The organism is Bradyrhizobium sp. SZCCHNPS1003 (assembly GCF_032381555.1).
Classification (GTDB): Bacteria; Pseudomonadota; Alphaproteobacteria; order Rhizobiales; family Xanthobacteraceae; genus Bradyrhizobium.
Window position 1 is genome coordinate 225588 of the sequence record NZ_JAUHIU010000008.1, and the last position, 57671, is coordinate 283258.

Annotated in this window: 43 protein-coding genes and 1 pseudogene (1 of these 44 only partly in view); 27 read left to right on the forward strand and 17 right to left on the reverse strand. The window is 64.7% G+C overall.

Going from position 1 to position 57671, the window contains the following annotated elements:
• Nucleotides 1-768: 768 nt before the first annotated feature.
• The 4 genes from QX126_RS15335 to QX126_RS15350 all read right to left on the reverse strand — a co-directional run bounded on the left by QX126_RS15335 (nucleotide 769) and on the right by QX126_RS15350 (nucleotide 4341).
• Nucleotides 769-1824, reverse strand: a complete 1056-nt coding sequence (locus QX126_RS15335; RefSeq protein WP_315782000.1) for a hypothetical protein — start codon at nucleotides 1822-1824, stop codon at nucleotides 769-771.
• Nucleotides 1825-2219: 395 nt separating this feature from the next.
• Complete coding sequence (locus QX126_RS15340) at nucleotides 2220-2474, reverse strand: DUF3297 family protein (protein WP_315718031.1); 255 nt, start codon at nucleotides 2472-2474, stop codon at nucleotides 2220-2222.
• On the reverse strand, nucleotides 2471-2947 hold the full coding sequence (locus tag QX126_RS15345) for a glutathione peroxidase (protein ID WP_315782003.1): 477 nt from the start codon (nucleotides 2945-2947) through the stop codon (nucleotides 2471-2473). The genes QX126_RS15340 and QX126_RS15345 overlap by 4 nt, the downstream gene beginning before the upstream one ends.
• A complete protein-coding gene (locus QX126_RS15350) occupies nucleotides 2947-4341 on the reverse strand; it encodes an amidase family protein (RefSeq protein WP_315782005.1) in 1395 nt (464 codons plus the stop codon). The genes QX126_RS15345 and QX126_RS15350 overlap by 1 nt, the downstream gene beginning before the upstream one ends.
• Before the next feature lie 244 nt (nucleotides 4342-4585).
• On the opposite strand from QX126_RS15350, the gene QX126_RS15355 reads away from it, so the two are divergent.
• Both QX126_RS15355 and QX126_RS15360 read left to right on the forward strand, forming a co-directional pair.
• Entirely contained in the window at nucleotides 4586-5689 is a 1104-nt protein-coding gene (locus QX126_RS15355; RefSeq protein WP_315782007.1) for a lactonase family protein, read from the forward strand.
• A gap of 80 nt (nucleotides 5690-5769) precedes the next feature.
• Complete coding sequence (locus tag QX126_RS15360; RefSeq protein WP_315782119.1) at nucleotides 5770-6204, forward strand: group III truncated hemoglobin; 435 nt, start codon at nucleotides 5770-5772, stop codon at nucleotides 6202-6204.
• A gap of 54 nt (nucleotides 6205-6258) precedes the next feature.
• Here the strand turns inward: QX126_RS15360 and QX126_RS15365 are convergent, their stop codons facing one another.
• On the reverse strand, nucleotides 6259-6516 hold the full coding sequence (locus QX126_RS15365) for a DUF6894 family protein (RefSeq protein WP_315718026.1): 258 nt from the start codon (nucleotides 6514-6516) through the stop codon (nucleotides 6259-6261).
• A gap of 305 nt (nucleotides 6517-6821) precedes the next feature.
• Between QX126_RS15365 and pqqA the strand changes: the two genes are divergently transcribed.
• The 10 genes from pqqA (at nucleotide 6822) to QX126_RS15415 (ending at nucleotide 17539) form a co-directional block, all read left to right on the forward strand.
• Nucleotides 6822-6902 (forward strand): pyrroloquinoline quinone precursor peptide PqqA, encoded by an 81-nt coding sequence (gene pqqA, locus QX126_RS15370; protein ID WP_012029362.1) that lies wholly within the window; start codon nucleotides 6822-6824, stop codon nucleotides 6900-6902.
• A gap of 215 nt (nucleotides 6903-7117) precedes the next feature.
• Nucleotides 7118-8047, forward strand: a complete 930-nt coding sequence (gene pqqB, locus QX126_RS15375) for a pyrroloquinoline quinone biosynthesis protein PqqB (RefSeq protein ID WP_315782009.1) — start codon at nucleotides 7118-7120, stop codon at nucleotides 8045-8047.
• Between the two features lie 20 nt (nucleotides 8048-8067).
• Nucleotides 8068-8823, forward strand: coding sequence for a pyrroloquinoline-quinone synthase PqqC (pqqC, locus tag QX126_RS15380; RefSeq protein ID WP_409999103.1), 756 nt, complete (start codon nucleotides 8068-8070; stop codon nucleotides 8821-8823).
• A 206-nt stretch (nucleotides 8824-9029) separates the two neighbouring features.
• Complete coding sequence (pqqD, locus tag QX126_RS15385) at nucleotides 9030-9338, forward strand: pyrroloquinoline quinone biosynthesis peptide chaperone PqqD (protein WP_315738637.1); 309 nt, start codon at nucleotides 9030-9032, stop codon at nucleotides 9336-9338.
• Nucleotides 9335-10531, forward strand: a complete 1197-nt coding sequence (gene pqqE, locus QX126_RS15390; protein WP_315782013.1) for a pyrroloquinoline quinone biosynthesis protein PqqE — start codon at nucleotides 9335-9337, stop codon at nucleotides 10529-10531. Before pqqD ends, pqqE begins: the two co-directional genes overlap by 4 nt.
• A complete protein-coding gene (gene pip / locus QX126_RS15395) occupies nucleotides 10524-11513 on the forward strand; it encodes a prolyl aminopeptidase (RefSeq protein ID WP_315738640.1) in 990 nt (329 codons plus the stop codon). Before pqqE ends, pip begins: the two co-directional genes overlap by 8 nt.
• A gap of 178 nt (nucleotides 11514-11691) precedes the next feature.
• Nucleotides 11692-12360 (forward strand): DUF4286 family protein, encoded by a 669-nt coding sequence (locus tag QX126_RS15400; RefSeq protein WP_315738641.1) that lies wholly within the window; start codon nucleotides 11692-11694, stop codon nucleotides 12358-12360.
• Nucleotides 12361-12697: 337 nt separating this feature from the next.
• Nucleotides 12698-14497 carry an FAD-dependent oxidoreductase gene (locus QX126_RS15405; protein WP_315782015.1) on the forward strand — a complete coding sequence of 600 codons (1800 nt, stop codon included), beginning with the start codon at nucleotides 12698-12700 and terminating at the stop codon, nucleotides 14495-14497.
• On the forward strand, nucleotides 14467-16317 hold the full coding sequence (locus tag QX126_RS15410; protein WP_315782017.1) for a 2-oxoacid:acceptor oxidoreductase subunit alpha: 1851 nt from the start codon (nucleotides 14467-14469) through the stop codon (nucleotides 16315-16317). Before QX126_RS15405 ends, QX126_RS15410 begins: the two co-directional genes overlap by 31 nt.
• 166 nt (nucleotides 16318-16483) lie before the next feature.
• Nucleotides 16484-17539, forward strand: a complete 1056-nt coding sequence (locus QX126_RS15415; protein ID WP_315738644.1) for a 2-oxoacid:ferredoxin oxidoreductase subunit beta — start codon at nucleotides 16484-16486, stop codon at nucleotides 17537-17539.
• Between the two features lie 367 nt (nucleotides 17540-17906).
• Here QX126_RS15415 and QX126_RS15420 read toward each other — a convergent pair whose 3' ends face one another.
• Nucleotides 17907-19178: a TMEM143 family protein gene (locus QX126_RS15420; RefSeq protein ID WP_315782018.1), complete on the reverse strand. Its 1272-nt coding sequence runs from the start codon at nucleotides 19176-19178 to the stop codon at nucleotides 17907-17909.
• Between the two features lie 161 nt (nucleotides 19179-19339).
• On the opposite strand from QX126_RS15420, the pseudogene QX126_RS15425 reads away from it, so the two are divergent.
• Nucleotides 19340-19750, forward strand: a pseudogene (locus tag QX126_RS15425) (VOC family protein).
• Between the two features lie 15 nt (nucleotides 19751-19765).
• Here the strand turns inward: QX126_RS15425 and QX126_RS15430 are convergent.
• The 3 genes from QX126_RS15430 to QX126_RS15440 all read right to left on the reverse strand — a co-directional run bounded on the left by QX126_RS15430 (nucleotide 19766) and on the right by QX126_RS15440 (nucleotide 24746).
• Nucleotides 19766-21304, reverse strand: coding sequence for a SpoVR family protein (locus QX126_RS15430; protein WP_315738648.1), 1539 nt, complete (start codon nucleotides 21302-21304; stop codon nucleotides 19766-19768).
• The gene (locus QX126_RS15435) at nucleotides 21301-22578 is read right to left on the reverse strand and encodes a YeaH/YhbH family protein (protein WP_315782020.1); all 1278 of its coding nucleotides are present in this window, start codon (nucleotides 22576-22578) and stop codon (nucleotides 21301-21303) included. The genes QX126_RS15430 and QX126_RS15435 overlap by 4 nt, the downstream gene beginning before the upstream one ends.
• Before the next feature lie 224 nt (nucleotides 22579-22802).
• Entirely contained in the window at nucleotides 22803-24746 is a 1944-nt protein-coding gene (locus QX126_RS15440) for a PrkA family serine protein kinase (RefSeq protein WP_315755266.1), read from the reverse strand.
• A gap of 1135 nt (nucleotides 24747-25881) precedes the next feature.
• Here QX126_RS15440 and QX126_RS15445 point away from each other — a divergent pair.
• From QX126_RS15445 to QX126_RS15470, 6 genes are read left to right on the forward strand one after another with little or no spacing between them, the layout of a single operon-like run.
• A complete protein-coding gene (locus QX126_RS15445; protein ID WP_315782022.1) occupies nucleotides 25882-28728 on the forward strand; it encodes a bifunctional transaldolase/phosoglucose isomerase in 2847 nt (948 codons plus the stop codon).
• Between the two features lie 14 nt (nucleotides 28729-28742).
• Nucleotides 28743-29780, forward strand: a complete 1038-nt coding sequence (gnd, locus tag QX126_RS15450) for a phosphogluconate dehydrogenase (NAD(+)-dependent, decarboxylating) (RefSeq protein WP_315782023.1) — start codon at nucleotides 28743-28745, stop codon at nucleotides 29778-29780.
• The gene (zwf, locus tag QX126_RS15455; RefSeq protein WP_315782025.1) at nucleotides 29777-31300 is read left to right on the forward strand and encodes a glucose-6-phosphate dehydrogenase; all 1524 of its coding nucleotides are present in this window, start codon (nucleotides 29777-29779) and stop codon (nucleotides 31298-31300) included. The genes gnd and zwf overlap by 4 nt, the downstream gene beginning before the upstream one ends.
• Nucleotides 31301-31302: 2 nt before the next feature.
• Nucleotides 31303-32052 carry a 6-phosphogluconolactonase gene (pgl, locus tag QX126_RS15460; protein WP_315782026.1) on the forward strand — a complete coding sequence of 250 codons (750 nt, stop codon included), beginning with the start codon at nucleotides 31303-31305 and terminating at the stop codon, nucleotides 32050-32052.
• Complete coding sequence (locus QX126_RS15465; protein ID WP_315775915.1) at nucleotides 32039-32569, forward strand: gluconokinase; 531 nt, start codon at nucleotides 32039-32041, stop codon at nucleotides 32567-32569. The genes pgl and QX126_RS15465 overlap by 14 nt, the downstream gene beginning before the upstream one ends.
• A gap of 19 nt (nucleotides 32570-32588) precedes the next feature.
• Nucleotides 32589-33413 (forward strand): HAD family hydrolase, encoded by an 825-nt coding sequence (locus QX126_RS15470; RefSeq protein WP_315738656.1) that lies wholly within the window; start codon nucleotides 32589-32591, stop codon nucleotides 33411-33413.
• Between the two features lie 11 nt (nucleotides 33414-33424).
• Here QX126_RS15470 and QX126_RS15475 read toward each other — a convergent pair whose 3' ends face one another.
• Together QX126_RS15475 and malQ are read right to left on the reverse strand one after the other, a co-directional pair.
• The gene (locus QX126_RS15475; protein ID WP_315782028.1) at nucleotides 33425-35236 is read right to left on the reverse strand and encodes a glycoside hydrolase family 15 protein; all 1812 of its coding nucleotides are present in this window, start codon (nucleotides 35234-35236) and stop codon (nucleotides 33425-33427) included.
• A 41-nt stretch (nucleotides 35237-35277) separates the two neighbouring features.
• Nucleotides 35278-37230 carry a 4-alpha-glucanotransferase gene (gene malQ, locus QX126_RS15480; RefSeq protein WP_315782030.1) on the reverse strand — a complete coding sequence of 651 codons (1953 nt, stop codon included), beginning with the start codon at nucleotides 37228-37230 and terminating at the stop codon, nucleotides 35278-35280.
• A gap of 352 nt (nucleotides 37231-37582) precedes the next feature.
• Here malQ and treS point away from each other — a divergent pair, with 352 nt between their 5' ends.
• Genes treS through treY form a run of 5 tightly spaced genes read left to right on the forward strand, consistent with a single transcriptional unit; the run spans nucleotide 37583 to nucleotide 49669 of the window.
• Nucleotides 37583-40888: a maltose alpha-D-glucosyltransferase gene (gene treS / locus QX126_RS15485; RefSeq protein ID WP_315782032.1), complete on the forward strand. Its 3306-nt coding sequence runs from the start codon at nucleotides 37583-37585 to the stop codon at nucleotides 40886-40888.
• Complete coding sequence (glgB, locus tag QX126_RS15490; protein WP_315782034.1) at nucleotides 40885-43023, forward strand: 1,4-alpha-glucan branching protein GlgB; 2139 nt, start codon at nucleotides 40885-40887, stop codon at nucleotides 43021-43023. The genes treS and glgB overlap by 4 nt, the downstream gene beginning before the upstream one ends.
• 4 nt (nucleotides 43024-43027) lie before the next feature.
• Nucleotides 43028-45103, forward strand: a complete 2076-nt coding sequence (gene glgX, locus QX126_RS15495) for a glycogen debranching protein GlgX (RefSeq protein ID WP_315775911.1) — start codon at nucleotides 43028-43030, stop codon at nucleotides 45101-45103.
• Nucleotides 45100-46866, forward strand: a complete 1767-nt coding sequence (treZ, locus tag QX126_RS15500) for a malto-oligosyltrehalose trehalohydrolase (RefSeq protein ID WP_315782036.1) — start codon at nucleotides 45100-45102, stop codon at nucleotides 46864-46866. Before glgX ends, treZ begins: the two co-directional genes overlap by 4 nt.
• A 1-nt stretch (nucleotide 46867) precedes the next feature.
• A complete protein-coding gene (gene treY / locus QX126_RS15505) occupies nucleotides 46868-49669 on the forward strand; it encodes a malto-oligosyltrehalose synthase (RefSeq protein ID WP_315782038.1) in 2802 nt (933 codons plus the stop codon).
• Here the strand turns inward: treY and QX126_RS15510 are convergent, their stop codons facing one another.
• A complete protein-coding gene (locus tag QX126_RS15510; protein ID WP_315782040.1) occupies nucleotides 49670-49981 on the reverse strand; it encodes a polyhydroxyalkanoic acid system family protein in 312 nt (103 codons plus the stop codon). It abuts the gene before it with no gap.
• Between the two features lie 170 nt (nucleotides 49982-50151).
• Between QX126_RS15510 and QX126_RS15515 the strand changes: the two genes are divergently transcribed.
• A complete protein-coding gene (locus tag QX126_RS15515; protein ID WP_006614022.1) occupies nucleotides 50152-50316 on the forward strand; it encodes a DUF3309 family protein in 165 nt (54 codons plus the stop codon).
• A gap of 94 nt (nucleotides 50317-50410) precedes the next feature.
• On the opposite strand, the gene ligD is transcribed toward QX126_RS15515, so the two are convergent.
• Nucleotides 50411-53101 carry a DNA ligase D gene (gene ligD, locus QX126_RS15520; RefSeq protein ID WP_315782042.1) on the reverse strand — a complete coding sequence of 897 codons (2691 nt, stop codon included), beginning with the start codon at nucleotides 53099-53101 and terminating at the stop codon, nucleotides 50411-50413.
• A gap of 641 nt (nucleotides 53102-53742) precedes the next feature.
• On the opposite strand from ligD, the gene QX126_RS15525 reads away from it, so the two are divergent.
• Nucleotides 53743-54624 (forward strand): Ku protein, encoded by an 882-nt coding sequence (locus tag QX126_RS15525; protein ID WP_315782044.1) that lies wholly within the window; start codon nucleotides 53743-53745, stop codon nucleotides 54622-54624.
• Between the two features lie 45 nt (nucleotides 54625-54669).
• Here the strand turns inward: QX126_RS15525 and QX126_RS15530 are convergent, their stop codons facing one another.
• Together QX126_RS15530 and QX126_RS15535 are read right to left on the reverse strand one after the other, a co-directional pair.
• Nucleotides 54670-54963: a DUF6496 domain-containing protein gene (locus tag QX126_RS15530; protein ID WP_315782046.1), complete on the reverse strand. Its 294-nt coding sequence runs from the start codon at nucleotides 54961-54963 to the stop codon at nucleotides 54670-54672.
• Nucleotides 54964-55146: 183 nt separating this feature from the next.
• Nucleotides 55147-55326 (reverse strand): hypothetical protein, encoded by a 180-nt coding sequence (locus tag QX126_RS15535; protein WP_315738670.1) that lies wholly within the window; start codon nucleotides 55324-55326, stop codon nucleotides 55147-55149.
• Between QX126_RS15535 and QX126_RS15540 the strand changes: the two genes are divergently transcribed.
• Nucleotides 55325-55582: a hypothetical protein gene (locus QX126_RS15540; RefSeq protein ID WP_315771968.1), complete on the forward strand. Its 258-nt coding sequence runs from the start codon at nucleotides 55325-55327 to the stop codon at nucleotides 55580-55582. The genes QX126_RS15535 and QX126_RS15540 overlap by 2 nt on opposite strands.
• 179 nt (nucleotides 55583-55761) lie before the next feature.
• Here QX126_RS15540 and QX126_RS15545 read toward each other — a convergent pair whose 3' ends face one another.
• Together QX126_RS15545 and QX126_RS15550 are read right to left on the reverse strand one after the other, a co-directional pair.
• Complete coding sequence (locus tag QX126_RS15545; protein ID WP_315775903.1) at nucleotides 55762-56451, reverse strand: response regulator transcription factor; 690 nt, start codon at nucleotides 56449-56451, stop codon at nucleotides 55762-55764.
• Nucleotides 56448-57671, reverse strand: partial view of a sensor histidine kinase KdpD gene (locus QX126_RS15550; protein WP_315782047.1) — the final stretch only. 1494 nt of this gene lie beyond the right edge of the window; the window shows 1224 of its 2718 coding nt (coding positions 1495-2718); the start codon falls outside the window, past its right edge — the gene reads right to left on this strand; it ends in the stop codon at nucleotides 56448-56450. Before QX126_RS15550 ends, QX126_RS15545 begins: the two co-directional genes overlap by 4 nt.

Consider the following 57671-nt stretch of genomic DNA (forward strand, 5'->3'; position numbering starts at 1 on the left):
TGCACTCGTGACGTTCACTGCAATCTGGGCACACGTGAGTAATTCTGGCACGTAGCATCGGGTGTGGGACTACTCGGGAGACCTCAAGGTGAGTACTATCCTATGGAGTGTTGTCGCCCTGCTAGCGTGGTGCGGCGTGATGTGGAGCAACATCAGGGTCGCGAAGCAACTCAAAGCCGCAGGCCACAGCTTTTGGACTTTAAATCAGAGAGCGCGACTGATTGCCTGGAAGGGAGCAAACATCGTGATCTTCCTGATCTGTTTCACAATCTTCGTCTCGGCAGTTTTGATCGCAGTTTTCACCCAGTAGTCGCGGCTTCCTCCGAATAAGGGATATACGTCAGGAGAACCGCTCGATCGGTATCGTTTTCCTGCTCTGGCATATGCGACCGACCAACTGCCGACCGTCTCGATGACGACTCCGCTGAAAACAAACTGATCGGGGTTTACAGCAGCGCTGCCGAAGCGGATGCCGCAAGAAAGCTCAAGGTTCGAAGACTTTCGTGACTATCCAAATTGCTTCCATGTTGACGAGTATGAACTCGACGAAGATGCATGGAGCGAAGGGTTTATTGTCGCGGCAGCGAGGTGACCGCCCATCTTGGCTTGTGGCACATACACCGGGCCTCATGGTTCGAGACGCGCCGCGCGCGGCGCTCCTCACCATGAGGGTTTACGCCGCCGCTGCGGATATGGACCTCGTCCTGAGGAGCCCGCCCGAGGCGCGCGTCTCGAAGGACGGTCGCAACGTTCATCACAACAGCCATCTCATCCCACCGCGCCCTGCGGCCGGAGCCGCAACACCGCCGCCGGCAGATTGGCCGTGAGCCATTCCGAGATGACCCGTTGCTTCCGATGATACGCCAGTCCCACCGCGACCACCGCGACGCCGATCAGCGACAGCGCGAACGGGAACAGCAGCGAGTCCTTGAAGACGACGTCGGCGAGGTGGCCGAGATACATCGTGATGCCCAAGGCGCCGAAGACGGCGTAGGCACGGCGGACGATGATGACGGCGATCGCGAGCAGGCCGACGTTCAGCAGGCAGTAGATCGCCTTGCCCAGCTCGGTCGCGCCTTCCGTGGCGCTGACGCCGCCCCAGAAGGCCATCAGGCCGAACAAGTGCGTCCAAAAGCCGAAGTCGCGGCTGTGGCTGTTGTAGTCGACGATCCACGCCACCGCGAGAATGCCGAGGCCGAACCAGATCGACACCACGCGGCGCATCTCCCAGTCGAAATGGCTGACGTTGAAGATCCAGGGCGTGAGGTCCATCGACATGAACCACAGCGCGACCGAGATGATCGCGACGATGAAGGGGACGCGATAGAAGCGTAGCGCGATCGCGCCGGCCGCGATGGTGGCGATCTCCATGAACAGCCAACTGCCCTTGATCCAGACGTAGAAGTCGTGGACCGTGCCGGGCTTGCCGAACTTGCCCCACCAGCCGAATTCGGCCTGGACGCCGTAGACGGCGAGCGGTGCCATCGATACGGCGATGGCGATGAGCAGGCCGCCGGGGACGCGCAGGTCGCGGCGCCAGAGGTGGTCGCCGGCGAAGCCGAACGCGGCGGCGTAGGCGAGCGCGCAAGCGGTCAGCGCACGGCCGCCCATTTGCGAGAACGCCACCGTCGAGAACAGGCCCATGGCGCCGATGACGATCAGCGCGCCGGCGTACCAGAGCAGATGCGCGGCATCGAATTTGGCGTGCGCCGCGGGACCCGCCTTCGCCTGTTGCTCGAGGTAGGTCAGCAACCGCTGCAACTCGTCGGGCCCGATCGCGCCGGCCCCGGCTGCGGCGCGCAGATCTTGTTCCGAATAGGACATCGTCTTCACCCTCTGTGATCTCGCCGGAGACGGCACGCAGGGGTCCGATCGCGCAGACGCCTGGGGACGTCGCGCGTCGGGACCGGTGCCGACGGGGCGGATATGGGTGAGTGTAACGGAATGTGAGCGACGTTCAATATAATTTTGAACGACGCTCAAATATCTACGACCAACGTTCTGAATTACCCATCGCGACGCGGGTGCTAAAGCTGCTTCGACCCCGCCCTTCTCCACACCGTCATGGCCGGGCTTGTCCCGGCCATCCATGTCGTGCGCCTGGAATGTGGATGCCCGGGACAAGCCCGGGCATGAGGAGTCCTGGGTTGGCGGTTTGCCTCATCGCTGAGGCCAGAGGTTGGCGGATACGACCACCAGAGGCCCGCAGCGCAGTCGCCTCAATCCTTGAAATACGGCTCGACCGGGCCGTGGACCTTGATGGTCAGCGGGTTGCCGTGGCGGTCCTTGGCGTTCCCTGCGGCGACGCGGATCCAGCCTTCGCTGATGCAGTATTCCTCGACATTGGTCTTCTCGGCGCCCTTGAAGCGGATGCCGACGTCGCGCGACAGGATCTCCGCATTGTAATAGGGGCTCTTCGGATCGACCGACAGCCGGTCAGGAAATGGGGTCGCAGTCGTCTCGTTGTCGCTCACAGCAGTGCCTCGATCTCTTTCTTCAACGCCTCGGGCGTGGTGGTCGGCGCATGGCGCGACACCACGTGACCGGTGCGATCGACCAGGAATTTGGTGAAATTCCACTTGATCGCTGAGCCCAGCAGGCCCGTCTTCTCGCCCTTCAGGAACCGGTATAGCGGATGCGCGTCCGCACCGTTGACGTCGATCTTCGCAAACAGCGGGAAGGTGACGTCGTACTTGCCGGCGCAGAACGCGCCGATCTCCTCGGCCGTGCCGGGCTCCTGGGCGCCGAACTGGTTACAGGGAAATCCGAGCACGGCAAAGCCCCTGTGAGCATAGGCCCGGTGCAGCGCCTCGAGGCCGCGATATTGCGGCGTGAAGCCGCAGGCGCTGGCGGTGTTGACGATCAGCAGCACCTGGCCCTCGAAGCGCTTCAGCGGCACCTCCTCGCCGGACAGCGAGGTCGCGGTGAAATCATAGATGCCGGCCATCAGCCCAGCACCGGATCGATCGGCGACGGCGGCGTGCCACCGGCCTCGATCGCCTCGCCGGCAGCGAGGCACATGTCCTCGCGAAAGCGCTGGCCGACAAGCTGGACGCCGACCGGGACGCGGCCGACCATGCCGGTCGAGACCGTCAGGCCCGGCAGGCCGAAGAACGGAATCGCGATCTGCGTGAGCTGGGCGTGCCAGACCTGCTTGAAGGCCTCCTCGTCCTTGCGGTCGAGCTGATCGGCGAACGGCAGCATGCCCGACACCGGCATCAGCAGCACCGGATGCTGCTCCATGAACAGGAGCCACTGCCGGGTCAATGCAGCTCGGCGCGCGAGCGTCTGCGACAGGTCGAACGGGTGAACCTTGTCACTGACGCCGCGCAGGCAGGCCAGCGCGCCCGGGTCGCCCTCCTTCTCGGCCGCTGCGAGCTGCGCCTCGTAGCCGTCGCCGAGCCAGAGACGGGTCTGCAGCAGCGCGGCCTCCTGCATCGGCGGCGTGTCCGCGATCTCCTCGACGGTCCAGCCGGCGGCTTCCAGCCGCCTGGCGGCATCGCGCAAGGCGGCCACGACCTCCGGCACCGGGTTCAGCCCGTCCGGGTTGACGCACAGCGTGACGCGCTTCGGCAGCGGCGGGCCCTCGAGCGGCACCGGCATCCACCAGACATCGCGAACGTCGCGCGCCGACATCGCGGCCAGCGCGATCCTGACGTCGTTGACCGTGCGGGCGAGCGGGCCGGAGACGGCGCTGATCTGCGGTCCGATCGGGCGCTCGGGGAACTGTGTATTGAAGGCCGGGATGCGGCCGACCGTCGGGCGCAGGCCGTGGATGCCGCAGGCGTAAGCGGGATAGCGGACGGAGCCGGCGATGTCGGTGCCGTGGCCGATATGGCCGATGCCCGACGCGGTGGCCGATCCTGCGCCGCCCGAGGAGCCGCCCGGCGTGATGCCGGGGTCGCGCGGATTCTTGGTGTGGCCGTGGATGAGGTTGCTGGTGAACCAGCGATAGGACACCGCCGGGGTGTTGGTGCGGCCGAGCAGCACCGCGCCCGCCTTCACCAGATTGTTGACGACCGGATTGTGTGCCGACGCGATCGCGTCCTTCTGCAGATTGAGGCCGTTGGTGGTGGCGAAGCCGGCCTGGTCGACATTGACCTTGATCGTCACCGGCACGCCGGCGAGCGGCCCCGGGTCCTCGCCGCGCGCCAGCCGGGCGTCGATGGCGTCGGCCTGCTGCAGCACGTCCTCGGGGCGATGGTCGATCACGGCGTTGATCGCGGGATTGACCGCATCGAGCCGCGCCAGCGCTGCGGTCGCGGCATCGCGGGCGGAGACCTGTTTCGACTTGATGAGGGCGGCGAGGTCGGCAGCCGGCAGGCGCCAGAGATCGGTCATGGGGAGCTCCGTGGTGACGGATGGCTGTTCTAGCGCGCGGGCTGGATGGGAGAAAGCCGTCCAGGCGCGGCACTCCGGGATAGCCCATGCAGCAACGCGCATGGGTCTTGTCCCCCGCTCGCCGATCGGGACCGAGGGGGCGATCAATACCGATCCTGTATCGATCGATCCGGAAACAAGCTTGGTCAAGCTTCACAAACGACTTTAAGACCTCAAGCAACAACATCACGAAGGGGGAAACCACATGATCAGACCGGGCACCATCATGGCCGCTACATTCGTTCTCGCCGCTGCAGCAACGCTGGCGCCGCGCGCAGGCCACGCCGAGACCTACGCCTATGTCGGCAATGCCGACAGCAACGACATCAGCGTCTTGAAATTCGATGCTGCGACCGGCGAGATGACCCCGGTGCAGACGGCTTCCTTCGTCGGCGTCGACAAGCCGGGCTCGTCGACCCCGCTCGCGGTCAGCCCGGACAAGCGGGTGCTGATCGCCGGTGTGCGGTCGCAGCCGTTCCAGGCGGAAAGCTTCGCGATCGATGCCAAGACCGGCCAGCTCACGCATCTCGGCAACGGCCCGCTCGCCGACAGCATGGCCAACATCGCCTTCGACCGCACCGGCAAGGTGCTGTTCAGCGCGTCCTATGGCGGCAACAAGGTCGCGGTGAATCCGGTCCAGGCCAATGGCGTCGTCGCCGCGCCGAGCCAGGTGCTCCCGACCGGGCTGAACGCCCATGCCTTCCTGCCCTCGCCCGACAACCGCTTCGTGTTCGCGACCAATCTCGGCTCCGACCAGGTGCTCGGCTTCGCCTTCGACGCCGCCACCGGCGCGCTAACGGCCAAGGATGCGCTGACGGTGAAGACGCCGGAGAAGTCAGGGCCGCGCCACTTCATCTTCCACCCGAACGGCAAGTTCATCTACCTCCTGCACGAGCTCAACGCCGATCTCGCCGTCTATGCCTATGATGCCGAGAAAGGCAGCTGGAGCGAGCAGCAGCGCACCACCGCCCTGCCCGCCGGCTTCACCGGCAAACCCTGGGCGGCCGATCTTCACGTGACGCCTGACGGCAAGTTCCTCTACGCCTCGGAACGCGGCTCGAACACGATTGCCGGCTTCAAGGTCGATGCGGCCAGCGGGCGCCTGAGCCTGATCGGCAGCGTGCCGACCGAGACCCAGCCGCGCGGCTTCGCCATCGATCCCGCCGGGCGCTATCTCGCCGCCGTCGGCGAGCTGTCGAACGGCATGACGGTGTATCGGATCGACGCCGCCGGCGGCGCACTGGAGAAGCTGAAATCCTACGCCGTGGGCAAGAAGCCAAACTGGGTGGAGTTCGTCAGCCTGCCGTGACCGAACGCCAGGGCCGCCGCGAGATCGTGAGTGGCGGCCCCGGCGTTTCCACCGGCGCTATCATCCCCTATATACAGCGCATGACCATGCCTGCCGCCCAGCCCGACCGCCATCCCCTCGCCGTTCAACATCCGGAACTCGACGACGCCTCGATCCGCCTGCTGGTCGAGACCTTCTACGGGCGCGCACGGGAGGACGAGCTGATCGGCCCGATCTTCAACCGTGCGGTGGAGGATTGGGACGAACATATCGGCAGGATCAGCGATTTCTGGTCGTCGATGTTCCTGAAGACGGGCCGCTACACCGGCGCGCCGATGCGGCCGCATCTGTTGCTGTCGTTGCAGGGGCCGCATTTCGACCGCTGGCTGCAACTGTTCGAGGCGACGGCGAAGGACCTTCTCGCGCCGGAACTCGCGGAGCTCTTCATCGTCCGCGCCCGCCGCATCGCCGACAGCTTCGAGATGGGCATCGCCAGCACGCGCGGCGACATCGCGCGCCCGCGCCATTCGGTCTGACCTCGGCTGCAAACATGCGAGCGTTCGAGGAGCGGCGATGCGGCCGCTCTGCGCTCAATGGCGCGTCATCGATTGCGCCGGCATGTTGAAGATCGCTTCGGAGAACGGGAACTCCAGCACGATCTCGCCGTCCTCGTCGGTGACCTCGATGACGGCCGTCATCAGCGCCGCGTTGCCGCCTTCGGTACGCAGCAGTTCCTTGATCATGTCGCGCGCGACTTCCCAGGCGCGGTCGGGACTGCGCAGCACCTCGCCGTCGGTATCGGAGACCAGTTCCTCGCCGATCCGTGTGTTGAAGAAATATCTAGGCATCATCAGCTTCCAATGGGGTCGCGCGCTTGGGTTTTGAAGTCTCGAACATCTCACGACTGCTTCATCCGGCCAGCTCAGCCCCTCAAGCTAGGGACCGAATTGTACGGCGTTGCGAAGCCATCGATCACGAATTCGTTGTTTTCGCGGCTCAATCCGACGAAAACGGCAGCAACTCGCATCTGCAACTTCGCACTGCAATAAACAGGCCTGAGAGGCTCAAACAAAAAGATTCCACTGGCGAACTTTTCGTAGCACGGTAGTTTAATGCTGAGGACGATAACCGTCCCGTCTTGAAGGAGAGGACAATGGCCTGGAAAGCACCGAAGATCGTTGAAGTGCCGGTCGGCATGGAAATCAACATGTACGCCTGCGCGGCCCGCAAATAATTCGCGGGTGTGACGTCCAGGTCTCGGCGATCAGGACGTCGACGCTTGAGGGTGGGGATCAGCGACCGCGTATGTGCCAGCCCGTACGCGGGTCGGATGTCCCACCCTCGTCACCTTCCCTGCGGGCGATCCTGGCCGTTGGTCAGCTTGCCTGTCGGTCATCCTGCCGCTGGTAATCGCGTGCGCCACCACAGCTGAATTCCAGGAGACGGCTCATGCTTCGCCTCGTCGTCCTGGGCGCCGCCGCAGGCGGTGGAGTGCCGCAGTGGAATTGCGGCTGCGCCGTGTGCCGTGCCGCGCGCACGGATCATCCCGAGATCAGCAACAGCCAGGCCTCGGTTGCGGTCAGCGCCGATGACGCCAACTGGTTCCTGATCAACGCCTCGCCCGATCTGCGTCAGCAGGTCACCCGAACGCCGCAATTGCATCCGAAGCCCGGCGCCTTGCGCCACAGCCCGATCGCCGGCGTGATCCTGACCAATGGCGAGATCGACGCGGTCACGGGGCTGCTGTCGATGCGCGAGAGCTCGCCATTTTCGATCCATGCGCATCCCAAGGTGCTTGCGATCCTCAGATCGAACAACATCTTCGATGTGCTGAAGGACGAGACCGTCAAGCGCGTGCCGATCGTGATCGACGTGCCGTTCCGGCCGCTTTTGCAGGACGGCAGGCCCTCGGGCCTGGAGGTCACGGCCTTCGCCGTCTCGGGAACGAGCGCGTGGTATCTGCGCGACAAGCAGCATCCCGGCGGCAGCTCCTCGACCGGCGACACGCTGGGCCTGAAGATTGCCGATCTCGAAGGCGGCCAGTATTGCTACGTCATCGCCGCCTGTGCCGGCGTCGACGATGATCTGAGAACGAGATTGAAGGGCGCGCCCCTGGTGCTGTTCGACGGCACGGTGTGGCGCGACGACGAGATGATCCAGGCCGGACTCGGCAACAAGACCGGGCAGAGCATGGGACATATCGCGATGTCCGGAGAAAGCGGCGCGATCAAGTCGCTGGCGGATATCGGGATCGGCAGGAAGGTCTTCCTGCACATCAACAACTCCAATCCGGCGTGGCTGCACGCCTCACCCGAGCGGCAAACGTTGGAACGCGAGGGATGGGAAATCCCCGCTGAAGGGATGGAGATCGAGCTGTGAGTGAGGCGAAACTGAGTGGAATGACGGCGCTGTCGGTCGGCAAGGGCGTGACCTTGAACAGTGCCAGCGAGCTGGAAGCGGCACTTCGCCATATCGGCGCGACGCGCTATCACAACCTGCACCCGTTTCATAAGCTGCTGCACGGCGGCAAGCTGAACAAGGGCCAGGTGCAGGCCTGGGCGCTGAACCGCTACTATTACCAGTCGACGATCCCAATCAAAGACGCGATGGTGATGACGCGCTTCCGCGATCGCGCCACCCGGCTGGAATGGCGGCACCGCATCGAGGATCATGATGGCGATATCGGCAGCGAAGGCGGCATCGAGCGCTGGATCAAGCTCACGGAGGGCCTCGGCCTCGACACGGACTATGTCGAATCCACCGAGGGCATCCTGCCCGCTACCCGTTTCGCGGTCGAAGCCTATGTGCATTTCTGCCGCGACCGCTCGCCGCTGGAGGCGATCGCCTCGTCGCTGACCGAGCTGTTCGCGCCGAGCATCCATGAAGAGCGTATCTCGGGCATGCTCGAGCACTACAATTTCGTCAACAACGACACGATGAGCTACTTCAAGCGGCGTCTCACCCAGGCGCCGCGCGACGCCAATTTCGCGCTGCATTACGTCAGGGAGCACGCCACCACGCCGGAGCAGCGCGCCGCCGTGTGCAACGCGCTGATCTTCAAGACCAACGTGCTGTGGGTGCAGCTCGACGCACTGTATTACGCCTATGTCGAGGGCAACATCCCGCCCGGCGCCTTCGTGCCGAAGGAGGGGTAGCCGTGTCCCGTTTGAACCACCGTTCTCGTACCGCGAACGGTGCACTCCCTCCCCCCTTGCGGGGGAGGGTTGGGGTGGGGGGTCCACACGGGAAGTCTTTGCTGGGACCCCCACCCCCGACCCCTCCCCGCAAGGGGGAGGGGAGTGGCATCGTGCTCTGCGCGGCCACCGTGCTTCTTCACGACTACACGACTTAGAGACCCGCCATGGCTCCGCGTCACATCCAAGTCACCGAGACCAGCCGCGTGGTGCTGCCGCGACACACCAAGCTGAAGTTCGACGAGACGCGCCAGGTCTGGGTCATCCTCGCCCCTGAGCGCGTGCTGGCGCCGGACGAGATCGCGGTCGAGGTGCTCAAGCTGTGCGACGGCGCGCGCGCCGTCGCCGGCATCATCGATGATCTCGCGGCGAAATATGCCGCGCCCCGCGACGTCATCGCGACCGACGTCGTCGCCATGCTGCAGGATCTCGCCGACAAGGGATTTCTCACCGAGGTTCGGGAGACGACATCATGACCGAGCTCACCGAGACGACGCCGCAGATCGACGCGAATGACGGCCTTGCCGTGCTGGAGCGGCGCGGCTCCACGGCCGAGACCTACGGCATCCCGCTCGCCGTGCTGGCCGAGCTGACGCATCGCTGTCCGCTGCAATGCCCCTATTGCTCCAACCCGCTGGAGCTCGATCGCGCCGGGCAGGAGCTGACGACGGCGGAGTGGAAGAAGGTGCTGTCGGAGCTCGCCGAGATCGGCGTGCTGCAGATCCACTTCTCCGGCGGCGAGCCGACCGCGCGCAAGGATCTGGTCGAGCTGGTGCAGCATGCCAACGACGTCGGTCTCTACACCAATCTGATCACCTCGGCCGTGCTGCTGACCCGCGAGCGGCTGAAGGAGCTGGCCGATGCCGGGCTGTCCCATGTCCAGATCAGCTTCCAGGGCAGCGAGGCCGGCATCGCCGACCGCGTCGGCGGCTACAAGGGCGGCCACGTCAAGAAGCTCGAGGTCGCGCGCTGGACCCGCGAGCTCGAGCTGCCGCTGACGGTCAACGCCGTGATGCACCGGCAGAACCTGCATCAGCTGCCTGATATCATCCGGATGGCGGTCGATCTCGACGCCGACCGGCTCGAGGTCGCCAACGTGCAGTATTACGGCTGGGCGCTGAAGAACCGCGCCAGCCTGATGCCGACCTATGCCCAGTTGGAGGAGACCGACCGCCTCGTCGAGGAGGCCCGCGAGCGGCTGAAGGGCACGCTGACCATCGACTATGTGGTGCCGGACTATTACGCGCTGCGGCCGAAGAAGTGCATGGGCGGCTGGGGCCGGCAGTTCTTCAACATCTCGCCCTCGGGCAAGATCCTGCCCTGCCACGCCGCCGAGAGCATCACCGGGCTCGACTTCATGTCGGTGCGTTCGAACCATTCGATCGCCTGGATCTGGCAGAACTCCGAGGCCTTCAACCGCTACCGCGGCACCGGCTGGATGAAGGAGCCGTGCAAATCCTGCGAGTTCCGCGAGATTGATTTCGGCGGCTGCCGCTGCCAGGCGTTCGCGCTGACCGGCGACGCCGCCAACACCGATCCGGCCTGCACCTTGTCCCCGCTACACGAGAGCATCTTCAAGCAGGCCGAGCGTGACGCGGCCTCGGGCCAGGACCGATTCCTGTATCGCAACTTCGCCGGCGGCACGCCGGAGAACGGCAACGATGCCTGACGCCGAAGCCGGCCGCGCCTCCGCGCACCGCAGCGATCCGTTCATCCCGCTGACGTCGGAATGGCTGGATGTCTCCGGCGGTCACCAGATCTATGTCGAGAGCAGTGGCCGTGCGGGCGGCATTCCCGCCGTCTATCTGCATGGCGGGCCGGGCTCCGGCTGCCAGCCGGATCACCGCCGGCTGTTCGATCCCGAGCGCTTCCACGCCGTGCTGTTCGACCAGCGCGGCGCCGGCCGCTCGCGTCCTGCACGCAGCCGCGACAACAACACCCTGCCCGACCTGATCGCCGACATGGAGGCGATCCGCGAAAGATTCGGTTTCGAGCGCTGGATCGTCGCCGGCGGCTCCTGGGGCGCCACCTTGGCGCTGGCTTATGCGCAGGCGCACCCGACGCGCGTCACGGGCCTGGTGTTGCGCGCGACCTTTTTCGGCACCCGCGCGGAGGTGGCGACCGCCTTCGGCGAGACGCTGGCGCGCTTTCACCCGGCCCTGCACCGCGACTTTCTGGAGCTGCTGCCGGAGAACGAACACGCCGATCCGTGCGACGCCTACTTCCGGCGCATCCTCGATCCCGATCCGGCGATCCATGGCCCTGCCGCCCGCGCCTGGCACGATACCGAGCGCGCGCTGTCCGAGGTGAAGCCCGCGCGCGCCCGGCTCGACCGCCTCGCCATCCGCTCCGGCACCGCCTTGCCGGCGACGCCGTTCATGGAGGCGCACTATTTCTCGCACGACAGCTTCATGGCGCCGGACCAGTTGCTGCGCAATGCGAACAGTCTCAGCGGGATTCCCGGAATCATCGTGCAGGGCCGCTACGACCTGCTTTGTCCGCCAGCGACCTCGGCACGGCTGGCGGAGGTGTGGCGCGACGCCGAAATCCGTGTCGTCGAAGCCGCAGGTCACAATCTTTATGACCCCGGCATCCGCGATGCGGTCATGAAAGCCATCTCCGACATGGCTAAGCGCACGACCGCGCCTTAAACATGTGATCGTCTCCCCTCATTCCTGAGGAGCCATGCGCAGCATGGCGTCTCGAAGGATGAGGCCGATCCATCCCGACCTCATGGTTCACCAGGCAATGCGCAAGCATTGTCCGCGAGACGCGCCCGAGGGGCGCTCCTCACCATGAGGAATTGGCCGCCAAACAAGGACATCTGCAATGCCCATCGCCGGGAAAGGCATGCTGTTGACATCGATGAACATCGATGCCGCTGACGAAGCCGACTTCAACCGCTGGTATGACAGCGAGCATCTCGAAGAGCGCGTGGCCATCCCCGGCTTCATCGAGGCGCGGCGCTATGTCGCCGAGCAGGGCAGCCCGAAATATCTCTGCCTGTATTCGACCGAGACGATCGACGTGCTCGACAGCGCGCCCTATCGCGCCCGGCTCGAGTCGCCGACGGAATGGTCGAAGGCAGTGATGGCGCGGTTCAAGAACATGATCCGCAGCGTCGCGCGCATCACGATCTCGATCGGCGCCGGTCGCGGCGCGGTGCTCGGCATCATCCGCCTGCGGCCGAAGCCGGGACAGGACGGGGCGCTGCGCGACGCGCTGCAGATCGAGCTCGATCCGAGCGAGGTCAAGGGCGTCATCTCGATGCACCTGCTCGAGGGCGATGCTGATCTCTCCGGTCCGGCAGCCGGGGTTCCTGCGAGCTCACGCGATGCCGACTGGTTCATCCTCATCGACGGCACCGACAGTCATGCCATCGCGACCTTGATGACCACGCGCTTCGCGGCGATCGACGGTCCGCTGGCGACGCAGATCTCGGCCGGCATCTACAGGCTGATGTGGGACCTGAGCCGCGCGGACATCGCCTCTGGCTGAGCGCGCATTGTTCTGCATCAATGACGCGAGCGTGCAACCGGCAGATGCAGCCGCTCGCCACAATGCCGCAACGCAACAAATTCGATGGCAGCATCACGCCCGCAATGCGGCGCCGCACACTGTGCACGAAGGGCAGCTTTGCAAATTTGCCTTTGTGTGCGCCTTGGAATGGCTCTAGTCTGATAGGACTATTCAATTGAGCCATTCAAAAAACAGAAGGGCGACGAACAGGACCTGCTCCGGACTCCCAATCGATCCCCAGCCGATCCTGAACAAGCAGTCGTCCTCACGTCAGGAAGGCCGCGCGCTCATGGTTCGCCGCGCGGACAGGGTATGAATGAGAGCGACTGATATCTCGGCCCCCGACTACTTTCACAAAGTAGTCGATTGCCAATGGGCTTGTCCCGCACACACTCCGGTCCCCGAATACATCCGCCTGATCGCCGAGGGTCGCTACAGCGACGCCTACATGATCAATTGGAAATCGAATGTATTCCCGGGCATTCTCGGACGCACTTGCGATCGCCCTTGCGAGCCCGCCTGCCGACGTGGGCGCGTCGAGGAAAGCCCGGTCGCGATCTGCCGCCTCAAGCGCGTTGCGGCCGATTTCAAGGACGACGTCCATCAGCGCATGCCGCGCCCTGCCCCGAAGAACGGCCGGCGCATCGCGCTGGTCGGCGGCGGCCCGGCGTCGCTGACCGTGGCGCGCGATCTCGCGCCGCTCGGCTATCACTGCACCGTGTTCGACGCCGATCCCAAGCCCGGCGGCATGATGCGCTCGCAGATTCCCAAGTTCCGCCTGCCCGACAGCGTCATCGACGAGGAGACGGGCTACGTGCTCAGCCTCGGCGTCGACTACAAGGCCGGCCATCGTATCGACAGCCTCAAGAAGCTGCTGGCCGAGAACTATGATGCCGTCTTCATCGGCTCCGGCGCGCCGCGGGGCCGGGAGCTGAACATTCCAGGTCGGGAGGAAGCGGCGGCCAACATCCATCTCGGCATCGACTGGCTATCCGGCGTCTCGTTTGGCCACACCGACAAGATAGGCAAGCGCGTGATCGTGCTCGGCGGCGGCAACACCGCGATGGATTGCTGCCGTACGGCGCGCCGGCTCGGCGGCGAAGACGTCAAGGTCATCGTGCGCTCCGGCTTCGAGGAGATGAAGGCGTCTCCGTGGGAGAAGGAGGACGCGCTGCACGAGGACATTCCGATCCTCAATTATCTCGTTCCGATCGCGTTCCACCATGCCGCCGGCAAGCTGACCGGCATGACCTTCCAGAAGGTGAAGGCGGAATATGACGCCAACGGCGGACGCTCGCTGGTGCCGTCCGGCGAGCCCGACGAGACCTATCCGTGCGACGACGTGCTGGTCGCCGTCGGCCAGGAGAACGCATTCCCCTGGATCGAAGCCGATTGCGGCATCGAATTCGACAAGCGGCACATGCCCAAGGTCGATCCGACCACCTTCGTCTCGACCAATCCAAAGGTGTTCTTCGGTGGCGACGCCGCGTTCGGGCCGAAGAACATCATCTGGGCGGTCGCACAGGGCCACGAGGCCGCGCTGTCGATCCATCGCCTGCTCTCCGGCGAGGACATCACCGAGCGCCCGCTGCCCGAGGTGCACATCTCCTCGCAGAAAATGGGCATTCATGAATGGAGCTATGACAACGACATCTCCTCCGAGAAGCGCTTCAAGGTGCCGCATCGTGACAAGGTCGTGGCGCTGAAGGACATCCGCACCGAGGTCGAGCTCGGCTACGACGTCAAGCTCGCGCTCGGCGAGGCGCATCGCTGCCTGAATTGCGACGTGCAGACGGTGTTCTCCGACACGCTGTGCATCGAATGCGACGCCTGCGCCGACATCTGTCCGATGGATTGCATCACCTTCACCGACAATGGCGAGGAGGCGGATCTGCGCGCGCGGCTGAAGGCGCCCTCGCTGCATCCCGACCAGAGCCTCTACGTGTCCTCGGATCTGAAGACCGGGCGCGTGATGGTGAAGGACGAGGACGTCTGCCTCCATTGCGGCCTATGCGCCGAACGCTGCCCCACCGGTGCGTGGGACATGCAGAAATATTTCATCGAGACGACCCACGCAGGTAACGCATGTCCCAGCAAGCGCCGCTCAGCAGCGTAAACGACTTCGTCGTCCGCTTCGCCAACGTCAACGGCTCCGGCTCGGCCAGCGCCAATGAGCTGTTCGCGCGCGCCGTGCTCCGTCACGGCGTGCCGGTGAGCCCACGCAACATCTTCCCGTCGAACATCCAGGGCCTGCCGACCTGGTACGAGGTGCGCGTCACCGAAGCGGGCCATCTCGGCGCGCGCGGCGGCGGCACTGATTTGATGGTGGCGATGAACCCGCAGACCTGGGACAAGGACGTCGCCGGTATCGCGCCGGGCGGCTATCTGTTCTACGATTCCACCAAGCCGATGCCGGCAACCAAGTTCCGCGACGACATCACCGTCATCGGCGTCCCGTTGACCGCGATCACCAACTCGACCTATTCGGATCCGCGCCAGCGCCAGCTGTTCAAGAACATCATCTATCTGGGCGCGCTCTCAGCGCTGCTCGACATGGATCCGAAGCTGATCGAGCAATTGATCGGCGAGCAGTACAAGGGCAAGGAGAAGCTGCTCTCCTCCAATGTCCACGCGCTGCATCTCGGCCGCGACTGGGCGCTGCAGAATTTGAAATGCCCGATCGGCCTGCGCATCAAGAAGGCCGACAAGGTCGGCGACCGCATTTTCATCGAGGGCAACAACGCCGCCGCGCTGGGCGCCGTCTATGGCGGCGCCACGGTCTGCGCCTGGTACCCGATCACGCCGTCGTCTTCGCTGGCCGAAGCGTTCAGCAACCACTGCAAGAAACTGCGGCACGATCCGGAAACCGGGCAGGCCAAATACGCGATCGTGCAGGCCGAGGACGAGCTCGCCTCGATCGGCATGGTGGTCGGCGCGTCCTGGAACGGCGCCCGCGCCTTTACCACGACATCGGGCCCCGGCGTTTCGCTGATGACCGAGTTCATCGGCCTGTCCTACTTTGCCGAGATCCCGGCCGTGATCATGAACGTGCAGCGCGCCGGCCCCTCGACCGGCATGCCGACGCGGACGCAGCAATGCGACCTGATCGCCTGCGGCTATGCCTCGCACGGTGATACCAAGCACGTGATGCTGTTCCCCGAAGATCCGGCCGAGGCGTTCGAGTTTGCCGCTGCGGCGTTCGATCTTGCCGAGCGGCTGCAGACCACGATCTTCCTGATGCTCGACCTCGACATCGGCATGAACCAGCGGCTGTGCAGACCGCTGAAGTGGGACGATGCCAAGCAGTATGACCGCGGCAAGGTGATGACGGCGGAGATGCTGGAGGAAGGCCGCGACTTCGGCCGCTATCTCGACGTCGACGGCGACGGCATTCCGTTCCGCACCTACCCCGGCACGCATCCGACGAAGGGCTCCTACTTCACCCGCGGCACGTCGCGTGACCGCTACGCGCGCTATTCCGAGGAAGGCGCCGTCTATGCCGACAACGTGCAGCGCCTGCTGCGCAAGTTCCAGACCGCGCAAGACATGGTGCCGCGGCCGCTGCAGGCCAATGCGAGCAAGCCGACGAGATATGGCGTGATCTATTTCGGCTCGACCGCGCCGGCGATGGACGAGGCAATCGGACTGCTGGAGGCGCGCGGCTGCCAGCTCGACCGCCTGCGCATCCGCGCCTTCCCGTTCCATTCGAGCGTGGCGAGTTTCATCGCCGAGCACGATTTCGTCTATGTGGTCGAGCAGAACCGCGACGCCCAGCTGCGCCAGCTCATCGTCACGGAGAACGGCATCGATCCGGTCCGGCTGGTGCCGATCCTGCATTATGACGGCACGCCGATCACCGCGCGCTTCATCGCCGATGCGATCGGCGACCACCAGGACCACATCAAGGTCACCCCGCTGCGCAAGGCCGTGTCATGACGTGCTCTTCGCTCTCTCCGCCGTCATGCCCGGGCTCGACCCGCCTGCGCGGCCGTAGCCGCTTCGGCGCGGCGAAGGCTCGGGCGTCCACGTCTTTCCTCCCGGCCCCGACGTGGATGGCCGGGACAAGCCCGGCCATTACGATGCCGGGTGATGCGAGGCTCTCATGACCTACATCGCAAAGCCTAAGTTCCAGCATCCGGGCATCAAAAAGAACGCGCTCGGCTACAGCCATCGCGACTACGAGGGCAAGATTTCGACCCTCTGCGCCGGCTGCGGCCACGATTCGATCACGGCCTCGATCATCGAGGCCTGCTTCGAGCTGTCGATCGAGCCGCATCGCGTGGCAAAAATCTCCGGCATCGGCTGCTCGTCGAAGACGCCGGACTATTTCCTCGGCAATTCGCACGGCTTCAACACCGTGCACGGTCGCATGCCCTCGGTGCTGACCGGCGCCAACCTCGCCAACCGCGAGCTGATCTATCTCGGCGTCTCCGGCGACGGCGATTCCGCCTCGATCGGCTTCGGCCAGTTCGCCCACGCGATCCGGCGCGGCGTGAACATGACCTATATCGTCGAGAACAATGGTGTCTACGGCCTGACCAAGGGCCAATTCTCGGCGACCGCCGACCGCGGGTCGAAGTCGAAGAAGGGCGTCACCAACACCGACAATCCGATCGACCTGGTTGGCATCGCGCTGCAGCTCGGGGCCACCTATGTGGCGCGGTCCTTCTCCGGCGACAAGAAGCAGCTGGTGCCGATCATCGAGGGCGCCATCCAGCACAAGGGCGCGGCGTTCATCGACGTCATCAGCCCATGCATCGCGTTCAACAATCACGCCGGCTCAACCAAGAGCTTCGACTATGTCCGCGAGCACAACGATGCCGTGAACCGGCTCGACGTGCTGACCGGACGCGATCCGATCGAGATCGACCAGGATCCGGGCACGGTGCAGATCGTCGAGCAGCACGACGGCTCCAGGCTGGCGCTGCGCAAGATCGACGCCGACTACGACCCGCACGACCGGCTCGGCGCCATGACCTTCCTGCAGAAGCATGCCGCGCAAGGCCAGATCGTGACCGGCCTGCTCTATGTCGATCCGGAAGCCGATGATCTGCACAACCACCTCAACACGGTGGAGCGGCCGCTCAACCGACTGGAGGCCGCGGATCTGTGTCCGGGACAGGCCGCGCTCGACAAGATCAATGCGAGTCTGCGCTAGCAGACCGCTGCGTGGAGAGCGTGTGCTCTGTAGCCGTCCTTCGAGACGCCTGCCTCCGGCGGGCTCCTCAGGACGAGGGCGGAGTGCATTGCGACCGCTTCTGGCGGGGCTATCGCATTTCACAATCGGAGTTTTGCGCTTCTCTATCTCCACGTCATGGCCGGGCTTGTCCCGGCCATCCACGTCGTTCGGCACGCTGAGAACCACGTGGATGCCCGGGACAAGCCCGGGCATGACGGAGTAACTAACTGGCAGATCGTTCGTTGCGACAGCTCGGCATATCCTGGTGAGCCGCGCCCTCGCTCCTCATCGTGAGGAGCGCCGCAGGCGCGTCTTGAACCATGAGGCCCATCATCGTTGATGACGATTACGCCCGCAGCGCGCTCGCCCAAACGCGATCGAGCTGCGCGATCGCCTCTGGCAGCGGCAGCGCCGAGAGCGCGTCGTCGCCACCACTCACAAGCCCAAACTCGCGCAGCCGCAGCAGCGCCTCATCGATATTGAACGCCCGACCCAGCCCGAACATCTGCTGCAGCAACTCCTCGACATGGCTGCCCAATGCGGCACGCGAGAGCGGCACCGACGCCAGCAGCAGGCCGCCATAGGCCAGCATCGCTTCCTTCCAGTCCTGGTCCTCGGCCTCGTCGATCAAATAGTTGAAGATGCCGGAATTGTTGTTGACGTTGCGGAAGTAGATGTTGTCGGTGACCTGCTTCTGATGGATCAGCGATTGGCGATGGAAGTTGCCCCATTGCCGCAGGATGAAGGCGCCGAGCGCGAACAGGCCCGAAAGCGCCGCCAGCGCCTGCTCGGTGTCGTTGTCGTGCACGGTGCCGCTGAGGCCGAGATAGAAGCCGGCGACGATGAACAGCACGGTCAAGGTCGAAGCCAGCTTGAGCAGGATCGGTACGCCGCCGACCAGCGCCGGCACGCCCAGCGTCAGTTGCTCGCGCAGGCCCATGACGACGCGGACGTTCGGCAGCAGCGCCTCGAGGTCGAAGCGCGCGATGTGGCGGAAATATTTGAACAGCACCGCGCCGCCGCGGATCTTGTTGCGGCCGCGCCAGGCGGCGGCCTTGCTCTTCTTCTTGACCGGCTCGTCGGGCTTGGTCGCGACCATCAGCACGATGTCGTCATAGACCTCGATCTCATGCTTGCGCCGTCGCAGCCCATACAGCATGGGGACCTCGATCGTCTCCTGATGCTGGCCACGCCGGAACATCCGTACGGCACGATAGTCGGAGATCGGCGCCTTCAGCTTGACCCGCACCAGCGCATGCTCGGCAAAGGCGCGCTCGATCTCGTCATGGCTGATCTCGATGAAATTGGCCTCGCCGAGCACCCGCACGACTTCGTCGGCGAGGCTGCGATAGGCCGCGTCGAGATCCTCCGGCGATCGACGGCGGCCGACCGGCACCTCGGGATCGAAGTCGAAATAGGCGTCGCGGAACCAATCGAGCTCGTCGAAATATTGATGGTGCAGAATCGCGCCGAGCATACGCGCCAGCTGCCGCAGCTCGCTGGCCTGGGCGTCATCGACATGGCCGTTCGAGATCAGGCCATCAAGAATGTCCGACTTGCGCAACGGAATGAACCGGTCCCGCCGCTCCGCCGCCGCCGTCTTCCCTGGTCCGACCACGCCTCTCACGCCCGAGCTTCGATCTGCGCCATTGACAGCCGATCCGGCTGCACGGGCCGGCGCGTCCGGCCAACCCGCATACCATAGCGCCCCGATCCCGTTCACGCCACTCGCCGCAACACGTAAGCTGCAGGTCCCGCCTGCAGAACGAGAGACTGATCATGACCGACGCCGGACAGCAGACATCCCCGTTCCGGGCCATCCGGGCCATCGACTACACCGTCATCCTGGTGCGCGACTAGTCCGCGATGCGCCGCTTCTATGAGGAGGTGCTGGGCTTTCCCCTGCTGCGCGAGCTGTCACAAGGCTGGATCGAGTACCAGGCCGGCAGCAACACGCTGGCGCTCGCCCGGCCGCAACGGCTGGCCTCGGACCAGCCGACGCCGCCAGGGAGCGCATCGCTTCAGCTCGCCTTCAAGGTGACCCGCGACGATGTCGACCGCTGCGCGGCCGAGCTGACCGGCAAGGGCATCGCCCTCATGGAGCCGCCGACGGACCAGCCCTTCGGCCACCGCACGCTGTTCTTCAGGGATCCCGACGGCAATCTGCTCGAGGTGTTTGCGGACATCTAAGGCTTGGCGGCCGCGCTAGGCGGCCGCCGGTTGTATCCGGGGATTGAGCACGTACTCCTTCAGCACCTTGTCGGTGGCGGCATCGACTTCCACCAGCGACACGTCGTAGCTCCAGAGATCGGCGAGATGCTGCAGCACGCGCTTGGTGTCGGTCTCGCTGAGCTGGGCCCCCTTCACCACGGTATGCCGCAGCATCAGGCGGCGGTCGCCGGCGAGATCGACATCGACCACCTCGATGTTCGGATCGATGCAACCGACGTCGTACTGCTTGGACAGCTCGCGGCGGACGCGGCGATAGCCGCGCTCGTCATGAATGGCGTCGACGAGGATGCCGGCGCGCTCGGCCGGATCGTCATGCAGGTGGAACAGTCTGAGCTGCCGGATCAGGTTGGGGCTGAGGAACTGGCTGATGAAGCTCTCGTCGCGATAATTGGCCCAGACATCGCGCAGCACCGCCATCTCGTCGCCGGTGCCGGCGATGTCCGGAAACCACTCGCGGTCCTCGTCGGTCGGGTCCTTCACGATGCGCTCGATGTCCTGCATGATCGCAAAGCCGAGCGCGTAAGGGTTGAATCCGGAGAAGCGCGGATCGTCGAACTCCGGCTGGAAGACGACGTTGGTGTGCGACTGCAGGAACTCCAGGAAGTTGCCGTCGGTGAGGCGGCCGTCCTGGTGCAGCCGGTTCATGATGCGATAATGCACATAGGTCGCCGTGCCCTCGTTCATGACCTTGGTCTGGCCCTGCGGATAGAAGTATTGCGCGATGTGGCGGACGATGCGCAGCAATTCGCGCTGCCACATCGCCAGCCGCGGCGCGGTCTTCTCCAGGAAATAGAGCAGATTTTCCTGCGGGAGGCCGAGCAGCGCGCGGCGCCGTTCGACGTTCAGCATCGCATTGGTCTTGACCGGGCCGGTCGGCACCGTACGCCAGAGATCGTTGAACTGGCCCTCCTCGTAGAGCCTGCGCTTACCGGCGCGCTTCTCCTCCTCGCGGAAGTCGAGCTTCTTCTTGCCGGGATAGCGGTCGACGCCGTGCGACATCAGCGCATGCGCCGCGTCCAGCGTATGCTCGACGGCGAGCCGGCCGTAGCGCTCCTCGCATTGCGCGATGTAGCCGCGGGCGAAATCGAGATAGTCGAGGATGCCGTCGGCGTCGGTCCACTGCTTGAACAGATAGTTGTTCTTGAAGAAATGGTTGTGGCCGAACGCGGCGTGCGCGATCACCAAGGTCTGCATCGTCGCCGTGTTCTCCTCCATCAGATAGGAGATGCAGGGCGAGGAGTTGATCACGATCTCATAGGCGAGGCCCATCAGGCCCTTGCGGTACGAGGCCTCGTGATAGGCGAAGTGCTTGCCGAACGACCAGTGCTTGTAGAACAACGGCATGCCGACCGAGGAATAGGCGTCGAGCATCTGCTCGGCCGTGATCACCTCGATCTGGTTGGGATAGGTGTCGAGCCCGAGCTCCTTCTCGGCGACGGCTTCGCAGGCATCGTGGATGCGCTGCAGGGTGAGGAAATTCCAGTCCGCGCCCTCGAACAGCAACCCGCTCATGACGCCGCCCTCTCCTGCGTGGTGCCGCGACGCTGAAACAGGTCGTGGAACACCGGGAAGATCTCGCTGCGGTCACGCACCTTGCGCATCGACAGCGGCTCGCCATCGGCGCGCAGCCGCTCATACAGCGACCACAGCGCCGAGTCCGGCATCTCGAACGAATAGGTGCCGGATTCGCCGACCTCGAGATAGGCGAAGAACTGCGACACCGGCAGGATGTTGTCCGTCAGCAGGCGGGCGACGTTCTCGGAATCCGAGGTGGCGTTGTCGCCGTCGGAGGCCTGCGCCGCGTAGATGTTCCAGTCCGAGGGGCGGAAGCGCGAGCGGACGATGTCGTGCATGCATTGCAGGGCGCTCGACACCAAGGTGCCGCCGGATGCCGGTCCATAGAAGAAGGTCTGCTCGTCGACCTCCTCGGCGCGATCGGTATGACGGATGAAGACGATCTCGACATGACGGTAGCGCCGGGTCAGGAACACGTAGAGCAGCATGTAGAACCGCTTGGCGAGGTCCTTCATGTGCTCCGACATCGAGCCCGACACGTCCATCAGGCAGAACATCACGGCCTGTGCGATCGGCTTCGGCACGGCCTCGAAGCGGCGGTAGCGGATGTCGATCGGATCGATGAAGGGGATGCGCTTGGCCTTGGCCTTCAGGGCTTCGAGCTCGGCCAGCAGCGCGGCACGCTTGTCGTCGTCGGTCTCCTGCTCCAGCTGGGCCTCGAGTTCGGCAATCGCCTCCGGCCGCGGACGGCGCAGCGCCACGCGGCGGGCCAAGGCGCGGGTGACGGTGCGGCTGATCGAGATGTTGGCCGGTGAGCCCGACGTCGAGTAGCCGGCACGTACCAGCCCCTCGCTCTCGGCCTCGGCGAATTTGCGCTTGGCGAGATCAGGCAGTTCGAGATCGTCGAGGAAGAGATTGACGAACTCCTCCTTGCTCAGCACGAAGCGGAACGCGTCCTCGCTGTCGCCTTGTCCGGGCGCCGACTTGCGGCCGCTGCCGTCGCCGGAGCGCGGCAGGATGTCGCCTTCGACGAACTTCTTGTTGCCGGGCAGCACCATGTCGCGGGTGCCGCCCTCGCGGCGGAAGCGCGGCTCGTCCATGCCGTCGAGCGGGATCGAGACCTCGCCGCCCTCCAGCACGTCCTTGATGTCGCGGTCCTGCGAGGTCTTCTTGACCGCTCCCTGAACCAGGGCCTTGGCGCGGCGCAAAAATCGCTGGCGATTTTCGAGACTTTTGCCGCCCGGATTCAGGCGCCGATCAATGATGTGCATGACCACGTTCCATACGCCTCCTGCTGCAGCGGCTTCGACTCCTGCTCTCCCCCGCCGCGATGCCGCGGCGCAGTATCGGACCCGACACTGCAACGGCACCCTCTGCCTGTCCGACGCCTCCCAGCGAAGCTCAGCGTCGAACGTTCATCTCGTTCGTAACCCTGGCGCCGACGTCAGACCGATGGCCTGCCGCACCTGCAGTGAACATCGGCGCCGGACCACGATCAACCCGCCTGCTTCACGCGCATGTACCACTCGACCAGCCGACGGACCTGCCGCTCGGTGTAGCCGCGTTCGACCATGCGCGCGACGAAGTCGTCGTGCTTCTTCTCGGTCTCGCCGTCCTTCTTGGTACCGAACGAGATGACCGGAAGCAGATCCTCGACCTGTGAGAATATCCTCTTTTCGATGACTTCGCGGATCTTTTCGTAGGAGGTCCAGGACGGATTTTTGCCTCCATTCTGGGCTCGGGAGCGCAGCGAGAACTTGACAACCTCGTTGCGGAAGTCCTTCGGGTTGGCGATCCCGGCCGGCTTCTCGATCTTGGTCAGCTCCTGGTTCAACAGCTCGCGATTGAGCAACTGTCCCGTATCGGGATCCTTGAAGTCCTGATCCTCGATCCAGGCGTCGGCGTAGTCGACGTAGCGATCGAACAGGTTCTGGCCGTAATCGGAGTAGGATTCGAGATAGGCCTTCTGGATCTCGTGGCCGATGAACTCGGCGTAGCGCGGCGCGAGATCCGCCTTGATGAATTCGAGGTAGCGCTTCTCGATCTCCTCGGGCAGTTGCTCGCGCTTGATCGACTGCTCCAGCACGTACATCAGATGCACGGCGTCGGCTGATACTTCCGCCGTATCGTGATTGTAGGTCGCAGCCAGCACCTTGAAGGCAAAGCGGGTGGAGATGCCGTCCATGCCCTCGTCGACGCCGGCAGCATCGCGATATTCCTGCACGCTGCGCGCCTTCGGATCGGACTCCTTGAGGCTCTCGCCGTCATAGACCCGCATCTTGGCATACAGCGTCGAGTTCTCATGCTTGCGCAGGCGCGACATCACCGAGAAGCGGGCGAGCGTGTCCAAGGTCGCCGGCGCGCAGGGCGCGGTGGAGAGCTCGGAGCCCTGGATCAGCTTCTCGTAGATCTTGCGCTCCTCGGTGACGCGCAGGCAGTACGGCACCTTGATGACGCAGATGCGGTCGATGAAGGCCTCGTTGTTCTTGTTGGTCTTGAAGCTCTGCCACTCCGACTCGTTGGAGTGGGCGAGGATCACGCCGTTGTAGGGAATGGCGCCGATGTTCTCGGTGCCGATATAGTTGCCTTCCTGCGTCGCCGTCAGCAGCGGATGCAGCATCTTGATCGGCGCCTTGAACATCTCGACGAACTCGAGAATGCCCTGGTTGGCGCGGTTGAGACCGCCCGAATAGCTGTAGGCGTCGGGATCGTTCTGCGCGTAGGTCTCGAGCTTGCGGATATCGACCTTGCCGACCAGCGAGGAGATGTCCTGGTTGTTCTCGTCGCCGGGCTCGGTCTTGGCGATGCCGATCTGGCGCAGCCGCGACGGCTGGATCTTGGCGACGCGGAACTGCGAGATGTCGCCGCCGAAGGCTTCCAGCCGCTTGTAGCACCACGGGCTCATCAGGCCGGACAAGCGGCGGCGCGGAATGCCGTATTTCTCCTCGAGCATCGGGCCCAGCGTGTCGGGATCGAACAGGCCGAGCGGCGACTCGAACACGGGGCTCAGCTCATCTCCGGCCTTGAGCACGTAGATCGGATGGGTTTCCATCAACTGCTTCAGCCGTTCGGCCAGCGACGACTTGCCGCCGCCGACCGGTCCGAGCAGATAGAGGATCTGCTTGCGCTCTTCGAGACCCTGCGCGGCGTGACGGAAGAAGCCGACGATGCGCTCGATCGTGTCCTCCATGCCGTAGAAGCCGGCGAATGCAGGATACAGGCGAACCGTCCGGTTCAAAAAAATACGGCCAAGGCGTGGGTCCTTGGCCGTGTCTATCATCTGAGGCTCGCCGATCGCAGCTAGTAGTCGTTCAGCGGCGTTCGCGTATCGCATCGGGTCGGTTCGACACGATTCTAGATATTCCTGCATCGACATGTCGGTCTGGCTGCGTGCCTCGAACGACCTTGCGAACGCGTTGAACAACGAATCGTTGTACATGATCCCTCTCCACGTAGGTTCCGCCGCACTGCTGCAACGGGCCGAGATCCAAGTACGTTCCTGCTGATCCCGAACCGACTCAGAGTGAAGCGCGCTAGCCCCCATTGGGCACCGTCTTCGTCCTTTTCCGCAACGCAAAGTGCATGCAGCATATGCCCTATCAACATGCACTTCGCTCAATAGTTCGGCAAAAGCCGGCCGACTCTCCCCATTTGTACCTCATTGTCTCTGCTTCGCAACATCCGCAATACCCCGGCACCGTAGTCTCCCTGCGCCGCACAAGGTGTTGTGAAGCCACGTGAACTGGTGGCGTGACAGCTCCAAAATCAGTCTCTCTTCCCGAAGTGAACCGCGAGTGAACGCAACTCTTCCCGCAAGCGCTCCAGGCAGGGAACGTCTCATTCGCTGCACGACCTGATGCGCGCCGGCCACGGCGGCCGACCAAACACGGGCCTGCTGCGATCGCATCTGCCGTCGCTCATACAACGTCCTCGAGGGAGCGATGAGCGCGCGCATCTCATAGGGCCGCGCGCACGCATGTTCGCCGCCTGAACCGAACGGCGTGAAATAACGCGCGACCGAAGCCGGACGGATCACTCGATGCCGATCATTGCCATGATCACACGGCTGTTCGCCGCTGAGCATCTGCAGCCGGAAAGCATCATGGGTTATCCGCCGACACTCGTGAGGCGCTGCCGAGGCGACAACCGTGAGACGTTCGCCATGATCCGTTGCGTAGGGCACCATTCCCCAGAACACATGTGGCACCTTTCCAGCATTGCAAGCCGGAGAAGCTTGATCGACGGCATTTGCTTGCCTCCCGGGGCCTCTCCGGCGCACGAGCACTGCTGAGGTCGACGCAGGCCGAACGCCGACCGCGCTCTGGCGGCTCTGCCGCGCGCTTTGGCCGGAACGATCAGCGGCAGGCTTCGCGTCGCCTGCCGATCTCCCTCCGGACGCGCCCCGCCGGCACGTCACCCCGGCTCGAAGCTCTTGGGATTCCAGAGGGATCAATCCATTATGAATGGCGTTCTCCTGAGGGCTGGCGCATAGTTGTTCATGTAAGGTCCCTATCGACCTGGCAGCTGCCAGGCGGGAACCCAAAAAAGCAAGCCGACGCACATAGATAGGCATCATGAATCCGGTCAAAGCTCTCGAAGAACACGGCCAGGCGGTCTGGCTCGATTTCCTCGCACGCGGCTTCGTCGCCAAAGGCGACCTCAAGCGGCTGATCGATGAGGATGGCGTCAAGGGCGTCACCTCGAATCCCGCGATTTTCGAGAAGGCGATCGGCAGCTCCGACGAATATGACACACCGATCGCCACGGCGCTGAAGAACGGCGATCGATCGCCGACGCAGCTGTTCGAGGCCGTTGCCGTCGAGGACATCCAGAATGCCGCCGACGTGCTGCGGCCCGTCTATGACCGCTTCGATGGCAATGACGGCTTCGTCAGCCTCGAAGTCTCGCCCTATCTGGCGATGGACAGCAAGGGCACGATCGCCGAGGCCGAGCAGCTCTGGACGGCGGTCGACCGCAGGAATCTGATGATCAAGGTGCCGGCGACCAACGCCTGCCTGCCGGCCATCCAGCACCTGATCTCCAAGGGCATCAGCGTCAACATCACCTTGCTGTTTTCGCAAGACGTCTACCGGCAGGTTGCCGAAGCCTATATTGCCGGCCTCGAAGCCTACGTCGGCGCCGGCGGCGATCCGTCGCATGTCGCCAGCGTGGCCTCGTTCTTCGTCAGCCGCATCGACAGCGTGGTCGACAAGCAGCTGGACGAGAAGATCGCCCAGGCCAATGATCCGACCGAGAAGGAGCGGCTGGCCGCGCTCAAGGGCAGGATCGCCATCGCCAATGCAAAGATGGCGTATCAGGACTACAAGCAGCTGTTCGCCGGCGCGCGCTGGGAGCGGCTGGCCAAGCAAGGGGCCAAGCCGCAGCGGCTGCTCTGGGCCTCCACCGGCACCAAGAACAAGGACTACAGCGACGTCCTCTATGTCGAGGAGCTGATCGGGCCGAACACCGTCAACACCGTGCCGCCGGCCACGCTGGACGCCTTCCGTGATCACGGCAAGGTGCGCGACAGTCTGGAGGAAGACGTCGATGCCGCCCAGGCCGCCCTTGAGGATCTGGCGAAGACCGGCATCTCGCTCGACGACATCACTGCAGATCTCGTGATCGACGGCGTCAAGCAGTTCGCGGACGCCGCCGACAAGCTCTATGGCGCGGTTGCGCACAAGCGCGCCGTCGTGCTCGGGACCGGGCTTGGGCAGCAGTCGATCGCGGTTGCTGCTGATCTGGAGAAGAAGGTCGCCTCCGCCACTGAGGACTGGCGCAAGGACGCCAGGATCCGCCGACTCTGGCACAAGGACGCGACGGTCTGGACCGGCCGAGACGAGCACAAATGGCTGGGCTGGCTGACCAGCGCGGAGAAGGCCGATATCGCCGATTACGAGGACTATGCGCAGCGGGTGAAGGGACAGAAATTCTCCGACGCCGTGGTCCTCGGCATGGGCGGCTCCAGCCTCGGGCCGGAGGTGCTGGCCGAGACCTTCCCGCGCAAGGCCGGCTTCCCCAAGCTGCATGTGCTCGACTCCACCGATCCGGCGCAGGTGCGCGCGATGGAGAAGGCGATCGACATCGCCAGGACGGTGTTCATCGTCTCCTCCAAGTCGGGCGGCACCACCGAGCCGAACGCGATGAAGGACTATTTCTTCGCACGCGTGGCCGACGCGATCGGGCCCAAGAAGGCCGGACATCGCTTCATTGCCGTGACCGATCCCGGCTCGTCGCTGGAGAAGGCGGCCAAGGCACAAGGCTTCGCCCGCATCTTCCACGGCGAGCCGAGCATCGGCGGCCGCTATTCGGTGCTGTCGCCGTTCGGCCTGGTGCCGGCCGCCACCGCCGGCATCGACGTGCGCAAGCTGATCACGCAGGCGCTGTCCATGGTGCGCTCCTGCGGGCCCGACGTGCCGCCGCTGCAGAACCCGGGTGTGCAGCTCGGTCTGGCGATGGGCCTTGCCGGCCTCGAAGGCCGCGACAAGGTGACGATCTTCGCCTCGCCCAAGATTGCCGATTTCGGCGCCTGGGCCGAGCAGTTGATCGCGGAGTCCACTGGCAAGGAAGGCAAGGGCCTGATCCCGATCGACGGCGAGCCTATCGCATCGCCTGAGCTCTATGGCCGCGATCGCTTCTTCGTCGATATCAAGGTCGAGGGCGACGAGGTGGCGGGCCATGACGCGAAGCTCGCCGCGCTCGAGGAGGCCGGTCATCCGGTCGTGCGCATCGTCATGAAGTCGATCGACCAGCTCGGCCAGGAATTCTTCCGCTTCGAGATAGCGACCGCTGTTGCCGGCGCCGTGCTCGGCATCAACCCGTTCGACCAGCCCGACGTCGAATCGGCCAAGATCAAGACCCGCGAACTGACCGCGGCGTTCGAGCAGAGCGGCGCACTGCCGGCGGAGGAGCCCGTCGTGGCGATCAAGGGCTGCGAGCTCTACACCGATGCGCAGAACGTCGAGAGCCTGCGCGGGCATGGCGCCGACGGAACGCTCGCGTCCTGGCTGAAGGCGCATCTCGGCCGCGCCGGCGACGGCGACTACATCGCCCTGCTCGGCTATATCGACCGCAATGCAGGCAATATCGACACGCTGCAGCGGATCCGGCTGAGGCTGCGCGATGCCAAGCACCTCGCCACCTGCGCCGAATTCGGTCCGCGCTTCCTGCACTCGACCGGCCAGGCCTACAAGGGCGGTCCGGACAGCGGCGTGTTTCTCCAGATCACCGCCGACGATGCCGAGGATCTGCCGATCCCCGGGCAGAAGGCGAGCTTCGGCGTGATCAAGGCGGCGCAGGCGCGCGGCGATTTCGACGTGCTCACCGAGCGCGGGCGCCGGGCTCTTCGGGTCCATCTCAAGGGCAATCTGAAATCGGGCCTGAAGATGCTCGACAGCGCGATCAGCGAAGCGCTGAGCTAGGAAGGGCCTCGTCGATGCAGCTTGGAATGATCGGTCTCGGGCGGATGGGCGGCAACATCGTGCGCCGCCTGATGCGCGCGGGGCACTCCTGCGTGGTCTATGATCGCGACGCAAAGGCCGTGGCCGCGCTGGTCTCCGAAGGCGCCACCGGCGCCGCGAGCCTCGAGGAGTTCGTCGGTAAGCTCGCAACGCCGCGGCACGCATGGATCATGCTGCCGGCCGGCAAGATCACGGAAGCCACCGTCGAGCAGCTCACCGGGCTGATGACCCGAGACGATGTCATCATCGACGGCGGCAACAGTTTTTGGCAGGACGACGTCCGCCGCGGCAAGGCGCTGAAGGAGCGCGGTCTGCACTACGTCGACGTCGGCACCTCCGGCGGGGTCTGGGGCCTCGATCGCGGCTACTGCATGATGATTGGCGGCGATAAGCCGGTCGTCGACCGGCTCGATCCGATCTTCGCCGCGCTCGCGCCTGGGATCGGCGACATCCCGCGCACACCGGGCCGTGATGGCCGCGACCTGCGCGTCGAGCAGGGCTATCTGCATGCCGGTCCGGTGGGCGCCGGGCACTTCGTCAAGATGATCCACAACGGCATCGAATATGGCCTGATGCAGGCCTATGCCGAGGGCTTCGACATCCTCAGGAACGCGAACAGCGCGGCGCTGCCGCAGGCGCACCGCTTCGACTTCGATCTCGCAGATGTCGCCGAGGTGTGGCGCCGCGGCAGCGTCATTCCGTCCTGGCTGCTCGACCTCACCGCCAGCGCACTGGCGCGGCAGCCCGGTCTGGAGAAATATTCCGGCTATGTCGAGGATTCCGGCGAGGGCCGCTGGACCGTGAATGCGGCGATCGACGAGGCGGTACCGGCCGAGGTGTTGACCGCCGCCTTGTTCGCCCGTTTCCGCTCGCGCCAGGAGCACACCTTCGCGGAGAAGATTCTCTCGGCCATGCGCGAAGGCTTCGGCGGACACAAGGAGCCCGAACAGCACCCAGACCCGGCGCGCCAGAGCGCGCCCGAGATCGTCAAGCCGAAGGCGGACCGCGCGTGACCGCCCACCGTTCGCATCAGCCGCAACACCAGAAGCCTGACGCCTGCGCCTTCGTCCTCTTCGGCGTGACCGGCGACCTGACGCATCGGCTGGTCCTGCCATCGCTTTACAATCTGGCCGCCAATCATCTGCTGCCCGACAGGCTCTGCATCGTCGGCATTGCCCGCAAGGGCATGTCGAGCGAGCAACTGCGCGACAATCTCATGGAAGGCCTGGGCAAATACGCCACACGCCCGATCGAGGATGAGATCGCGCAGCGCCTGTTGCAATGCGTGACTGCGATCGAGGCCGATCCGAAGGAGCCGGAAAGCTTCGTTCAGTTGAAGGCGAAGCTGGAAAAGCTGGAAGCCGCGCGGGAGACCCACGGCAATCGGCTGTTCTATCTTGCGACGCCGCCGAGCGCCTTTGCGCCGATCGCGCAACAGCTCGGGCGCGTCGGGTTGCTGCGCGAGGACGGCAAGGCTTGGCGCCGCCTCGTGGTGGAAAAGCCGTTCGGCACCGACCTCGCCTCGGCCAAGAAGCTGAACGACGAGCTGCTGCAGCTCGTGACCGAGCACCAGATCTACCGGATCGATCATTACCTCGGCAAGGAGACGGTGCAGAACATCCTGGTGCTGCGCTTCGCCAATGGCATGTTCGAACCGATCTGGAACAGGCATCACATCGACCATGTCCAGATCACCGTCGAGGAGAAGCTCGGCGTCGGCACGCGCGGCAGCTTCTACGACGCGACCGGTGCGCTGCGCGACATGGTCCCCAACCATCTATTCCAGTTGCTCTCGCTGGTGGCGATGGAGCCGCCGGCCCGGTTCGATGCACATACCGTCCGCTCCGAGAAGGCCGAGGTGCTATCGGCGATCCAGCCGTTGAGCGAACGGGAGGCGCTGCTCAACTCGGTGCGCGGTCAGTACACGGCCGGCATGATCGGCGACGCCGAGCTGCCCGACTATGTCAGGAGCAAGGACGTCCGTCCCGACAGCACCACCGAGACCTATGCCGCCTTCAAGCTCACGATCGACAATTGGCGCTGGGCCGGCGTTCCGTTCTATCTGCGCACCGGCAAGGCGCTTGGCGCCAAGCGCACCGAGGTGGCGATCAAGTTCCGCCAGGCGCCGTTCGCGATGTTCAGTTGCACGCCGATCGAAACCCTGGCCGAAAACTATCTGGTCATCGGCATCGAGCCGACCCAGAGCATCACGCTGCAGTTCAACACCAAGGTACCCGGCCCCACCATCCGCACCGACGGCGTGCAGATGAAGTTCAACTACAAGGACTATTTCCAGGCTGAGCCGGCCACCGGCTACGAGACGCTGATCTATGACTGCATGATCGGCGACAACATCCTGTTCCAGCGCGCCGATAGCGTCGAAGCCGGCTGGAAGGCCGTCGAGCCGTTCATCGGGGCGTGGAAGAAGGCTGGCCGCGATGGCCTGCATTCCTACGCGGCCGGCAGCGAGGGACCTGAGGCGGCGGCCGATCTCCTGGCCCGCGACGGCCGCAGCTGGCGCAAGCTGGTTTAGCCGTGGCCGGGGCGCAGGACCGCAAGCTCGTGCGCGTCGCCGACCGGGCGACGATGGCGAGGGTCGCGGCCGAACATCTCCTGGCTCGGACTGATACCAATCCGGGACGCGTGGCCATCTGTCTCACCGGGGGATCGAGCCCGAGGCAGCTCTATGAGCTGCTGGCGACGGACGCTTATCGTGAACGGATTCCATGGCCGCGCGTCCACTGGTTCATCGGTGACGAGCGATATGTTCCGCCCGGCGATTCCCTGCACAACATGACCACGGCACGTCACGTGTTCCTCGATGCCTGCGCGCCGGCCGCCAACATCCACCCGATCGCGACCGATGGGTCGGACCCGGAGGCCATTGCCCGCGACTATCAGCGCACGCTGGAAGCGTTCTACGGCGCCGCGCGGCTCGACTCCGGGCGGCCGCTGTTCGACCTCGTGCTGCTCGGCATCGGTCCCGACGGCCATGTCGCGTCGCTATTCCCCGGCTTTCCCGCAATCGACGTCACCGATCGCTGGGTTGTCGGCATCGACAAGGCCCACGTCGCACCCTTCGTGCCGCGGATCAGCCTGACCTTGCCTGCGCTCTCCTCCTGCCGAACCATGCTGTTCGAGGTCGCCGGTGCCGACAAGCGCGCGATCATGGCGCACGTGCTGGCCGGTGAGGACCTGCCCGCCAATCGCGCCCGCTCGATTCGGGAGACGATCCTGCTCATCGACAGCGAGGCCTGGCCGGAGGGGCGAAGTGGCGAGATCTGACCTGCCCCATGCGCTCGTCATCATGGGCGTGTCCGGCTCCGGCAAGAGCACGATCGGGCAAGCATTGGGCCAGCGCCTCGGCTGGCGCTTCGAGGATGGCGACAGCTTTCACCCGCCCCCGAACGTCGCCAAGATGAGCGCCGGCCACCCGCTCACGGACGAGGATCGCTGGCCCTGGCTGCAGGCCATCGCGGCGGAGATCGCGCGTTGCCGTACTGCGGGCCAGCACATCATCATCGCCTGCTCTGCGCTCAAGAAGGCCTATCGCGACATCCTCGTCGGCGGCCGCAACGATGTCCGCATGGTCTATCTCCAGGGCAGTCAGGAGCTGATCGGCGAGCGGATGAGCCATCGCGAGGGGCACTTCATGCCGCCGGGCCTGCTCGCCAGCCAGTTCGCCACCCTGGAACCACCTGGGGCCGCCGAGCATCCCATCACCGTCTCGGTCGACGCGCCGGTCGCGGCGATCGTGGACGACATCATGCAACAGCTTCACGCCGGTCGGCGCTGCTCCTGACCGCGAACAGGAAGGGCTCATGACCCGCATCGCTCTCGTCGTATCCGACGTCGACGGCACGCTGCTGACCAAGGACAAGGTTCTGACCGAGCGGGCTGCGAAGGTGGCGCGACGGCTGCATGAATGCGGCGTCGCCTTCACGCTCACCTCGAGCCGCCCGGCGATCGGCATGCGCTTTCTGATCGAGCCGCTGCAGATCAGCCTTCCGGTCGGCCCGTTCAACGGCAGCTCGATCATCGGCGCCGACATGCGCCCGCTCGAGCAGAGCCTGATCCCGCCCGCGGCCGCCGCGCGCTGCGTCGATCTTCTCCATCAATCCGGCGTCGACATCTGGGTCTTCACCAATGATGCCTGGCTGACGCGCAATCCGGACGGCGAGTACGTCCCGAACGAGCGGCGCGCCATTCGCGCGGAGCCGACGATCGTCGACGATTTCTCCCCCTATCTGTCGAACGCCTGCAAGATCGTCGGCGCCAGCAGCGATTTCGAGCTGCTGGCGCGCTGCGAGAGCCAGATGCAGCAGGCATTGGGGGCGGAAGCGACCGCTGTCCGCTCGCAGAGCTACTATCTCGACATCACGCCGCCAGGCCGCAACAAGGGCACCTTCGTCAAAGCGATGGCCCAGCGGCTCGGTATCCCGCTCGACCAGGTCGCGACCATCGGCGACATGCATAATGACGTCGCGATGTTCGAGGTGAGCGGCTTGTCGATCGCCATGGGCAACGCCAGTGACGAGGTGAAGAGCAAAGCCAAGCGCATCACCACGTCCAATCAGGACGAAGGCTTTGCCAATGCGATGGAGATGATCCTGGCAGAGAACGCGCAAGGCTCATCCGCAAGCTGACACACGGCAGCTCAGGCTTCCGACCGCTGCCTTGCGGGTTTGTCGCTGGCCTTCTTGGCACTGCTCAGATTCTGCGCCGTGTTGATGAGCGCGATATGGGTCAGCGCCTGGGGAAAGTTGCCGGTCTGCCGCCGTGCCTCGGTGTCGTACTCCTCGGCCAGCAGTCCGACGTCGTTGGCGATGTTCACAACGCGGCGGAACAGCGTCTCGGCTTTTTCGGTGGCGCCCGCCAGAACATGCGCGTCGGCCAGCCACAGCGTGCAGGCCAGGAACGCGCCTTCGATCGGCTGCTGCTCGTCCGGAGAGACGTCGCGCGGATCGTGCCGGAGCACGAAGCCATCCCGCAGCAGATGCTGCTCGATCGCCTCGACCGTGCCGCGAATGCGCGAATCGGAGCACGGCAGGAAGCCGACCGCCGGCAACAGCAGCAGGCTGGCATCGAGCAGCCGCGAGCCATAGGACTCGACGAAGCTGCCGAGGCCTTCGTCGTAGCCCTTGTCGCAGACGTCGCGATGAATGGCCTCGCGCAGCCGCCGCCAGCGCTCCAGCGGCGCCTTGAACCCGAACTTCTCCGCGCTCTTGATCGCGCGATCGAACGCGACCCAGGTCATCACCTTGGAAAACACGTAGTGACGGCCATCGCCGCGGCGTTCCCATATGCCGTGGTCGGGCTGGTCCCAGACGTCGGTGAGATGGTCGAGCACCGCGCATTCCAGGTCCCAGGTGCCGTCGTCCAGCTTGAGCTTGGTCATGCGGGCTTGGTGGAAGGCATCCATCAGTTCGCCGTAGACATCGAGCTGGAGCTGCGCATGCGCGGCATTGCCGATCCGCACCGGCTGGGCACCCTCGTAGCCCGGCAGCCACTCGGCCTCCCACTCCATCAGCCGCCGCTGGCCCATGATGCCATACATGATCTGCATATAGGCGGGAGCGCCGGCCGCGGCGCGCAGCAGCCAGTTGTGCCAGGCCAGCGCTTCCTCCGTGTAGCCCGAGTTCATCAGCGCCAGCAGCGTGAATGTCGCGTCACGCAGCCAGCAGAACCGGTAGTCCCAGTTGCGCCGGCCGCCGAGCTTCTCCGGCAGCGAGGTGGTCGGCGCCGCGACGATGCCGCCGGTCGGCGCGTAGGTGAGCGCCTTCAAGGTGATCAGCGAGCGCATCACGAGCGCGCGATGCTCGTCCTGATGGGTGCAGCGCCGCGACCAGTCGGCCCAGAACGTTTCGGTGTCATCAAGCGCCCGATCCGGATCGATCGCCTTGGGCACCGGCAGATGCGACGGACCGTAGGTGAGCACGAAGGGCACGGTGTCGCCGGCAGCGACCTCGAACTCCGCCACCGTGGTCATGTCCTCGCCGCGGGTGGCGACCGGCGTGTGCAACACCGCCATGTCCTGGCCGCAGATGGCGAGCAGCGCGGAGCGATCCTCCGAGCGCTTCACCCAGGGAATCTCGATGCCGAAGCCGAATCGGATGATCAGCTCCATCCGCATGGCGACCCGGCCGGAGACGCCGCGGACCAGCCGAACGACATCGGAGGCGCTGCCCCGTGGCGGCATGAAATCGATCACCTCGACGGTGCCGGTCGCAGTTTCGTATCGCGTCTCGAGGATGAGGCTGTCGCCGCGATAACGGCGAGACGTCGATCGGACGTCGCCGCGCGGCTCGATCAGCCAGCGGCCATGGCTGCGATCTCCCAGCAAGGCTGCGAAACAGGCATCCGAATCGAACGCCGGCCAACACAGCCAGTCGATCGACCCGTTCCGGCTCACCAGGGCAGCCGTCTCACAATCACCAATCAGCGCGTAGTCTTCGATCCTGCAGGACATTTGGCATCCGCGTGCAACTGCCCCCCCGCAATCCCCCCGTTCTAAACGCCGGCCGGGCTGATCCGTTCGGCGGTCGCCGCCTTCAACGCCGCGACGCTGGTCGCACCGGCGATGTCCTCGAGCTTGATCGGCATCTTGCGGCGCCAGTTCGGATGCTCGTCGATCGTGCCGGGAATATTGGGCTGATCGACCACTTCCAGCAGATCCTCCAGGGAAATCACCAGCAGCCGGGACCGCGTCCGCGACAGGAAGGCGATCGCTGAGTGGACGTCGTTGGCTCGAATGCCGTTTTGGCGGAGCACCTCGTCCCAGAGCCCCAACGCATCCCAGCGATCCTGGTCGCTTTCACCGGGATCGATGCCCAGCCCGCGTTTGGTCTTGAGATCGCCGAACGAGCGCCAGCCGGCGTAGGTCGAGAGATCGTGGGTATTCAGCGTCACCAGCGCATTCGGCGGATAGAAGTCGACATCGCGGAAGCGCCCGTTGTCGTCGCGTTCGAAGATCATCACCTTGTAGGACCACAGTCCCCAATCGGCCATCTGCTCGCGAAAGCCCTCCGGCACGGTGCCGAGATCCTCGCCGATGACGATGCATTCGTTGGCGACGCTCTCGATGACGGTTGCGGCGAGCAGCGCCTCGAACGGCATCTGCACGTAAGCGCCCTGCTTGGCCGGAAATCCGTGCGGCACCAGATAGAGCCGCTTCAAACCGAGCACATGGTCGAGCCGGATCGCGCCGGCATGCCGCATCGACGCCCGGACCATTTCCCGGAACGGCTCGAAATTCTTCAGCGCCAGTCCAGGCGCGTTGAAGCCGGCGAGCCCCCAGTTCTGCCCGACCGTGTTCAAGGGATCGGGCGGCGCCCCGACCGACAGCGTGCGCGAAATGGCGCCCTGCTCGTTCCAGGCATCGAAACCGTCGGATTGAACGCCGACCGCAACGTCGAGATACAGACCGACCTTCATTCCCAGCCGCTGCGCGAGATCCCTGCAATGGCTCAATTGTCGTTCGGCGAGCCACTGCACATAGGCGACGAAATCGGCCTCCCTCCGATCGGGGCCGCTGAGCAGCGCCGCGCAGCGCCCCGCATCGGGCTGCCGCCACTCCTCGGGCCAGTCCCACCACGGCTTCTGGAAGCGATGCCGCAACACCTCGAAGCAGGTGAAGCGCGCCAGCAGATCGCCGCGCTCGGCGCGGTAGGCCTTGAACTCCGCCGCCGCGGCGGCGCCGGGCGCAGCCATGAAGGCGTCGAAGGCCGCGCGCAAGGCCGGCCATTTCAACGCCGCCACTCCCTTGTAGTCCACCAGCTCGGCCTGCCGCAGCGGCTCGAGCACCTTGCTGTCCGGCCCGTTCGCGAAGCCGGGCGCCTGCTCCACATCGACATAGAGCGCATTCAGGAACAGCCGGCTATTCGGTGCATAGGGGCTGAAATCGCCCGGCCGATCGTCGAACAGCGCGTGCAGCGGATTGAGGCCGACGCCATCGGCGCCGAGCTTGGCGCAAAGCGTGATGAGATCGGCAAGATCGGTGAAATCGCCCATGCCCCAGTTGCGACTGGATCGAATGCCGTAGAGCTGGACCGCCAGCAGCCAGACGCGATCGAAATCACCGCCGAAGGCCTTCGCCGGCGCGACCAGCAGCGGCAGCTCCTCGCGGTACGACGACGCATCCACCAGCTCGAGGCGATAGCTGCCGACCGGCAGATCACCCGGCCACTCGACCAGGGCCTCAGCGGCCTGCCCGGAGGCTGTCTCAGCGTCGCCACGCCTGATGGTCCACCTGACTGGCAGCTTGGTCGCCTCGTTGAGGCGGCTGCGCGCCGGCTGCCCGGACCGAATCACGACCGCGCCGCTCAGCAGCCGATGAGGCGTGGGCCTGGGAAAAGCCTCAACGATGATCTTGAGCGCCGCTTCGTCGGTGACACGACGCTGCCCCTGACCATCGTAGAATTCTGTCAGGATTCCGAGACTATGGGCTTCGCTGTAGAGATCCATTCGGCACGCGATCTGGACGTAACGGGAGACGTACGTCGTAAATTGTTGTGGGACGGCAAGAAGATAAGCCCCTAACGCCGCGGCATGGCCGTCGTTCCCGGGGGAACAAAACGAGCCTTGCAGCGTTGTAAGGGGGTCGTCTCGGCTTCTAGCGAACCGGGACGCCGTTTTCTTGTCAATGGCATCACCGTGAACAAATTTGCGCACACGTTCGAGAGCGTCACCCCCAAGGACGCCTTCTCCCCTATTCTGCCCTCTTTTGAGGAGAGCCGCATCTGCCGAGACCGAGACATCTTTCGAGACGCCTCCGATCGCAGCTGCATCATCATCCTCTCTCCTAGGTGAGGGCCTCGTGAACCTGATGTCATCCCTGGATTCGCCGAGTCTGCAGACCGAGACCGACGGCGACGGTCTCTGGTACAAGGACGCGATCATCTACCAGCTGCACGTCAAGGCGTTCGCCGACAGCAACAATGACGGCGTCGGCGACTTCGCCGGCCTGACCGACAAGCTGGATTATCTGCAGGACCTCGGCGTCACCACGCTGTGGCTGCTGCCGTTCTACCCCTCGCCCGGCCGCGACGACGGCTACGACATCGCCGATTACGGCAGCATCAATCCCGATTTCGGGACGATGAAGGAGTTCAAGCGCTTCATCCAGGAGGCCAAGCGGCGCGGCCTGCGGGTGATCACCGAGCTCGTGGTCAATCACACCTCCGACCAGCATCACTGGTTCAAGCGCGCCCGGCGCAGCCCGCCCGGCTCGAGCGCCCGCAACTGGTACGTCTGGAGCGACACCGACCAGAAATATCTCGGCACCCGAATCATCTTCACCGATACCGAGAAGTCCAACTGGACCTGGGATCCGGAGGCCGGCCAGTTCTACTGGCACCGCTTCTTCTCGCACCAGCCGGACCTCAATTTCGACAATCCGCGCGTGGTCAACGCGATCATCCAGGTGATGAAACGCTGGCTCGATGCCGGCGTCGACGGCTTCCGGCTTGACGCCATCCCCTACCTCTGCGAGCGCGACGGCACCAACAACGAAAACCTCCCCGAGACGCATGCGATCATCAAGCGCCTGCGTGTCGAGCTCGACAATTACGCCAAGGACAAGCTGCTGCTGGCGGAAGCCAATCAGTGGCCGGAGGACGTTCAGGAATATTTCGGCCAGGGCGACGAATGCCATATGGCCTATCACTTCCCGCTGATGCCGCGCATCTACATGGCGATCGCCCAGGAGGACCGCTTCCCGATCACCGACATCCTTCGCCAGACGCCCGACATCCCCGCGACCTGCCAATGGGCGCTGTTCCTGCGCAACCATGACGAGCTGACGTTGGAGATGGTGACCGACGTCGAGCGCGACTATCTGTGGTCGACCTACGCCAACGATCCGCGCGCACGCATCAATGTCGGCATCCGCCGCCGCCTCGCGCCGCTGATGGACAACGACCGGCGCAAGATCGAGCTGATGAACTCGCTGCTGATGTCGTTCCCGGGCACGCCGATCATCTACTACGGCGACGAGATCGGCATGGGCGACAACATCTATCTCGGCGACCGCAATGGCGTACGAACGCCGATGCAATGGACTCCCGACCGCAATGGCGGCTTCTCGCGCGCCGACCCGGCGCGGCTCTACGCGCCGATGATCATGGACCCTGTGTACGGCTACGAGGCGGTCAATGTCGAGGCGCAATCGCGCAGCTTGTCGTCGCTGTTGAACGCCACCAAGAAGCTGATCTCGGTGCGCAAGTCGACGCTGGCCTTCGGCAGGGGCACCATGACCTTCATCCGCCCGGCCAACCGGTCGGTGCTGGCCTATGTCCGCCAGTACAAGGACGAGGTCATCCTCTGCGTCGCCAACCTGTCGCGCTCGGCGCAGGCGACCGAGCTCGATCTCTCGCCGTTCAAGGATCGCGTCCCGATCGAGATGCTCGGCCGCTCGCGCTTTCCCGCGATCGGCGAGCTGCCTTACATGATCACGCTCGCGCCCTACGGATTCTACTGGTTCCAGCTCAAGGAGCGCGAGAAGTCGGAGCCCATCATCCAGCGCGCGGTGCCGGAGTTCGAGACGCTGGTCGTGCCGCTCGGCTCGACCTGGGTATCGCTGGCTCGCACTCGCAGCGTGTTCGAACGCGACGTTCTGCCCGGTCATCTGGCGCGCGCGCGATGGTACCCCGAGCGCTCGGCGGACGCGATCCATCCGACGCTGACCTCGGCGATCCCGTTCTGCGACATCGGCGACAACCGGCCCTGGCTGATCTTCTTCAAGGCCGCTGAGCGCGACGACAAGCTGCGCTATCTGCTGCCGATGCAGATCGAATGGGTCCGCTTCGATCGCGATCGCTACAATCCGCAAGCCTTTGCCGCCGTGCGCCAGGGCGCCCGCGAGGGAACGCTGCTCGATGCAGCGACCAGCCCGATCTTTCTCGCGCTGCTCCTGCACAATCTGAAGCAATCGTTGACGGTCGAGGAAAACGGGGTGCGCCTCGAATTCCGGCCGACGTCGCGGTTTCCGGACAAGCCAATCCGCGAATCCGAGCAGGTGCGCGTGGTCGAAACCGACCGCTGCAGCAGCAAGGCGGTCGTCAACAACGAGTTCTTCATCAAGATCCGCCGCGAGCTGGAGGCCGGCCCGCATCCGGAGATCGAGATCGGCCGATTCCTCACGGAGGCGGTGGGCTTCGCCAATGTCCCGCCGCTGCTCGGCAGCATCGAGGTGATCCAGGAGGGCGAGCGGCAGACCGTCGGCTGCGTCCATGGTTTCATCGAGAACCAGGGCGACGGCTGGACCGTCAGCGCCGCCTATCTCGATCGCTACGTCGACGACCAGCGCGTGTTCGCCGCGAGCGGCGACGTGCGGCAGAGCGAGGAGCTGTCGCCCTATCTGCGCTACATGGCGCAGGCAGGCCGTCGCGTCGGCGAACTGCATGCGGCGCTCGCCTCGCGCAGCGACGTCGCCGATTTCGCGCCCGAACCCACGACCGCAGATCATCTCGATCACTGGATCGACCGGCTGCGCGCCCAGGCCGGACGGGTCCTGACGGACCTGAGCGAGCGTCGCGATCACCTCAAGGATCCGGAACGAGGGCTGGTCGACCAGGTGCTCGCCAGGCGCGGCGAGTTGTCGGAGCGCCTCAGCAGCCTGATCCCGCACCATGTCGGTGGCTGCGACATCCGGCTGCATGGCGATTTCCATCTCGGCCAGATCCTCATCGTCAAGGATGATATCTTCATCATCGATTTCGACGGCGACGAGGAGCAGCCGCTCGCCGAGCGCCTGCGCAAGGCGCCGCCGGCCCGCGACATCGCGGGCTTCCTGCGCTCGATCGATTGCTCGGTCCGCGTCGCGCTCGAGCGTGCTCTGAGGGCAGGCCCGGACGATCACGGCCGGATCCCCGCCGCGCTGTCGGAATGGCGCGATCAGGCTGTTACGACCTTTTTGACGGGTTATCGGGAGATCAAGGCCAACCAGCGCCTCTGGCCGGACGATCCGCACACCGCGGAGGCGCTCCTTAACTTTTTCATGCTGGAAAAAGCCCTCGGAGCGCTCGAATATGATCTGGCTCACCGGCCGGACTGGTTGCGCGTCGCATTGGGCAACCTGCTTCGCGTCCTGTCCGAGCCAGCATCAGCCAGCGAGTCCTCATGACCCATCTTTCTCCCGAGGCGTTTGCGATCATCGAAGGTCGGCATGCCGACCCGTTTCGCTATCTCGGTCAGCACAATGTCGACGGGCGGGCCGTCGTGCGTGCCTTCCTGCCCGAGGCCTCGCGGGTCGAGGTGGTCGGCGAGCACGGCGAAGTCTCGCCGCTGACGCGCATCCATGATGCCGGCCTGTTCACCGGGACCATGCCGTCGCTGCAGCGCTATCGGCTTCGGGCGACATTCGGCGACCACGTGACCGACCTCGAGGATCCCTATCGTTTCCTGCCGATCCTGAGCGATTTCGACCTGCATCTGCTCGGCGAAGGCAACCATGAGCGGCTTTACGACAAGCTTGGCGCGCATCCGATGGTGCTCGACGGTGTCGATGGCGTCGGATTCATCGTGCTCGCGCCCAATGCACGTCGCGTCAGCGTGGTCGGCGATTTCAACTTCTGGAATGCGCGGCGCCACCCGATGCGCGTCCGCGGCAACGGCTATTGGGAGCTGTTCATTCCCCGTGCCAGGGCCGGCGACCACTACAAGTTCGACATCATCGGCCCGCAGGGCGAGCACCTACCGCTGAAATCGGATCCGATGGCCTTCGCGGCCGAGATGCGTCCCAAGACCGCATCGATCGTGGTCGACGAGACCAGCCTGCCGCGGCCGCGGCCGGCGCCACATGACATCAACAAACTGAATCGACCGGTCTCGATCTACGAGGTGCATCTCGGCTCCTGGCGGCGCAAGGACAACAACCAGTGGCTGACCTATCGCGAGCTCGCCGAGCAGTTGCCGGCCTATGCACGCGACATGGGCTTCACGCACATCGAATTCCTGCCCGTCAGCGAGCATCCGTTCGACGGCTCCTGGGGCTATCAGCCGACCGGCCTGTTCGCGCCGACCAGCCGCTTTGGCAGTCCTGAGGATTTCTGTGCGCTGGTCGATGCCTGCCACCGCGAAGGCCTTGCGGTGTGGCTCGACTGGGTGCCGGGCCATTTCCCGGATGATCCGCACGGCCTCGGCCATTTCGACGGGACAGCGCTTTACGAGCACGCCAACCCGATGCAGGGCCGGCATCTCGATTGGGGCACGCTGATCTACAATTACGGCCGCACCGAAGTCGCCAACTTCCTGCGCTCGAACGCGCTGTTCTGGCTGGAGCGCTACGGCATCGACGGCCTGCGCGTCGATGCCGTCGCCTCGATGCTCTATCTCGACTACAGCCGTCCCTCCGGCGGCTGGATCCCGAACAAATATGGCGGGCGCGAGAACCTCGAGGCGATCGAGTTTCTGCGTCGGACCAATATCGACGTGTTCGGTCATTTCCCGCAGGCGACCACGGCTGCCGAGGAATCCACGGCGTGGCCGCAGGTGTCGCGCCCAGTCGACATGGGCGGGCTCGGCTTCGGCTACAAGTGGAACATGGGCTGGATGCACGACACCTTGCGCTACATCAGCAAGGATCCGATCCACCGCAAATATCACCACGGTGAGATCCTGTTCGGCCTGCACTACGCCTTTTCGGAAAACTTTATCCTGCCGCTGTCGCATGACGAGGTCGTGCACGGCAAACGCTCCATTCTCGGCCGGATGCCCGGCGACGACTGGCAGCGCTTTGCGAATCTGCGCGCCTATTACAGCTTCATGTTCGGGCATCCCGGCAAGAAGCTCCTGTTCATGGGCTGCGAGCTCGCCCAGGAGCGCGAGTGGAATCACGACACCTCGCTCGACTGGCATCTGCTCGGCGATGCCAAATATGCCGGCATCCAGGCCCTGATCCGCGACCTCAACCATCTCTACCGCGACGTGCCGGCGCTGCATGAGCGGGACTGCGAGCCGGGCGGATTCGAGTGGCTGATCGCCGATGACGCGGACCGCAACGTGTTCGCCTGGGTGCGAAAGGGCTTCGATGAGCGCGCGCGCTGCGTCGTGGTCGTGAACTTTTCGCCCAACGTGTATTACAATTACCGGGTCCGCGTGCCGTTCGGCGGCAAATGGAGGGAAGCTTTCAATTCCGACTCCCTGCATTATGGCGGCAGCAATGTCGGCAATGTCGGCCAGGTCCATGCCTCTGAAGAACACCAGCTCAACCTCATCCTCCCGCCCATGGCAGCGGTATTTCTCGTCCCGGAAGCCTGACGCAATGCGTCTGGCCGCAGGAAGCCACGCCCGTCTCGGAGCAACCTGGGACGGACGGGGGACCAATTTTGCGTTGTTCTCCGCCAATGCCGAGAAGGTCGAGCTCTGCCTGTTCGACAGCCAGGGCCGGCGGGAGATCGAGCGGATCGAATTGCCGGAGCGGACGGAAGATGTCTGGCACGGCTATCTCAACGACGTCTCGCCGGGGCAGCTCTACGGCTACCGCGTCTACGGGCCCTACGAGCCGGAGCGCGGCCACCGCTTCAATGCCAACAAGCTGCTGCTCGACCCCTATGCCAAGCGGCTCGCCGGCCGGCTGGTCTGGAGCGATGCCCATTTCGCCTACCGCGCCGGCTCGCCGCGCGAGGATCTCTCGTTCGACCGGCGCGACAATGCCCGCGGCATGCCCAAGGCGGTCGTCATCGACGAGACCTTCAACTGGGGCCGGCGCGAGATGCGGCCGCAGATCCCGTGGGAGGACACGATCATCTACGAGGCCCACGTCAAGGGCCTGACCACCAAGCGCGACGACGTGCCGCCCAATCTGCGCGGCACCTATGGCGGACTCTCCTCGCCCGCGATGATCAAGCATCTGAAGCGGCTCGGCGTCACGACGATCGAGCTGCTTCCGATCCACGCCTTCATCGACGACCGCATGCTGGTCGAGAAGAAGCTCGTCAACTACTGGGGCTACAACACCATTTCCTTCTTCGCGCCGGAGCTGCGCTACGCGCAGGACAATCCGCTCGATGCCTTCCGAACGACGGTGGCGCGGCTGCACGATGCCGGCATCGAGGTGATGCTGGACGTGGTCTACAACCACACCGCCGAGGGCAACCATCTCGGGCCGACCCTGTGCTATCGTGGCATCGACAACGCCTCCTACTACTGGCTCCAGCCCGACAATCCGCGCTTCTACGACGACTTCACTGGTTGCGGCTCGTCGGTGAATCTCACCCATCCGCGCGTGCTGCAGATGGTGATGGACTCGCTGCGTTACTGGGTCGAGGTCTGTCACGTCGACGGCTTCCGCTTCGATCTCGCGACGACGTTGGCGCGCGAGAAGCACGGCTTCGACCGGCGCAGCGGGTTTCTCACTGCGATCCGCCAGGACCCCGTGCTCGCCGGCGTGAAGCTCGTGGCAGAGCCGTGGGACGTCGGCCTCGGCGGCTACCAGGTCGGTGCCTTCCCGTCGCAATGGTCGGAGTGGAACGACCGCTATCGCAGCGCCATGCGCCGCTACTGGAGCGGCGAAGGCAGCCTGATCGGCGAGGTCTCCAGCCGCATGACCGGCTCGTCCGACATCTTCAATCACGACGGCCGTAGCCAACGCGCCAGCGTCAATCACGTCACCGTCCATGACGGCTTCACTCTGGCGGACCTGTTCAGCTACAACAGCAAGCACAACGAGGCGAACGGCGAGGACAATCGCGACGGCTCCAACGACAATCACAGCAACAATTGCGGCCATGAAGGCCCGACCGACGACGTCGCGATCAATGCGATGCGCCGACAGTTGCGCAAGAACCAGCTCGCCTGTCTGTTCCTCGCGCAGGGTCTGCCGATCCTGCTCGCAGGCGACGAGGTTGGCAACTCGCAGCACGGCAACAACAACGCCTATTGTCAGGACAACGAGGTCGGCTGGGTGGACTGGAGCGGCATGGGCCGCGAGGGCGACGACCTCATCGACTTCATCGCGCACATGACCGAGCTGCGCCGCCGCTTCGGCCAGATTCGCGCGCGCCGCTGGCTGGACGGCCGCCGCTCGGACGGCAGCTTCGGCGTGCTGTGGCTGACGCCTTCGGCAGAGGAGATGACGCAAACCGACTGGACCTTTCCCGACGGACGATTTCTCGCCTACGTGCTCGCCCCGTTGGAACAGGAGCAGGCTCCGATCTTTATCGTTCTGAATGCAGCGCCCGAAGAGATTGGATTCAAATTGCCCGAGCTCGCCGAATACAAGACGTGGCAGCAGGTCCTCGACACCACCGAAGCCCAGCAGAAGCAGGTCGATTTCACCGCCGGGGCCGACCTCAAGGCTCCGCCCCGCTCCGTGCTGGCGTATGCGGGCCTGCCATGAGCCCCCGTCAGTTCGGACCTCGCATCACCGGGAAAGGCACGACGTTCCGATTGTGGGCTCCCGCCGCCAAGCGCGTCGATCTGGTGCTCGACGGCAAGCACGAGATGCAGCGCCTCGACGGCGGCTGGTATGCGCTTGAGGTCGCCGGCGTCGGCGCCGGCACGCAGTATAAGTTCCGCATCGACGACGAGCTCGACGTTCCGGATCCCGGCTCGGATTTCCAGCCAGAGGACGTCTCCGGTCCGAGCGAAGTCATCGATCACCGCGCCTACACCTGGCGCTCCGAAAACTGGCGCGGCCGCCCGTGGCAGGATGCCGTGTTCCTGGAAAGTCATGTCGGCACCTTCACGTCGGAAGGCACCTACCGCGCGATGATCGACAAGCTCGATCACCTCGTCGAGACCGGCATCACGGCACTCGAGCTGATGCCACTGGCGGATTTCGCCGGCCGGCGCAATTGGGGCTATGACGGCGTGCTGCTCTACGCACCCGACAGCGTCTACGGCCGGCCCGACGACCTGCGGGCGTTGATCGACGAGGCCCATTTGCGTGGGGTGATGGTGTTTCTCGACGTCGTCTACAATCACTTCGGCCCGGAGGGAAACTACATCGGCCTGTATGCACCGACCTTCTTCACCGATGCGCATACGCCATGGGGCAGCGCGATCGACTACCGGCGCGCGGAAGTGTGCGCCTTCGCGATCGAGAACGCGCTGCATTGGCTGACGAATTATCGCTTCGACGGCCTGCGCTTCGATGCGGTCAATCACATCCTGTCCAACGAGGGTGAGATCCCGATGCTGCACGATCTGAGCGCGGCGGTTGGCAAGCTTGTCGAAGCAACCGGGCGGCACATCCATCTGGTGCTCGAAAACGGCGACAACCGCGCCAGCATGCTGGATTCCGCGGAGGAGCCGCCGCGCGGCAAATTCCGCGCGCAGTGGAACGACGATTATCATCATGCCTGGCACGTCATGCTGACGGGCGAGAGTGGCGGCTATTACGACGACTACCAGCAGGCGCCGCGCCGCGATCTCGCTCGCGCGCTCGCCTCCGGCTTCGTCTATCAGGGCGAACCGGCGGCATTCTGGGGCGGCGATCCGCGAGGTGAGCCGAGCGGTCATCTGGCCCCCGGAGCGTTCGTCAACTTCCTGCAGAACCATGACCAGATCGGCAATCGCGTGTTCGGCGACCGGCTCGAGGCGCTGGCGCCGCCGCAAGGGATCGCGGCGGCGCTCGCGGTGACGCTGCTGGCGCCGACCGTGCCGATGCTGTTCATGGGCGAGGAATGGGGCTCGAAGCAGCCGTTCCCATTCTTCTGCGACTTCCAGGGCGACCTTGCGCATGCCGTGCGCAAGGGACGCCGCAAGGAGTATGAGTGGGCATACGCCAAACATGGCGACGAGGTCCCCGATCCGCTCGACATCGAAACCTTCAAGTCCGCGATCATCGACTGGGACTCCCGTAATTCATCGCCGGGGCGCGAGCGTCTGGCGCTGGTGCGCGCGCTCCTCGCCGTGCGTCACAAGGAGGTTGCGCCGCGGCTTCCGAGCGCAAAATTCGGCGACGCTGATGTGACCGATGACGGTCGCCTGACCGCGCATTGGGAGATGGGCGATGGCAGCAGGCTGACTCTGCTTGCCAACGTCTCGGACAAGGAGCTCGCGGCTTCGCCGAACGGCGTCCCGGGCACTCCGATCTGGGGCGGCACGCCTGGAGACCGCCTGCCGCCGTGGTCCGTGTTCTGGAGCATCGGAGGATAGCATGCCTCCGGCCGTCCCCCTCGCGACCTATCGCCTGCAGCTCACGGGTGATTTCAACTTCGAAGCGGCCGCGCGCGTCGTGCCGTATCTGAAGGCGCTCGGCATCAGCCACGTCTACGCCTCGCCGTTCATGACGGCGCGGAAGGGCTCGACGCATGGCTACGACATCACCGATCATTCCAAGCTCAATCCCGAGCTCGGCGGCGAGGACGGCTTTGCCAAACTGAGCGCGGCGCTCAAGCAGCACGATCTCGGCCTCATCCTCGACTTCGTGCCGAACCATGTCGGCGTGCATTTCGACGACAATCCATGGTGGCTCGACGTCCTCGAATGGGGCCAGGCTTCGCCGCACGCCGCCTCGTTCGACATCGATTGGGACCAGTTGCCGTATCGCGCACGCGGCGGCGTGCTGCTGCCGATCGTCGGCACCTCCTACGGTCATGCACTCGAACATGGCGACATCGAGCTGCGCTATGATCCGGGGGAAGGCTCGTTCTCCTGCTGGTACTTCGAGCATCGGCTGCCGATCGCGCCCGAGCGCTACGGCGAAGTGCTGCGCATCATCGTCAAGGAGGCAGGCGCAGAAAGCAGTGAGACCGGCAGGGCGATCCTGGAGCTCGCCTCGCGTTATCAGGGCCTGCGCCATCCGAACCGCAAGGAAGCGCCGGCATTCAAGGCGGCCCTCAAGGCCATTCCGGACGCCGCCGACGTCATTGCCCGCGGGATCGCGGCCTACAAGGCCGGCCCCGACCGTGCCGCACAGACGCTCGCCCTGCATCATTTGCTGGAGAGGCAGCACTACAAGCTCGGCCACTGGCGGCTCGCCTCCAGCGACATCAACTACCGCCGCTTCTTCGACGTCAACACGCTGGCGGGCCTGCGCGTCGAGGATGCCGGCACGTTCGAAGCGATCCACCGGCTGGTCAAGACGCTGATCTCCGGCGGCCAGTTGCAGGGATTGCGGCTCGACCATATCGATGGCCTGCGCGATCCCGCACAATATTTTCAGCGCCTGCGCCGGCTGATCCGCGACGCCCGCGGGCCCGCGGCGGGGCCGTTCTACGTCGTGATCGAGAAGATCCTCTGCGAGCAGGAGAAGCTGCCGCGCTTCGCAGGCGTGCACGGCACCACCGGCTACGAATGGATGAACGTCATCATCCAGCTGCTCATCGACGGAAACGGCCTGGAGCCGCTCGACGAGATATGGCGCCAGATCAGCAACAAGCCGCCCAAGCTGGCGCCGGTGATAAAGGAAGCCAAGCGACGCGTGCTGGAGACGCTGCTGACCAGCGAGTTCACCGTGCTGACGCGCCTGCTGGCGCGCATCGCCAACGGCCACTACTCGACGCGCGACTATTCGGAAGACATCCTGCGCCAGGCGCTCGAACTGTATGTTCTTCACTTCCCGGTCTATCGCACTTATCTCACCACAGCCGGTCCGACCGAGACCGACCGCAAGCTGATCGACCACGCCATCGCAGGCGCCCGGGCCGAATGGTTCGCCTCCGACGGCTCGATCTTCGAGTTCCTGCGCGATGCGCTGACCATGGACCTCATCAAGCGCGACCGCAGCACCAATCACAGCGTCCCGCGCGTGCGCCGCTTCGCCCTCAAGGTGCAGCAGCTCACCGGGCCCATGATGGCGAAGTCGCTGGAGGACACCGCCTTCTACCGCTTCCACCGGCTGCTCGCGCTCAACGAGGTCGGCGGCGATCCGGCGGCACATGCTCTGGCCATCGCCGACTTCCACAAGCTGATGCAGGACCGCGCCAGGCATTGGCCGCACGGCATGACCGCCACCGCCACGCACGACACCAAGCGCGGCGAGGATGCGCGCACGCGGCTGGCCGCCATCACCGAGCTGCCCAACGACTGGACGTCGTCGGTCGCGCGCTGGAAGACCTTGAACGCGCCGCACGTCATCACCGATGGCAAAATGCGCGCGCCCTCGGCGGCGTTCGAATACATGCTGTACCAGACGCTCGTCGGCATCTGGCCGGCGAGCGGCACCGATGGCACCCTGACCGATCGGCTGCAGGCCTATGCGCTGAAGGCCGCGCGCGAGGGCAAGGAGGAGACCAGCTGGCTCAATCCGAACGAGGCCTATGAGAACGGCCTGCGCGCCTTCATCGAACGCATCCTGGACCGCGACCGTTCGCCCGAGTTCCTGCAGTCGCTGGAGACGCTTGCCAAGCGGCTGGCGCTGCTCGGCGCGCTGAACTCCCTGACGCAGCTGACGCTCAAGGCGACGATGCCGGGGGTACCCGACTTCTACCAGGGCACCGAATTCTGGGACCTCTCGATGGTCGATCCCGACAATCGCCGCCCGGTCGATTTCGCCGCACGCGAACAGGCGCTGCGTGCGTGCGAGAGTCCCGACTGGGCGCACCTCGCGGGCCATTGGCCGGATGGCCGCATCAAGCTGGCCTGGACGCGGCGGCTGCTCAGGCTGCGTAACGAGATGTCCTCGGTCTTCACCGACGGTTCCTATGAGCCGCTCGAGGTGAGCGGACGTCATGCCGATCACATCATTGCCTTCGCACGGCGGCGCGGGCGCGACGCCGTCATCGTCGCCACTGCGCGCAACTTTGCGCCGTTTACCGACGCTGGCCGGGTGTGGCCCCACGCGGATGATTTCGAAGCCGAGGTTCATGCCCGCGGTTACACATCTGCGGACATGCAGAACGGCATGGTCGCGGTGTCCTCCATCTTCACGCACGTGCCTGCAGCAGTGATCCCGGCGCGGACTGATGCGGCAGCCCACCCGGCTGGTCGGCGCCAGACAGCGGCGGCGCCGACCTGATCAGCCCTTCTTCGTCAGCAGCAACTGGCCGCGGTTACGGATCGCGGCCTGCGCCGCCTCGGCAAAGCGCTGCAGCAGCCAGGGCAGCACGACCTCGACACGCACGTGATCGTCGGCGACGTCGACATGGCCCGACGCCGCCTGACCGAGCGCGCGAACGCGAAAGATCATCTTGTCGCCCTCCCAGCGCTCTTCGTCGACCTTCAGGACCGGAACGCTGGTCGCGGCGCGGCTGAGACCGGCCTGGAGCCGGCGCACAGCCTCGTCCTTGCCGAGGCGATGCGGAATGGAAACGACAAGCGGACTTGACATCGCGATCTCCTGACTAACAACCGCCTTCATGTAGTCATCGGTGGATGCGACCGCAAAGACACACCCTGCATTTTACTTGTTCCCATGCGGAACTTTCGAAGTTCCAACCAGTTTCCTCGGCGAAGGCAGAGCACGTTGTCGCCCCGCTGCCGGGCACTGGAGGGAAGCACATGTCCATCGGAACTATCATCCTCATCATTCTCATCATCGCCCTGCTCGGCGGCTTTTCCGGCATCGGCGGCGGTCCGTTCTACGGCACCGGCTACTACGGCGGCGGCGGCCTTGGCCTGATCATCGTCATCGTGCTGATTCTCGTCCTGCTCGGACGCATCTGATCCGATCGATCTCATAGCCATCCAACTGATCAGCTCGGGCTGACGTGGCCGCGCCACGTCGGCCTGGGCTTGATTGCGCCCCGCATCGCATCCGTTACGCTTCCACTTCGTTCGCGAGCTTCCTCATCGCCGACTTGATCGCTCCGGCCGCGTCGTCATAGCCCTCCCACGCCTTGGTCTTGGGCAACAGCGCCGGCACGGTTCGGACCGTGTACCGCTTGGGTTCGAGCCCGTTCTTCACCTGCGCCCACGTCAGCGGCATCGACACGGTGGCGCCTTCGCGGGCGCGCGGCGACAGCACGGCGACGGCCGTCGACATCCGGTCGTTGCGCAGATAGTCGAGGAAGATCTTTCCCCTGCGCAGCTTCTTCGACATGTTGAGCAGATATTGCTCCGGGCTGTCGTTCGCCATCCATTGGCACACGCCCTGGGCAAACGCCTTCGCCTCGGGCCAGCTCACCTTGTCGCGCGCGCCGTGCAGCAACGGCGTCACCACATGCAGACCCTTGCCGCCCGTGGTCTTGCAGAAGCTCTCGAGTCCGAGGCTCTTCAAGCGCTGGCGCATGTCCTTGGCTGCCGCGATCACCTCCTCGAACGCGACGTTCGGCGCCGGATCGAGATCGAACACCAGCCGGCCCGGAACGTCATAGGCGTCCGGCGCGCAATTCCATGGATGCAGCTCGACGGCGGCGACCTGAGCCACCGCGATCAATCCCTCGACGCGATCGATCTGCAGATACGGCTTGCGATCGCCCGAGACCTTGACCAGCTCGAGCAGGTCCGACATGCCCTGCATGCCGTGCCGCTGAAAGAATTTTTCGCCACCGATGCCGTCAGGCGCACGCACGATCGAGCATGGCCGGCCCTTAAGATGACCGATCATCCAGTCTCCGACGGCTTCCAGATAGTTCGCGAGATCGAGCTTGGTGACGGGCTCGCCGTCGCCGGCGTCCGGCCACAGCGCCTTGTCGGGCTTGGAGATCGCAACGCCCATCACGGTGGCCGAGCCCTTCGTCCGAGACGGCGTCTTGTGGACCGTGGTGCCGACGGTCGCGACGCTCGCCGCGGCGCGCGCCACCGGCTTCGCAACCTTCGTCGTCACCACCGGCTTCTCGGCAACGACCTCGCGCGCCGGCTTGTCCTCGCGCAGTGCCTTGAACGAGGCCTGCCTGACATTGCCGTCGCCGGTGAAGCCTGCAAACTCGATCTCGGCGACCAGCTCGGGCTTGAGCCAATGCACCTCGCGCGTCTTGCGCGGCGCGTTCTTGCCGCTGAACGGGCTCTTGTCGGAGGCAGCCGCCTTCAGCGCCGGCATGATCTCCTTCACCGTGTCCTGGCCGAAGCCGGTGCCGACGATCCCGACATAAGCGAGATGATCGTCCTTGTTGACGCCGACCATCAACGATCGGAATTTGCCGTTGGTGGTCTTCCAGCCACCGATGACGACCTCGTGGCCGGGCCTGGTCTTGGCTTTGGTCCAGCTCTCCGTCCGTCCCGAATGATAGGCCGAGTCCAGCTTCTTGGAGACGATGCCCTCCAGCGACAGCTTGCGTGCGGACTCCAGCACCGCCTCGCCGTCGCTCTCGAAGTGCTCGACATAGCGGATGCGCGGCGCCTTGCCCTTGATATGCGCCTTCAGCAGCTTCGCGAGCCGCGCCTTGCGCTCGCGCAAAGGCTGGCGGCGCAGGTCGAACTCTTCGGCGAACATCAGGTCGAAGGCAAAGAAGATCAGCTCGTCGGTTTCGCCCGCTGAGATCGCCGCCTGCAGCGCCGAGAAATTCGGATTGCCGTCCTTGTCGAGCGCGACGATCTCACCGTCGATGATCGCATCCGGCAGCTTCGCGGCCTCCTGCGCGATCGCACTGAACTTGGCCGTCCAGTCCAGGCCCTTTCGCGTCTTCAGGGTTGCCTTGCCGTCTTCGACCCTGATCTGCACGCGATAGCCGTCGAACTTGATCTCATGCCCCCACCCCTCACCGCTCGGCGGCTTCGCGACCGAGGTACAAAGCTCAGGGGCGACGAAGTCCGGCAACGATGACACCATGCGCGGCGCCACTGTCTTCGACTTCAGGCTCGCTTTCGTCGTCTTTGCCAACGGCGCCGTCTTCGTCGAAGTGGCCTTGCCGTCGCTGCGGTTCGAATGCCACACCGCATCGGCATTCATGCGCTGTGTCTTGGCGAGCATGAACGGCTTCGGCGCTTTGCCTTTGCCGGCCGCGATCTGCTCCATCGTGCGCCCCGACGCCACTGATTTGTCGGCGTCGAGAATGTCGTTGGCCTCGCCCTCCTTGGCAAATTCGTCGCGATGCTTGATCAGGAGCCAATTGGTGCGCTTGCCGCCGGTGCGATCGTGGCGCATGCGCACCAGCACCCAACTGCCATGCAGCTTCTCGCCATCCAGCGTGAACTTCAGATCGCCCTTCTTGAAGCCGCTCTCGGGATCCTCGCTCTCCCAATAGCCACGGTCCCACAGCATGACGGTGCCGCCGCCATACTCGCCTTCCGGGATCGTGCCCTCGAAATCGCCGTAGTCGAGCGGGTGGTCCTCGACCTCGACCGCGAGCCGCTTGTCATGCGGATCGAGCGACGGGCCCTTGGTCACCGCCCACGACTTGAAGACGCCGCCAAATTCGAGCCTGAGATCGTAGTGCAGCCGCGTCGCGTCGTGCTTCTGGATGACGAAACGCGGCCGCGGCGCACGTGCAACCTTGGCGTCGCCGGACGGCTCCGCCGTCTTGTCAAAATCGCGCTTCTTGCGATAGGTGGAGAGCTTCCTGAGCGCCACGGTGATCCCTCGCGTTGAGCGGTAGCGTAGCAAAGCCGGTGAACTCGTGGAACCGGCCGCATCAACATGATGATAACATCGGGCAAAGTTCCGCGTTCCCGCGGCTCAGGGAGCCCAGGCTGCGCTGGCGTCCGCCCTCTGCCAATCGAGAGGGCGCAGGGAAGGCCGGGAGCTCGCCGCCCCCATGGCCCGCCTGCGAAAAAAATGCAGGCGGCAGGTACCACAGGTGCAGCCGAGACATCCCGGCCCTCCCTGCGCGACGGCTTTAACGGCTGCTTCGCGTTCTCCTCGGCGCGCCGGGCTTGTTGGCCACCGTGTCGCGACAATGCGCTTGCGCGCATCGCGCTGGATACCAGCATCGGGGTATCAGGACCGCGCGACTTGACCGTGCATGCCGGATTGTTCGTCGGCGCGACTGAATCACGCTGCAATCCGACACACCCATCGCATTCCGCTGCCGACGTCCGTGACGACCGCGATACGTCCCCTTCCGACGCAACGGAACGGGTCTGACCATAATGCTGATTTTACGAAGCCGTCAAGCGAATTATTTTTTCCCGAAGCGACCTTCGCCGGGCCCATGGAACCCACACCGATGCTTGCCCGTTGCAGCCTCGTCCGGATTGTCCAAGGAGACCACGATGGCCCCCCGCGCCTATTGGAAAGGCTCGCTCAAACTCTCGCTCGTCAGTTGCCCCGTCGTCCTCTATCCGGCGTCGACCTCGGTGGAGAAGACGCGCTTCCATCTGATCAACCGCGAGACCGGCAACCGGCTCAAGCAGCAGATGGTCGACTCCGAGACCGGCGACATCGTCGAAGGCGACCAGAAGGGCCGCGGCTACGAGCTGTCCAAGGGACAGTACGTCGAGATCGAGCCCGAGGAGCTGGAGGCGGTCCAGATCGAGAGCAACCATACGATCGACATCGACAGCTTCGTGCCGCGCGACGAGATCGACCAGCGCTATCTCAACGATCCCTATTACATCGCCCCCGACGGCAAGGCGGCAATCGACGCCTTCGCGGTGATCCGCGATGCGATGAAGGATCAGGACCGCGTCGCGCTGGCGCGCATCGTGCTGACCAACCGTGAGCATATCATCGCCATCGAGCCGATGGGCAAGGGCATGCTCGGCACCACCCTGCGCTTTCCCTATGAGCTGCGCGACGAAGCTGAGTTCTTCGACGACATCAAGGCGCCGAAGATCACCAAGGACATGGTCGAGCTCGCCGGCCACATCCTGCAGACCAAGGCGGCGCATTTCGATCCCTCGGAGTTCAAGGACCAATACGAGACCGCGCTGAAGGCGCTGGTCAAGCGCAAGGCGTCGGGCAAGCCGATCAAGTTGCCGGAGCCGGAAGAGCGGCCCGACCACGTCGTCAGCCTGATGGATGCGCTGAAGCAGAGCCTGAACGGCAAGAGCGGAAAAAAGACGGCGCGTGCGGCGCCACGGCGGACGAGCACGCATCGACGCACGGCGAAGAAGGCGCATCGGTCGGCGGCGCGGCAGAGGAAGGCGGGCTGAGTACGCCGTAGCCCGGATGAGCGCAAGGCGGCGCAATCCCGAGCCTCAGCTTTTCTTCGATGATTTCTTTGCTGTCTTCCGGCTGGTCTTCTTCGTGGTCTTCTTGCTCGATGCCTTCTTGGTTGTCTTTTTCGATGCCTTCTTCGCCGATGTCCGCGCGCTCTTCTTCGGCGGCACCTTCTTGCCCTCGCGGCGCGCCTCCGACAGGCCGATCGCGATGGCCTGCTTGCGGCTCTTGACCTTGCGACCGGAACCGCCGCTGCGCAGCGTGCCGGCCTTGCGCTTCTTCATGGCCCGGCCGACCTTGGCCGATGCCTTGCGCGAGTATTGTCGTGCCATGAACATCCTCCCGATTGCGACACGTAAACCGCGTCGGCGAGACGAAAGTTCCAAAGCGCAAGCTGATGCCGCGTACCTCCACACATGCTTTCACGATCGCGGGAATCGAAGCCCGTCGATACATGGAGATTCCAATGCAGCTTCGCGCTCGTCGCTTCGATGACGGATAGACCGAGAAGCCAATCAGACGTTCTGATCCGCCGCATGAGGCGCAACTGGACAAGGCGACGTTCCGAATGATGCGTCCCTGGCCTCTTCCTCAGTCAGCAATTTCAGGAGCACCGTCCGCTTGGACTCATCGTTGAATTCAGCGAGACGTTTCCTGAACAGGATGAGGTTCTGCAGATGAATGTATTCTTCCATGACCGACCTCACTGATGGGAGCCAAGAACAACGCGTCGGGCTGACCTTGATTGAGATGAATTTCGGGCATGATGCTCTTCCCGGTATCGCCGATGACAATCTCTGCGCCGCAGTCGGCAGCCTCGCCCCCCAAAATTCAGATCGCGTTCTGACAAGCCGAGACATGGCACGTCCCGTGTTTACACCATCGTGCATGCAAACGCACGATCAGCTGCGCCGATCAGGTGGCACGACCGCAGTCTCGATCATCCGTTGATCCAGAGAACGGGCGCCTGCGGACGTACTGTGCCGCAGCGCGACATGACCGGTTGGTCAAAATTGCTCGTAAATTTAACGAAACGAGCTGATGCCGCCCGCGGGACACGCAAGCTCGCCCATCGAATGGCGATGTCAACGCCCCTGACACATAGGACCAGTCGGCCGATACGGCCAAGCTCAGTCCGGCGCGCGCAGCCGATAGCCGATGCCGGTCTCGGTCAATACGAATTGCGGGCGCTCGGGATCGGCCTCGATCTTCTGCCTGAGCTGACGCACATAGACGCGCAGATATTGCGCGTCGGTCAATTCGTCCCACAGCTCCTTGAGCAGGAAGCGGTGCGTCAGCACCTTGCCGGCGTGCTGCACCAGGACGCGGAGCAGATCGTATTCCTTGGGCGACAGCTTGATCTCGCGCTCGCCGACCTTGACGATGCGGCGGACGAGATCGACGGAGAGATCGCCGGAGCGGAACACCGGACGCTCGCCCTGCACCTGCAACTGATGCCGCAACGCCGCGCGCAGCCGCGCCAGCAATTCATCCATGCCGAACGGCTTGGTGATGTAGTCGTCGGCGCCGAGATCGAGCGCCTGGACCTTGCCCGCCTCGTCGCCGCGGCTGGACAGCACCACGACCGGCACAGCCTCGTTGCGGCCACGGATGGTACGCAGCAGCTCGAGCCCGTCGATGTCGGGCAGGCCAAGGTCGAGAATGATCAGCGCCGGCTCCTGGCCCAACAGATCCAGCGCAATCCTGCCGTTCGAGGCTTCGAGAATCTCGTAGCCTTGCGTGGTCAGGCCCATCCGCAGCAGCTTGCGGATCGGCGGCTCGTCGTCGATCACGAGCACCTTGATCGGAGCGCCGGTCATGCGGCCGTATCCAGCGGTCTGGCCTGCGCCGGCACCGGCAGGCGGATGGTGAGGACCGCGCCGCGCCGATCGGTGCGGTTGCCGGCGAAGATGCGGCCATGCATCGCCTCGATGAAGCCGCGCGAGATCGCGAGCCCCAGCCCCGTGCCGGGCCGCACCTGGTCGCCCTTCTGCACGCGATAGAACTTGTCGAACACGTGCTCGACCTCCGCGGCGGGAATGCCGTCGCCTTCGTCACGGATCTCGAGCACGACCCAGTTGTTGTCGCGGGCCGCACGGATCGCGATCGAGGTCTCGGGAGGCGCATATTTGGCGGCGTTGTCCAGCAGATTGAACAGCACCTGCTCGAACAGCACCGCGTCGACCTCGACCATCGGCAGATCGGGCGCCAGCTCCAGCGAGACATGATGACCGGCGAGGATCTTGCCCGCGCGCCGCAGCGCGCTGCCGACGATCTCGCCGACGTCGTGCAGCGCGGCGTTCGGCACGATCGCGCCCGATTCCAGCTTGGTCATGTCCAGGAGATTGGCGATGAAGCGGTTGAGCCGCTCGGATTCGTCGATGACGGTGGCGAGCAGGTCGAGCTTCTCCTTGTCGGACAGCCTGGCGGCCAGATCGCGCATCGTCGAAGCCGCGCCGAGCACGGAGGCAAGCGGCGTCTTCAGATCGTGCGAGATCGAGGTGAGCAGCGCCGAACGCAGCCGGTCCTGCTCCATGGTGCGCTTGACCTTGTCCATGTCCTCGACCAGCAGCACGCGCTCGATCGCGAGCGCGCCCTGATCGACCAGGGCATCGAGCAGCCGGCGCTGGTCTGGCGTCAGCAGCGGCCCGGTACGATCGTCGTCGATGCCAATGACACCGATCGAGCCGCGCCCGGTGCGCATCGGCAGGAACAGGCGCTTGGCGCCCGGCAGCGTGTCGGAGCCGCGGCCCGCTGCGCGGTCGTTGCTCCAGGCCCAGCTCGCAGCGGCGAGGTCGGCGTCGTCGAGCTGATCCTCCGGCGGATAGCCGGTCATGACCGTGAGCTTGCCGTCCTGCGGCAGCAGCAGCACCACCCGCACCTTCAGCATCAACGCCGCCTGATAGGCCGTCGCCCACAGCACGTCGTCGAGGGTCGCGGTGCCCGCGAGCTTGCGGCTGAAGGCGTAGAGCTGCTCGGTGGTCCGGATGCGCTGGGTGGCGGCGTCAGCCTGAACGCGCACGCGCGCGGCGACGTTGGA

Bases quoted from the DNA above. Each gene is read 5' to 3' on its own strand.
- QX126_RS15545 (WP_315775903.1), bottom strand. From the start codon at position 56,451: ATGACCGGCGCTCCGATCAAGGTGCTCGTGATCGACGACGAGCCGCCG.
- QX126_RS15350 (WP_315782005.1), bottom strand. From the start codon at position 4,341: ATGACCGATCTCTGGCGCCTGCCGGCTGCCGACCTCGCCGCCCTCATC.
- treY (WP_315782038.1), top strand. From the start codon at position 46,868: ATGCCTCCGGCCGTCCCCCTCGCGACCTATCGCCTGCAGCTCACGGGT.
- QX126_RS15535 (WP_315738670.1), bottom strand. From the start codon at position 55,326: ATGGAAGAATACATTCATCTGCAGAACCTCATCCTGTTCAGGAAACGT.
- pqqA (WP_012029362.1), top strand. From the start codon at position 6,822: ATGGCCTGGAAAGCACCGAAGATCGTTGAAGTGCCGGTCGGCATGGAA.
- QX126_RS15530 (WP_315782046.1), bottom strand. From the start codon at position 54,963: ATGGCACGACAATACTCGCGCAAGGCATCGGCCAAGGTCGGCCGGGCC.
- QX126_RS15435 (WP_315782020.1), bottom strand. From the start codon at position 22,578: ATGCACATCATTGATCGGCGCCTGAATCCGGGCGGCAAAAGTCTCGAA.
- QX126_RS15345 (WP_315782003.1), bottom strand. From the start codon at position 2,947: ATGGCCGGCATCTATGATTTCACCGCGACCTCGCTGTCCGGCGAGGAG.
- glgB (WP_315782034.1), top strand. From the start codon at position 40,885: ATGACCCATCTTTCTCCCGAGGCGTTTGCGATCATCGAAGGTCGGCAT.
- QX126_RS15475 (WP_315782028.1), bottom strand. From the start codon at position 35,236: ATGTCCTGCAGGATCGAAGACTACGCGCTGATTGGTGATTGTGAGACG.
- pqqE (WP_315782013.1), top strand. From the start codon at position 9,335: ATGACCGAGCTCACCGAGACGACGCCGCAGATCGACGCGAATGACGGC.
- pqqD (WP_315738637.1), top strand. From the start codon at position 9,030: ATGGCTCCGCGTCACATCCAAGTCACCGAGACCAGCCGCGTGGTGCTG.
- QX126_RS15430 (WP_315738648.1), bottom strand. From the start codon at position 21,304: ATGAGCGGGTTGCTGTTCGAGGGCGCGGACTGGAATTTCCTCACCCTG.
- QX126_RS15355 (WP_315782007.1), top strand. From the start codon at position 4,586: ATGATCAGACCGGGCACCATCATGGCCGCTACATTCGTTCTCGCCGCT.
- QX126_RS15400 (WP_315738641.1), top strand. From the start codon at position 11,692: ATGCCCATCGCCGGGAAAGGCATGCTGTTGACATCGATGAACATCGAT.
- QX126_RS15515 (WP_006614022.1), top strand. From the start codon at position 50,152: ATGTCCATCGGAACTATCATCCTCATCATTCTCATCATCGCCCTGCTC.
- QX126_RS15405 (WP_315782015.1), top strand. From the start codon at position 12,698: ATGAGAGCGACTGATATCTCGGCCCCCGACTACTTTCACAAAGTAGTC.
- QX126_RS15525 (WP_315782044.1), top strand. From the start codon at position 53,743: ATGGCCCCCCGCGCCTATTGGAAAGGCTCGCTCAAACTCTCGCTCGTC.
- QX126_RS15365 (WP_315718026.1), bottom strand. From the start codon at position 6,516: ATGCCTAGATATTTCTTCAACACACGGATCGGCGAGGAACTGGTCTCC.
- QX126_RS15470 (WP_315738656.1), top strand. From the start codon at position 32,589: ATGACCCGCATCGCTCTCGTCGTATCCGACGTCGACGGCACGCTGCTG.
- QX126_RS15445 (WP_315782022.1), top strand. From the start codon at position 25,882: ATGAATCCGGTCAAAGCTCTCGAAGAACACGGCCAGGCGGTCTGGCTC.
- QX126_RS15540 (WP_315771968.1), top strand. From the start codon at position 55,325: ATGACCGACCTCACTGATGGGAGCCAAGAACAACGCGTCGGGCTGACC.
- QX126_RS15335 (WP_315782000.1), bottom strand. From the start codon at position 1,824: ATGTCCTATTCGGAACAAGATCTGCGCGCCGCAGCCGGGGCCGGCGCG.
- glgX (WP_315775911.1), top strand. From the start codon at position 43,028: ATGCGTCTGGCCGCAGGAAGCCACGCCCGTCTCGGAGCAACCTGGGAC.
- QX126_RS15440 (WP_315755266.1), bottom strand. From the start codon at position 24,746: ATGTACAACGATTCGTTGTTCAACGCGTTCGCAAGGTCGTTCGAGGCA.
- gnd (WP_315782023.1), top strand. From the start codon at position 28,743: ATGCAGCTTGGAATGATCGGTCTCGGGCGGATGGGCGGCAACATCGTG.
- treZ (WP_315782036.1), top strand. From the start codon at position 45,100: ATGAGCCCCCGTCAGTTCGGACCTCGCATCACCGGGAAAGGCACGACG.
- QX126_RS15410 (WP_315782017.1), top strand. From the start codon at position 14,467: ATGTCCCAGCAAGCGCCGCTCAGCAGCGTAAACGACTTCGTCGTCCGC.
- pqqB (WP_315782009.1), top strand. From the start codon at position 7,118: ATGCTTCGCCTCGTCGTCCTGGGCGCCGCCGCAGGCGGTGGAGTGCCG.
- pqqC (WP_409999103.1), top strand. From the start codon at position 8,068: ATGACGGCGCTGTCGGTCGGCAAGGGCGTGACCTTGAACAGTGCCAGC.
- malQ (WP_315782030.1), bottom strand. From the start codon at position 37,230: ATGGATCTCTACAGCGAAGCCCATAGTCTCGGAATCCTGACAGAATTC.
- QX126_RS15360 (WP_315782119.1), top strand. From the start codon at position 5,770: ATGACCATGCCTGCCGCCCAGCCCGACCGCCATCCCCTCGCCGTTCAA.
- QX126_RS15510 (WP_315782040.1), bottom strand. From the start codon at position 49,981: ATGTCAAGTCCGCTTGTCGTTTCCATTCCGCATCGCCTCGGCAAGGAC.
- pip (WP_315738640.1), top strand. From the start codon at position 10,524: ATGCCTGACGCCGAAGCCGGCCGCGCCTCCGCGCACCGCAGCGATCCG.
- QX126_RS15415 (WP_315738644.1), top strand. From the start codon at position 16,484: ATGACCTACATCGCAAAGCCTAAGTTCCAGCATCCGGGCATCAAAAAG.